Below are 43875 nucleotides of genomic sequence, written 5' to 3'. Positions count from 1 at the left end.
AAAAGCTTGGCCAGACACCTGTCGTCTGCTCGTTCAGGGTGTTTTTGAGAATATATTAAAACCGAGATTCGTCTGGTGCAGCATTTCTACTGCTTGCGAAAGGTTGGTTTCAACGATACTCTAGGGCCTTCCTAAAATAGCTTCGCTAAAATAGTTTGGCCAGACACCTGTCATTTGCTTTCCTAAATTGCTTTGGGTGAAGGCTAATTCAATAGTTCATCCAAGGCGATTGAAGTACTTGACTTTCTGCCTGCTGTTAGCTGCTCGTTTGTTTCCGTACGAGACAGCTTGTATATAATAGCACAGGAAGTTACGGTCGTCAACACTTTATTCAAAAAAAGTTTAAGGGTTATTTTCAGGCGCAGAAATACGCCGTAGGGCAAGTCTGCTAGGCTTTCCTTTCCTCCGGCAGATAATGGAGCTCCAAGTGTTTATCTGCTGGGGAAAGCGGCTTATTAGCCCCCTCCTCCTTCTTACCGCTTTGGTGATTCTTACGTTTTACTGCAAGGGCCCTGCTGCTGGTTTCTGGCTTCGAAGATGGATTGATAAAATCAAAAAACACCTCTGGCATACATACAGGAGATCTGTGGTGATGCGCTGTCTCTTGTACATTCGTGGGAGCCGGTTCCCGTATGGAATATGGCTCCGCAAGAGGTAATGCCCTACCTCAAGAATTTCTTGTGCTGTGAATCCCGGGAATTGTTCAACAGCTGTTGAAGCTTTCTAGAAAATAAATACTGAATTACTTTTGCTCTGATGTGGTGCGCATTCTTTGCTTCCCGCCCCGCAGCAATATTTCCATTGCGTGTTGGGCAAGGTTGATCGCCGCATTGGTGTCCCTGTCATGCTCTGCCCCACAGTGGGGACAAATCCAGGTCTTCACCTGCATATTTTTCACCTGGGGATTGCGATGCCCGCAGTTGCTGCAGGTCTGACTGGAAGCAAAATATGGGTGATGTTCAAAAATCAGTGTATTGGTTTCTTCTGCTTTATATTTGAGTTTCTTGATAAAGTCTGCCAATGCATAATCTGCTATGCGATGTCCAAACTTTTTCTGCAATTTCTGGCTGTCCAGGCTTTCGATGGCCACTACGGTATAGTCTTGGACAAGCTTGCGGGCCAACTTCCACTGGAAATCGCTGCGTTGGTTCTTCAGTTTTTCGTACTTTCGCAGCAGGTCCTTCTTGGCTCGTTGATAGTTATTGGAACCTGAGTGTTTATGGGCAAGAGAGTCTGCTGCTTTCTGAATGGCAGCCAGGCTTTCCCGCAAGAACTGTGGTTCAGAAATCCTATTTCCATCGGATCCGCACAGAAAGTCCTGCATGCTGTAGTCCAGTCCTATGACCTTTCGTTTGCGAAACGGGATAAACTGTTTGGGTATCTGGCAGGTGAAGTAGAGGTAGAAGTCGCCCAGGGGGCTGCGTTTGAGGGTAACGGACTTGGGTTTGCTGGGTAGGGCTCTATCACGAAAGTATTTGTACCAGGTTTTGCCTATGCGAATGCGGTGGTGTTCTTCGTCCAGTTTCCAGCCGGATTGGTACAGGGTGATGGTGGTGAATGCTTCTTGGCTGCGGCAGCACGGGGGTGCGGCTCTTTTGTTTTTTCCCAGGATGGAAAAATAGGATTGGTAGGCTTTTTCGATTTTGTAAGGTATGGCGTTTCTGATGCTGGACGGCAGCTGGCGGAGATAGGCATAGTGCGGCAATTTTTGTTGTTTAGTCAGCTGGCGCTGGAGTTTTTGTTTGGGTAGTTTTTCGTGATACAGGCGATAATAGCGGCGATAGAGTTTGATGCAGTGGTTATAGGTCTGCCGTGCTGCTTCAAGCAGCTGGTGCAGGTGCTTATTGCGGCGGGATGGGTAGAGTTTGTAGGTATAGGTAGTGGGTTTCATGGTGGTGTACCTCGTAGGGCTGTATGAAATTAGGTCCGTTGCGTTGCTTGTTGAGGACAGTATAGCATATGAACAGGTGTTCTATCTAGAGTGAAATATTACAAAATATGGGTTGTGTTAAGTGTATTATGTGAAATTTTGTTTGGGTGTGGGTGGGATTGTACGGTGTAGTGGCCAAAGGACAATGGAAAGGTATTCAAAGTAAAAGCATAAGGCTCTGTTGCCCCATCCGCCCTCAATTATGAACTCTTTCCGGGGCTGCGAAAAAATAAAACTTCTATCGTCGCCTTTGGCGACACTTCCTAAGTGGTTCGCTGCTAGCCAGTCATTTTCGCCCTACGGGCTCAATTCCTGGGCAGCTATCACATGGCTCGCGTATACCAAACAGCTTTTTGGAATACCTGGAGCGCTGTTTGGACGCGAGCGCAACGCTTGCAGGAAGCGTTCCAGAGAGCCACTGGTCAGCTTCATATCAGCACGATATTTTAGATTCTACATGACCAGTATTGGTTATGGAAGCCTACCACAAGCGTGTGGTAGGTGTCAGCCATAGGCTGACGGAGGAAGTTTATCCTAGTATTTTGCGGCCGTAGGCCGCTGCCTTCCACTTACCTGTTCGCAGCTTCGCTCGAACAGGAGAAGAGGAAGGTGCCGGCGAATTAGCCGGCGGATGGGGTTCGCAACCAAAATGCCCGGAGGGTCATATATTGTTAAAAACACCTCTACACTTTTCGCAGAAAAGTGTAGGCCATTTCCTTTTTCCCTTCATCTATCCTCCCTCCCCCCTCTTCACCCTCTTTTGACGCTTAACCAATCGCTTAACAGCTAAATGAACGGTGAAGAGGAAGGTGCCGGCGAATTAGCCGGCAGATGGAGTTCAGCACCAAGATGCCCGGAGGGCTAAGTCATGTATTCCAGTAGTTCACTACTAAAACCATAATACCTGGCCTTCCCCAACCGCCTTCCTGGCGTCAGGCACCTTCCCCGCCTTGGACCACTGTGGGGCGGAGAAGGCAAGCGGCCGGGAGGCCGCAAAATGCTTTGTTGAACTTCCTCTGCCGACTACGTCGGTATCTCCTTCACGCTTGAAGGAGACGTTCTATGACGTTGCTGGTCAAGTTTTAGATGGGGTTAAAGTTAGAAATTTATCTACGTGTCATAAATTCTTACTCAAACCCCGTTTAGCACATGACTCGTAGGGGCCTAAGACTGGCCCCTGAGTGGTTCGCGGCATGCTGCTCAGCTTCACCCTGGAACTTCCCCAGTCAGCTCATAGAGCTGACTGGGGAAGTTTATTCCCGCATTGCGGCCGTAGGCCGCTGCCTTCCACTTACCTGTTCGCAGCTTCGCTCGAACAGGAGAAGAGGAAGGTGCCGGCGAATTCGCCGGCGGATGGGGTTCGCAACCAAGTTGCCCGGAGGGTCATATATTGTTAAAAACACCTCTACACTTTTCGCAGAAAAGTGTAGGCCATTTCCTTTTTCCCTTCATCTATCCTCCTTCACCCCTCTTCACCCTCTTTTTACGTTTAACCAATCGCTTAACAGCTAAATGACCAGTGAAGAGGAAGGTGCCGGCAATTCGCCGGCGGATGGGGTTCAACACCAGGATTCCCCCCCCCACTCCCTTCTTCCTCATAAAAAACGTACCGCTCTCCTTCTCCTGGAAAGCGGCACGTCTTTTCAATCGTTTTTATTTTCTTCTCCTACAGTGCTCTTTCGTCCTGCAATTCGTCTTCGTACTCATCCAGGACTTTCAAAAAGTCGTCATGCTTAGTGGTCTGGTTGATGGCGTTTCTATAGTATGCGCTATGGGGCAGGCCGGTGAAGTAGCAGGCGCCGTGGTGGCGCATTTCTCTCAGGGCTACGCGTTCGCCTTTAAAGGCGATCAAGTCGGCCAGGTGGCGGCGGACCATGGCGAAGCGTTCTTCCAGCGATACGCTGGGGATGGGTTTGCCTTCCAATGCGGCTTTGACTTCTCTAAAGATCCAGGGGTTGCCTTGGGCGCCTCTGGCGATCATGATGCCGTCGCAATGGGTGGCTTTTTTCAGGGCCAGGGCGTCGCCGGGGGTAAAGACGTCACCGTTGCCGATGACGGGAATACCGACGCTTTCTTTGACTTCGCGGATTTTTTCCCAATCGGCTTTGCCGCTGTAGAACTGGGTCCGGGTGCGGCCATGGACGGCTACAGCAGCAACGCCGGCTTTTTCGGCCAGTTTGGCGATTTCTACGCAGTTTTGGTGTTCCTGGTCCCAGCCGGTGCGGAATTTCACGGTAACGGGGATGTCCACGGCGTCCACCATAGCTGCCAAGATGGCGTAGGCGCGTTCGGGGTCTTTCATCAGGGCGGAGCCTTCTCCGTTGGAGACGATTTTGTGGACGGGGCAGCCCATATTAAAGTCGATGAGGTCGGCGCCATGGGCCTGGGCCAGTTTGGCGGCGTCGGCCAGTTCCTGGGGCACGGAGCCAAAGAGCTGGATAGCAGCGGGGTGTTCTTCCGGGGCAATTTCCAGCATGGCCAGGGATTTTTGGTTTTTATACATCAGGGCTTTGGCGCTGACCATTTCGGATACGGTGTAGTCGGCGCCCAGCTCCCGGCAGATAACCCGAAAGGGCAGGTCGGTGACGCCGGCCATGGGGGCCAGGATCACGGGGGTGGTGCGGGTAAACAGGTCTTTGAGAAATGGGGTCATAGGTCCTCCTAAAAAAAGCAACGCCCCCGGTTAGGAGCGCTGCCTGTGGTTATTGGTTCATTTCGTGGAGCATCCGGAGTCCTTCCAGGGTCAGGAAGGGTTCTACTACGTCCACCAGTTCGGATTCGGAGGCCATGAGCTTACCGAAGCCGCCGGTGGCGATTACGAAGGCCTGGCCGCCCAGTTCCTTCTTCATGCGGGTAATCAGGCCGTCCATCTGGCCGACAAAGCCGAAGATGACGCCGGAACGCATGGCGTGGATGGTGTCCTTACAGATGGTTTTTTCCGGTTTGATCAGTTCAATCCGGGGCAGCTTGGCAGCCTTCTGGAACAGGGCTTCGGTGGAAATGCCGATGCCCGGGGCGATGGCGCCGCCCAGGTATTCCCCGGCGGGGGTCAGGGCGCAGAAGGTGGTGGCGGTGCCAAAGTCGATGATGATCAGGTTGCCCTTGTCGCCGTACATTTGGTGGGCGGCCACGGCGTTAACGATGCGGTCGGCGCCGATCTGGGACGGGTCATCGTAGTCCAGCTGCAGTCCGGTGTTGATTTCGGAGGTTACCACAAAGGGGGTAATCCCGAAATAGCGTTTGCACATATTGCACAGGGGAACCAACAGGGGCGGTACAACGGTGGAGATGATGATATGCTCGATATCTTTCATATCCATGCCGCTGTAGGCGAACATGCTGCCCAGGATGATTCCGAATTCATCCGAAGTCCGGGAGCGGCTGCTGGAAATGCGCCAATGGGCCTGCCAGCTTTCCCCGTCATGTACACCTACCACAATGTTGGTGTTCCCTACATCCATAACCATTAACATGGTTTCTACCTCCAGTTTTCTAAAGGCCGGTATTGTTTTCCGTGCTGCCGGGCTTCCGTGGAACCCGGTTTAAGGCCGGCCATAAACGCCTATATTATATCAAATAGGTAAAATCGTGCAAGGGGTAATGTGTGGAGAGCAGGAATGTAAACGCATTCCTGCCGGGACTGCTGCTGGCCGTCAAGCGGCTAAAGGGGGTCAAAGTTTCCAAAGAAGGGCGCATTTTGGGTATGAAAAAGACTGGCACTCCGGGTGAAAAAACGGGTAAGCGTGGGTTTGGGTTGGTGCGGCCAGCGGCGGCTCGTGCAAGAAAAAGGCGGGGTGGGGTAGGTTGGGTTACCCACAATGCCGTTTCGGCCGGGAGAGGGCGAATTTGCCGAGGTGAGGGGGAAGAAGACTGGGTGAGGCTCCATAAAACGGTAAACTATCGTAGTGATTACGGGAGATGTTTTTTAGCCGTAGTAGGTAAACGATCATAATGGTGCAGGAAATCCACTTAGAGAAGCAAGAACTAATGCCTGAAATAGTACAGTTTACCCGTTCCTATGCCCATTCTTCCCGTTCGTTCTCAAGCTATAGACATCCCCTATTTGTTTCGTTACTATGAGGATATCTAGGCGCAAAGGAGCAAAAGTCATGGAAGATATGCAGACAGAACGACACAAAGAACTGATGAACAATGCCCGAGAATTACGGAAAAACATGACCAAGCAAGAGAGGAAACTATGGTACAACTTCCTCCGCGGCTACTGGATCAGATGGCGCAGGCAAAAAGTAATCGGAGAATATATCGTTGATTTTTACTGTGTCCAATTAAAGCTGGCCATTGAACTGGACGGCAGTCAACATTATGAAGATGCTGCAAGGGTATATGATCAAAAGCGCACGGAATTTCTAGCCAAAATGGGAATTCAGGTATTGCGATATACGAATTTGGAAGTAAATCAACAATTTGATGTGGTTTGTACAGACATTGATAATAAAGTGAAGGCTATGGTTGAAAAAATGAACCGATATCATATGAAAATTACCGCACGGAAGAAAAAAGAATTAGAAGGGTAAAAGGAGTATTGCCTGGATGAAAAAATAATGCCTGGGCGGCCCCAACCGCCTTCCTGGCGTCAGGCACCTTCCCCGCCTTGGACCACTGTGGGGCGGAGAAGGCAGGCGGCCAGAGGCCGCTAAAATCTGCTGAAAAGAATTAGTAACTGGTTTAAACCAGGCGTTATGAGCTGAATCTGCACTGACCAATTGATAATCATAATACCCGAATGAGAAACGTAAAACCCAATATCAAGCAGGCCTTTCCCAGTATTTCGGCCGAAGACCGTTGCCTTCCACTTACCTGTTCGCAGCTTCGCTCGAACAGGTAAAGAGGAAGGTGCCGGCGAATTAGCCGGCGGATGGAGTTCACAACCAAAATGCCCTGAAGGCCAATGCAGACACGCTCTAAGAAAGGCCAAAATGCCTGGACCGCCCCAACCGCCTTCCTGACGTCAGCACCTTCCCTTGAGCACGCCCCATCTGCGCCTTTGGAATTCTTATGCTAGGCGCATCTTCCCCATTTCAGCTGTTCCACAGCTGAAACGGAGAAGACGAGTGGGCGGAGAAGGCAAGCGGGCGGTGGCCGAGCGGTTCGCCGTATACCGGTCATCAGCACCCTACGGGTTTGATTCCTGGACGGCTATCGCAGGGGTCGTATATTCCATTTCTCTACGGCTAGAGCCTTGAGAAATGGATACGACTCCCTAATACCTGGTTGAAAAACGCAATACCCGGCATTCAACAGACCTCTCCAAACATTTCGGCCGAAGGCCGCTGCCTTCCACTTACCAGTGCACTGCTTGGCGTGCACTGGAGAAGAGGAAGGTGCCGGCAATTCGCCGGCGGATGGAGTTCGCAACCAAAATGCCCGGAGGGCCAAATTTGGTTTTAGTACTTCTCAATTAAAAGCCTAATACCTGGGTTGCCCCATCCGCCTTCCTAGCGTCAGGCACCTTCCCCACGTCCACTCTCCCCCTCTGCGCCTCTAGTAGCCTTGGAATAGGCGCATCTTCCCCATTTCAGCTGTTCCACAGCTGAAACGGAGAAGACAATGGGCGGAGAAGGCAGGCGGCTGGTGGCCAAGCGGTTCGCCGTACTCCAGTCATTTTCGCCTTTCAGGCTCAATTTCTGGACGGCTGTCGCAGGGGTCGTATATTCCATTTCTCCGCGGCCAGGGCCTTGAGAAATGGATACGACTCCCTAATACCTGGATGAAAAGCGCAATACCCGGCATCCAGCAGACCTCTCCAAACATTTCGGCCGAAGGCCGCTGCCTTCCACTTAACAGTGCGCTGCTTGGCGTGCACTGGAGAAGAGGAAGGTGCCGGCGAATTCGCCGGCGGATGGAGTTCACAACCAAAATGCCCGGAGGGCTAAGTCATGTATTCCAGTAGTTCACTACTGAAATCATAATACCTGGACCGCCCCAACCGCCTTCCTGACATCAGGCACCTTCCCTTGAACACGCCCCATCTGCGCCTTTGGAATTCTTATGCTAGGCGCATCTTCTCCGTTTCAGCTGTTCCACAGCTGAAACGGAGAAGACAATGGGGGGAAGGAACGTTCCGCCCCCGGCATTAAAGCGGAACAAGGATGGGGTTCACAACCAGGATGCCCGGAGGTCTAAGTCATGTATTCCAGTAGTTCACTACTGAAATCATAATGTCTGGCCTGCCCCAACCGCCTTCCTAACGTCAGACACCTTCCCTACGTCCACTCTCCCCCTCTGCGCCTCTAGTAGCTTTGAAATAGGCGCATCTCCCCCATTTCAGCCGTTTCCACGGCGAAATGGAGGAGACAATGGGCGGAGAAGGCAAGCGGGCGGTAGCCGAGCGGTTCGCCGTATACCGGTCATCAGCACCCTACAGGTTTGATTCCCGGACGGCTGTCGCAGGGGTCGTATATTCCATTTCTCTACGGCTAAAGCCTTGAGAAATGGATACGACTCCCAAAACCTGGATGAAAACCGTAATACGTTTTTGGCAACCAGGTTGTTCGCAACTCGCTGCGCAGCTGCGTTCTTCTCCATTCAAAAAAGACGTACCGCTCTCTTCTCAGCGGTACGTCTTTTTCCATTTCCTATTCTTTTTTCTTCTCTTTTCTTCCCTTTTCCTTCTTACGCGTACTTGCCGGTCCCATGGGCGGGTCTGATGGACACGTCGCCGGCGAGTACTTTTTCTATTTCTCCGTCTTCTTTTTTCACCAGCAGGGCGCCGGTGTCGTCGATATCCAGGGCTTCTCCCAAGTAGGTGGCGTCGGGGGAGATGACTTTGACCATGCGGCCCAGGGTGGCGGAGTATTCTCTCCACTGGTCGAAGACGGGGGCGAAGCCGTTTTTGCAGGCTTCGTCATAATAGTATTCCATGTAATCCAGGACTTTGGCCAGGAGTTGGACTCGGTCTACGTGGGTGCCGTTGACGTCTTCTATGGAGACGGCGGAGGCTCTGAGTTCCTCGGGTACCATTTCTCTGGGGACGCAGACGTTGATGCCGATGCCTACCACCAGGTAGTTGATGTGGCCGAATTCGGCGCTCATTTCGGTCAGGATGCCCACGAGTTTGCGGTTATCTAGCAAAACGTCGTTGGGCCATTTGATGAGGGCTTCTACGCCGCAGACTTCTCTAATGGCGCGGACTACGGCCACGGCGGCGAGCAGGGTCATTTTGGGGGCTTCCTGGGGCAGGAAGGTGGGTTTTAACAGCACGGAGAACCACAGGCCTTTGCCTTTGGGGCTGTACCAGCCTCTGGCCAGTCTGCCTTTGCCGCCGGTTTGTTCTTCGGCTACGCAGATGGTGCCGTCTTCGGCGCCGGTGCTGGCGAGTTTTTTCAGGACTTCGTTGGAGGACACGACGGTGTCTTCGTAGCAGATGTGATGGCCGATGAAGCGGGTGGTCAAGGCGTCACCGATTTCTGCGGGCAGCAGTTTATCGGGTACGCCGGTGAGAACGTAGCCTTTTTTGGTGTAGGCTTCAATCTGATAGCCTTCTTTTTTCAGGGTTTGGATATGTTTCCAGATGGCTGTCCGGGTAATGCCCAGGGTCTTGGCCAGTTCTTCCCCGGATACGGGGGTGGGTGCTTTGTCTTTCAGGATTTTCAGTATTTCGTTGCGCATCGTCGTCATCCTTTCGTTTCTCATAACGTAAAGAATCGTTAACACAAAGTCTGGAAAAAAGGGCTGTGTCTGGCACAGCCCTTGGTTTGTTTTGTAACTGGGTTTTCTTCTCCCCGCCCTACGCCTGGGGTACTTCACTGGTACTGGGTTGGGGTGCTGCTGCGGGGGCAGCGGCTTCGGTGGTCACAGGGGGAATGGGTGCGGGGGTACCGTCAGCCGGGGGTTCATTTTTCGGGGCTTCGGGGTTCTCGCCTTTTTCCAAGATGTGGCCGTATTTCAGCAGTTCTTCAATCTCATGGCCTTCCAGGGTTTCTCTTTCGATCAGGGCCTGGGCGATGAGGTGGAGTTTGTCGATGTTTTTGCTCAGCAGGGTGACAGTGCCTTCGTAGGCTTCGTCAATGAACCGGCGGATTTCGCTGTCAATCTGGGCAGCGACTTTTTCGCTGTAGTTGTTTTCTCTGCCGATATCCCGGCCCAGGAAGACTTGTTCCTGGCGATGGCCAAAGGTTACGGCGCCCAGGACGTCGCTCATGCCGTATTCGCAGGTCATCTGGCGGGCCAGTTCGGTAGCGCGCTGGAGGTCGTTGCTGGCGCCGCTGGAGATTTCATGAAGCACCAGGGCTTCTGCCACACGGCCGCCCAAAAGGACTTTCAGTTCATCCAGCATTTCGCTGCGGGTGGCGTAGTAACGGTCTTCTTTGGGCAGGCTCAGGGTATAGCCGCCGGCTCTGCCTCTGGGGATAATGGTTACTTTGTGTACGGGGTCGGTATGGTCCAGCATCATGCCCACCAGGGTATGGCCGCCTTCATGGTAAGCGGTCAGGCGTTTTTCTTCGTCGGTGATGAGGCGGCTCTTGCGTTCGGGTCCCATCATCACGCGTTCGGCAGCTTCTTCCATGTCGCTCATGGTGATGGTCATCTGGTTATGCCGGGCTGCCAGGAGGGCGCCTTCGTTGACCAGGTTGGCCAGGTCGGCGCCGGTAAAGCCGGGGGTACGTCTAGCCAAGATGCCCAGGTCCACGTTGGAATCGATGGGTTTGCCTTTGGTGTGTACCCGCAGGATGGCGCGTCTGCCGCGGACGTCGGGTTTATCCACCACGATCTGGCGGTCAAACCGGCCGGGCCGCAGAAGGGCCGGGTCCAGGATATCCGGGCGGTTGGTGGCGGCAATCATGATAATGCCTTCGTTGGCGCCAAAGCCGTCCATTTCGACCAGCAATTGGTTCAGGGTCTGTTCCCGTTCGTCGTGTCCGCCGCCCAGGCCTGCGCCTCTCTGGCGACCCACGGCGTCGATTTCGTCGATGAAGACAATACAGGGGGCGTTTTTCTTGGCCTGGTCAAACAGGTCCCGGACACGGGAGGCGCCCACGCCGACGAACATTTCCACAAAGTCGGAACCGGAGATGCTGAAGAAGGGCACGCCGGCTTCGCCTGCTACGGCTTTGGCCAGCAGGGTTTTACCGGTGCCAGGAGGGCCGTACAGCAGTACGCCTTTGGGAATCTTGGCACCCAGTTGGTTGTACTTCTGGGGTGCCTTGAGGAATTCTACGACTTCTTCCAGTTCCTGCTTGGCTTCATCAGCGCCGGCCACGTCCTTAAAGGTGACCTTGCTCTTGCCGTCGCCGTACAGTTTGGCTTTGCTCTTGCCAAAGCTCATGACCTTGCTGCCGCCGCCCTGGGCGTTGTTCATCATGAAGAACCACAGGATCACGATGACCACCATGGGCAGCAGGGAAGTCAGGAGAGAGCTGAGCATGGAGGGCTGGGGCGGCAGTTCTGCCCGAATCTCCACGTCACGGGCCCGGAGGGTATCCACCATTTTTTCGTCCCGGGGGGCGATGGTGGTAAACTCGGCGCCGCTCTTCAGCTTGCCTTTGATCACGGAGTTGTCCACGATGGTGACGGATTTCACGTCATCCTGCTGGACTTCCTTCATGAAGTTGCTGTAACTCATTTCGTTCTTGGGGACGTTGGAGGCGTTATAGTAGTCGTAAATCCACACGCCCAGAATCACTACGAGCAGGTAAAATACCAGGTTTCGAATAAATTTGCTCACGCGCAGCTCCTTTCCTGTCTGAAGGTGCTTCCAAGGGAAGGGTTCCAGACACGGACATTATTTTTCATATACAGATCTCTTGAGAATGCCGATAAAGGGCAGGTTCCGGTATTCTTCATCGTAATCCAGACCAAAGCCCACGACAAATTCGTCGGGGATCTCAAAACCGGCGTAGTCCGGCAGGACTTTCACCAGTCTTCTTTCTTTTTTATCCAGCATGGCGGCAACCTTCAGGGTCTTGGGGTTGCGGTTGCGCAGCAGCTCGCCTACGGCCTTCAGGGTCAGCCCGGTGTCGATGACGTCGTCCACCAGAAGAATGTTCTTGCCGGCCAGGTTCCGGGAGGTATCGTATTGGATATCCACTTTGCCGGTGGTGGTGGTGCCGGAGCCATAGGAGGAGGCTTTGATAAAGTCAATGCGTACGGGCACGGTGATGTGCTGGGTCAGTTCCGTCAGGAAATAGGCGGCGCCCTTGAGCAGACCGATGACCACCAGTTCCTGGCCTTCGTAGTCCTTGCTAATCTGGGCACCCAGCTGGGCAATCCGTTCCTTCAGGGATTTTTCGTCAATCAGTACTCTTTCGATATTTTCATGCATTTTCGCTGCTGCTCCTTTTTTTGGTATTTGGCTGCCCGCTCCTTGCTGCGGGCGATGGTATTTTTACGGGCGGTGAGCTTGCCTTGACGGTAGGTCACCCGTACCTTTCCCGGTACGTCCAGGGACTTGCCCCCGATGCCCCGCAAAATCAATTGGTATAGCTGCTGCACTTGGTCAAAGCGCATTTCGCTGCCTCCGGCGTCCTCCACCAGCTGGCGGAGAATCCGGGTGCTGACGGCCAGGGGCAGGGCCAGAAAGTCGGTGCCGGTGTCCAGCACAAAGCCTTCTGGGGTGCGTTTCTGGTGGTCCTGGGTATAGGCCGTGGCCAGTTCTCCCAAGCATTCCTCATCCCAGGCTGCCACCGCGGCGCTTTGGGCCAGCTGGACGGCAATCCGGGGGTTCTGCTCCCTAAGCAGGGGCAAAAGCACCTTGCGGACCCAGTTCCTGCGCAGGGCGGTATCGTCGTTGGTGCTGTCCGTGCAGTAAGCCAGGTGCCGGGCTCTGCAATAGGCTTCGGTGTCCTGGCGGGTGGCGGAAAGCAGGGGTCTTGCTACGTACCCCTTGACCGGCAGCATGCCCCGAAAGCCCCGGGTGCCCGCCCCCCTTAGGAGGTTTAACAGCACCGTTTCGGCCTGGTCGTCCAGGTGATGGGCGGTAAAGATGGCGCTGGCCCCCACCCTTTGGCGGCAACCTTCCAGGGCCTCATAGCGCAGGCGCCGGGCGGCGTCCTCCAGGGAAAGCCCCGCCCCTTCAGCCAGGGCTTTGGGGTTAATGTCCAGCCGGACAAAGGCCGCCCCCTGCTCCTTGCAGTAGGCTTCCACCAGCTGGGCGTCCCGTTCGGCTTCGTCCCCCCGCAGGTGGTGCTGCACATGGGCAACCAGGATATCCACCCGGTCCAGGGCGCCGGCGTCCAGCATGGCGTCGGTGAGGGCCAGGGAATCGGCGCCTCCCGAGCAGGCTGCCAGGACGGTGGTGCCGCTCTGCCACAGGGGGCTGCGCCGCACCAGTTCCAGAAGCTTGTTCTCCGGGTCCTTACAGCAGGCCTCTGAAACAAAAAAAGGTACTTCCGAGGAAGTACCTTTCGTGTCCATTAATCTCCTCTGCGGGCACCGCGGCCGCCCCGTTTTGATTCTGTATTCCGTTTGAGATCCAGCAGGCGGTCATCGCTTTCTTTCATAAAGCGGGACAGCTTGTCCTCAAAGGACATAGGACCTGCTGCCTTGGGCGCGCCAGCATGAAAATGCTTGCCTTCCGGCCGTTTGTTCTCAAAGCGCCGCGATTCAAAATGTTTGGGTTCCCCGGTTCTCTTTTCGGCTTCCGGCTGTGCGGCCGGCATCAGGGCCTTCAGAGACAACCCGATTTTGCCTTTATCGTCGATGGAAACGACTTTCACCGTGACTTTCTCTTTGACCTTCAGGAAGTCATGTACATCCTTAACGAATACGTTAGACACCTCAGAAATGTGAATCAAACCCACTTTATTTTCCGGTAATTGCACAAAAGCTCCGAAGTTGGTAATCCCGGTGACTACCCCTTCTATCACAGCTCCCTTATCCAAAGCCATAGGTGAAAGACATCCTCCTTAAAAGTATTGTTACGTTAACCATTATACCGTTGTTAAGGAAAGTTCGTCAAGACGCAAAATAACTGAGTTCCTGCGAATTGGCGGCCTTTTTAGGCGCTTTCGGAGGTTTCTGGAAGCGGGGCTTCCTGTAGATACTATAAAAACAAGCTTCCAGGAACTATTTCCCGGAAGCTTTGGCTTTGTCCTTACCGTCAATCATAAACAAGGGAATCTCGTTCTTTCCCACCATGTTGTGCTCATTACGGGCGACCTTCTCGATGTAGCGAATTTCTCCCAAGTTTTCCTTCTCCTGTTCCAGCTGGGCGTTTTCCTTTTTCAGGGAATCCACCTTCGCCTGGGTTTTCACCGTTTCCTTGTGGACGCAGTAAAGGTCATAGCCTTGGCTGGCTACACGAAACAGAAAAAGGCTTAGAATGGCTGCCAGTCCCAGTACAAAGTAACGAGGAATCTTTCTTTTTGCTGTCATGGTCCATCCTTTCCTGTTTGTTCAAACCCAGAGAAAAAAAGCAACCTGATACCCGGGGCATCAGGCTGCAGTGCAGAGCAATTACTTGTTTACGGCATCCTTGAAAGCTTTGCCGGCTTTGAAAGCGGGAACTCTAGCTTCTTCGATTTGGATGGTTTCACCGGTACGAGGATTTTTGCCGCTGCGAGCATTGCGAACCCGAGCTTCGAAAGTACCAAAACCAATCAGCTGTACCTTGTCATCCTTGGCAACAGCTTCTTTAACGGTATCGATAAATGCGTTTACGGCCTTTTCAGCGTCTTTTTTCGGCAGAGCGGTTTTAGACGCAACTTCAGAGATCAGTTCACTTTTGTTCATAAGAAATCCTCCTAAATACTTATTGCGCCCTTCTAATGGCGCCCGACTGTAGACATAGTAGCACAAACCCAGTAAAAATGCACGTGTTTTTTATTTAGTCACAGAAAAATGCTGTTTTGCCTGGTTCCAGAGGGCCGTCAGGTCCTCCAAAGACAGGTCTTTCCACTCCCTGTGGTCGGCCTTTACCAGCGCCTCTACATACCGAAAGCGCCGGTCAAACTTGTTGCAGGCCCGGTTCAGGGCCGTTTCCGGCTCCAGCTCCAGCTTTCTTGCGTAAACCGCCAGGGCGAACAGGGCGTCCCCCAGTTCTTCCTCGGTGTGGTCCCCGTCTCCGGCCTCAGCGGCCTCCTGGAGCTCCAAAAGTTCCTCGTCCACCTTCTGCCTTGCGGCAGGGGCGTCCGGCCAGTCAAAGCCCGTTTTGGCGGCTTTGGCGCTAAGTTTGTAGGCCCGCATGAGAGAGGGCAGACCCTTGGCAATGCCGTCCAGGACGCTTTTCCGGTCGGTCTTCTCCTTGGCCTTCAGGGTTTCCCAGTTGGCCACCACCTGGGCCGCCCCGTCCACCTGGGTATCGCCAAACACGTAGGGGTGGCGGTAAACCAGCTTGTCCACCACGTCGGTGATGATGTCCTGCATGGAAAACAGCCCGTCCTCCTCGGCCAGCCGGGCGTGGAAGACCACCTGGAGGAGCACGTCCCCCAGTTCTTCCCGCATACCGGGCACGTCGCCCTCGTCGATGGCCTCCAGCATTTCGTAGACCTCCTCCACCAGCTCCCGGCGCATGGAACGGTGGGTTTGGACCTGGTCCCAGGGACAGCCCCCGGGCTCACGGAGTACCTGCACCAGCTGGATCAGCGGACGCAGGTCCAGCACGCCAGGGGTAGTGGGTGCAGGGGGAATGGGTTTATGCATGGTGTTGCCTCCTTAGTTTTTTCTCTTGAGCAGTTTTTTCAGCTCCCCTACGCTTACTTCTTTCGTCAGCAGCAGGGCGGCCAGATACAGGGCAGCCCCCAGGGCCACGGTGGCCAAGATGCCGGGAACGAAGGGCAGGGCCTTGGACAGGACGTTCTTCCAGGCAAAAAGGACGGCGCCTCCCATGACGGCGGAAGCGATGAGTATCCGTCCCAGATGGACAAAAGGGAAGGTGATTTTGTCGGTCTTATACATGAAAAATACATTGGCGCAGCCGGCCAGGGCCAGGTTGGCGTCGGTGGCCCAGGCGGCCCCCAAAATGTTATAGGCGGGGTTGGCGGCCAGGACCCACAGCAGGCTGACCTTCACCACCAGGCTCAGCAGCATATTGATCATGGGAATCCGGGTATGCCCCAGGCCCTGAAGGATAGCCGTGGACACCTGGTGAAGCCCCAGAAAGAAGATGGCCGGGGCCAGGGCGGTGATCACCGCGCCGGCGTGGCTGGTGCCGTACAAAAGCCGGGAGAACGGCGCCCCCAGTACGCAGACGCCCACTGCGGCCGGGAGATTCAGCAGCAAAAAGAAGCGGATGGCCCGCTGGGCTTTGTCCTGCATCAGGTCCCTGCGATGGAGCACTTTGGCCTCGCTGATGGCGGGGACCACGGAGGCGGCCAGGGAGTTGGTGGGAATGGTTCCCATGTTCACCAGAGGCATGGCCATGCCGGACAAATACCCCAGAGCCTGGGTGGAGGCGGCTACGGTAAAGCCGGCCGCCAGCAGCCGGTCGGGGACCAAAATCATCTCAATCCCGGACACTACAGGCACCATCAAATTGGCGCAGGTGACGGGCAGCGCCAGGGTGATAATCTGCCAGGCTGTCCGCGACACAGAAACACGCTCCGTCACGGCGGAGGCGCTCTCCAGGGTGCGCCAGCGGCGCTGCTGTTTATAATAGAAGCCTCCTAAAATCAGAAGACTTGCAATGGCGCCGGGAACCGCACCAAAGGCCGCTCCAGCGGCCGCCATAGGAAGTCCCTGGGGCAGCAGCAGATAGGCCAGAATCACCATGGTCACCACCCGGGTAAACTGCTCGGCAATCTGGCTTACGGCGGTGGGTACCATTTCCTGGAACCCCTGGAAATACCCCCGGAAACAGGAGACAGGGATGGAAATGGCAATGGCGGGCACCAGGGCCAGCATGGCGTACCGGGCCCGGGCGTCCTTGATGATATGGCTGTCAATGAGCCAGGGAATCAGCCCCAGGGCCAGCGCTGCCAGGGCAAGGCCCCCCAGGAACATAAGCCCCACAGAGGTCCACAGCACCTGCCGGGCACCCTTTTGGTCCCGGGCAGCGGCCCGTTGGGAAATCATAATGGAAATGGCCGCAGGAATCCCGGCAGCGGACAGGGACACCAGCAGCAGGTAGATGGGGTAGGCAATCTGGTAGAGCCCAATCCCCTCCCCGCCTAGAAGGCGGGAGAGCAGGATCCGGTTCACCGAGCCCAGTACCTTCACCATCAGCCCGGCTGCTGCCAGGATTAAGGTTCCTTTCATAAAGCGGTCTGCCATGGATGTGACTCCTTTCACAGGTCATTTAGCCGTTAAGCGATTGGTTAAGCGTTAAAAAGGGGGTGAAGAAGTGGGAGGGGGAATAGTGAAAAAGAAAAAGGAAATGGCCTACACTTTTCTGCGAAAAGTGTAGAGGTGTTTTTGGGAATATATGGGGCCGCAGGGCGGCCTAGGGAACCCCTATTGGCACCTGCGGTGCCATTTTCCCCGGAGGGGAAAGGTTTGTCCCCTTTTGGGGCTAGTGCAAGAAGGACGGTAGCTCAACTACAGAAAAATTGGATTTTGGTCGTGCGGTCCGCAAACCTGAAGTGATGTGGTGCCGGGAATCCCCGAGCGGTTCGCCGTATTCCAGTCGCCGTCACCTTGCAGGTTTGGCTCCTGGACGGCTGTCGCAGGGGTCGTATATTCCATTTCTCTACGGCCAAGGCCTTGAGAAATGGATACGACTCCCTTAGTCAGCCTGCGGCTGCCAGCTCCCCCCAGCGGTTCGCCGTGTTCCAATCAGCTACGTCCTGACGGACTTGCTTCTTGGACGGCTATCGCATGGGCCTTATTAACCAAACAGCCACTTGAAGAATCTGCGGGCTGTTTGGATGCGGCCGCATAAAGGTTGGAGCCTTTAAAAGGTCGTGCGGTCTGCGGGGCGTAGTGCAGACATCCTACTTTTGAACCCCATCCGCCGGCGAGTTCGCCGGCACCTTCCCCTTTACCAGTGCACGCCAAGCAGTGCACTGGTAAGTGGAAGGCAGATGCGGCCAAAGGCCGCAAAAGGAGCACTCTCCGTCGCCTCTCGGCGCCACCTGCGCCCGCCCGCGCGCGAGGTCAGCTTCTCTACAAAATTCGCAATAACAATGTATTTTATTCTTCTTTTCCACCCCCACATTGTGCTCAATAAAATGTAATTTTAGAAACGTGGTGGTACATAAGTTTTGACTTCCATCAAGAGTGAGGGAAGTGGCGCCGGAAGGCGACGAAGAGAGTTCTAATAATATTAAAATAGCAATATAATTATACTTTGTTTGAAGCATAAAGTATGGTTTTAAACTTCCTTCGTCAGCCTAGCGGCTGACACCTACCACAGTGGTTCGCTGCTAGCCAGTCATTTTCGCCCTACGGGCTCAATTCCTGGGCAGCTATCACATGGCTCGCGTACACCAAACAGCTTCTGGAATACTTGTATCGCTGTTTGGACGCGAACGCAACGCTTGTGGTAGGCGTCCAGGCCACCACTGGTCAAGTAAAATCCAAAATATAGTTGCTGATAAGAAGATGACCATTAGTGGCCTAAGACCGGCCCCTGAGTGGTTCGCGGCATGCTGCTCAGCTTCACCTTCCAGGTTCGCTTTGCAGGCCGCTATCACATGGCTCATATTAACCAATTCTCTGCGGCATATAGCCTTGAGAATTGGATATGAGCGCAAAGCGTTGAAGGGGCTGTCAGCCCGTAGGGATGACTGAGGAAGTTTATCCAGCTTTTCTGCGGCCCCCGGCCGCATGTCTTCTCCGTTTCAGCTGTGGAGCAGCTGAAATGGGGAAGATGCGCCTATCATAAGAATTCCAAAGGCGCAGATGGGGCGTCTTCAAGGGAAGGTACTTTTTCCTTATTTAGCTTCCTCAAGCGTTGCGGTCACGTCCAAATATCGTCACGAGTTACTCAAAAGATATTTGGAATACGTGACCCATGTGATAGCGGCCTGCAAAGCAAGTCCGTAGGACGCCGCTGCGCAGCGAGCCGCGAACCACTAGGAAGCTGGCCCGCCACTACCTTCCACATTTATGGGGAAGGGGAACCGCCCGAAGGGTGGTGGAAAGGGGCGGGACGGAAAGAGTTTACAATTGAAGGCGGTTGGGGCCTGCACTATCAAACTTCTAGAACTAGCCTTTTGCAAGCAACGGAAGCGTTGCTAAATCAGCCTCCTCCCCCATTATACCAAGCCTTCACACCAACCGTGGGATATTTTTCTCCAGCCAGGTTAAGGGGTCGCCTTTCATGCCATGGGTTTTAAGAATGAATTGGGGTTGGGCGGCGACTTTCAAGTTGGCTCTGGGGACGTATTCTCTGATCAGGGCTTTCAACACGTCGGGGTTGGCGGTGCTGTGCTGGTGGAAGGTGATGCGGATTTCTCCGGGTCTTACGGAGATGCCGATGATGCGGAGTTTCCGGCACAGGTCTCTCAGGGCAGCTACGCGCCACAGGTTCACGACCTGCTCTGGCGGGGTGCCAAAGCGGTCGATGATTTCGTCCATAAGGTCGTCTTTTTCTTCGTATTTCAATGCCCCCAGGCGATGGTAGATTTCCATTTTGTACCGGGGGTTGGCGATGTATTCGTCGGGGATGTAGGCGTCCAGTTTCATATCGCTGACGGGGTCCGGGATCACGGGTTTCTGGGGATCGGCGCCGTTTTGCAGGGCGTTGATGGTCTGTTCCAGCAGCCGGCAGTACAGGTCAAAGCCTACGCCGGCAATCTGGCCGTGCTGTTCGGCGCCCAAAAGGTTTCCGGCGCCGCGGATTTCCAGGTCCCGCATGGCGATTTTAAAGCCGGCGCCCAGTTCGGTAAAGTCCCGAATGGCCTGGAGGCGTTTCTGGGCAATTTCGCTGAGGACGCGGTTCTTCTTGTACAGGAAGTAGGCATAGGCCAGCCTAGAGGAGCGTCCTACTCTGCCCCGCATCTGGTACAGCTGGGACAGGCCGAAGTTCTCGGCGCCGTCAATGATGATGGTGTTGGCCAGGGGCACGTCCAGGCCGTTTTCGATGATGGTGGTGCACAGGAGGACGTCAAAGTCCCCGTGGTAGAAGCCAATCATCACGTCTTCCAGTTCGTCTTCGGTCATGCGGCCGTGGGCAATGCCGATGGTAAGCCCGGGTACCAGTTCCCGGAGTCTGGTGGCAATGCTGGTAAGGCCCTCGATGCGGTTGGACACGTAGTAGATCCGGCCGCCCCGGCGGACTTCCCGCTCCAGGGCTTCTTTAATCATGCCCTCGTCGTACTCGGCCACGTAGGTTTCTACGGGCAGCCGGTCTTCGGGCGGGGACTCGATGATGCTCATGTCCCGGCCTTTGACCAGGGCCAGGTGCAGGGTCCGGGGGATGGGCGTGGCGGACAGGGTCAGCACGTCAATGCCGGCGCTCCACTGCTTCATTTTCTCCTTCTGGGCCACCCCAAAGCGCTGTTCCTCGTCGATGATGAGGAGCCCCAGGGACTGGAAGGAGATGTCCGGGGACAAAATCCGGTGGGTGCCGATGATGATGTCAATCTGGCCGGCGGCCAGTTTCTTGATGATTTCCCGCTGCTCCTTGGCGGACCGGAAGCGGCTGAGCATTTCGATATTCACGCCAAAGGAGGCCATGCGCTGGGTAAAGGTCAGCAGGTGCTGCTGGGCCAGGACGGTGGTAGGGGCCAGGACGGCTACCTGCATGCCGTCCATCACGGCCTTGAAGGCGGCCCGAATGGCCACCTCGGTTTTGCCGTAGCCCACGTCGCCGCACAGGAGCCGGTCCATGGGAACGGGCTTTTCCATATCGGCCTTGATTTCCGCAATGGCTTTCAGCTGGTCCGGGGTTTCCTCAAAGGGGAAGCTGTCCTCGAATTCCTTCTGGAGGGGGGTATCCGGGGCAAAGGCATGGCCCGGGGTGATTTTCCGCTGGGCGTACAGCCGCAGCAGCTCGGTGGCCAGGATGGTAATGGCCTTCTGGGCCTTGGTCCGGGCTTTCTGCCAGTCGTTCCGGCCCATATTGGACAGCTTGGGCGGGGTGCCCTCGTTGCCGATGTATTTGTGCAGCAGGCCCACCTGCTCTACGGGTACGTGGAGCTTGTCGCCCTTGGCGTACTGGAGCTGCAGGTAGTCCCGATGGACGCCGTCAATGACGATGGTCTCCACGCCCATGTAGCGGCCGATGCCCTGGACGTCGTGGACCACGTAATCCCCCACTGAGATGTCGGAGAAGTAGTTGGTGATGGCAGGGCCCTTGCCCTTTTTCCGGGTAATGCGGCGGCGTTTCTGGGTGCCGAACAGGTCTCCTTCGGTCAAGAGAAGCCAGTTTTCGTTCCAGAAGTAGAAGCCGCTGGTCAGGCTGCCCTGGAACACCAGGCCGCCCTTCTCGGGCAGGGTCAGGGGGTCCGTGGCCAGCTCCATGGGAATGCCGGCGCCCCGGAGGCTTTCGGCGATGCCTGCGGCTTTGTCCCGGGTGCCCATCATAATGAGCGGGTGGACGCCCTGGCTGATCCAGCCGGACAGGTCTTTTTGCAGCAGCTCGGTATTCTTGTTGTAGGGCGCAATGGTGCGAACCTGAACATGAAGTTTGGGAGCATTGGCAAAGTAGGGATGTCCCAGGTCGCTGACCGCCGCCAGATGGCACTCCTTGGCCAGGTCGATCATCTGGGCCTGGAGCAGCAGCTGGTCGGCAAATTCCCGGTTGTCCCCGAAGCTCTTCTTGCATTCTTCAAAGAAGGCGGAGGGTTCGTCCAGGACCACCAGGGAGTCCGCTGCCAGGTAGGCAAAGATGTTGGAGATGGGCTCCTGGTCCGGCAGGGCAATGGGCATGATGTTGGCCTGTTTGGCCGGGCCGATGCTCCGCTGGGTATCGATATCGAAATGGCGCACCACGTCAATGGTGTTGTCGAACCATTCGATGCGCACAGGATCTTTGTGGTTAATGGGGAAAATGTCCATGATGTCGCCCCGGACGGCCAATTGGCCGATGGTGTCCACCTGTTCGGTGCGTTCGTAGCCGGCTTTCACCAGCTTGGCTACCACGGTCTCCTGGTCAATTTCCATGCCGGGTTTCAGACGGATATTTTCCTTGATGATGCTGTCCGGCGGCGGCAGCTTCTGGATGGCAGCCTCGGCAGTAATGAAGATGATGCCGGGTTCCTGCTTGTAGATCATTTCCAGGGCTGCGGCCCGTTCGGCCAGGACTTCTTCGTTCCGGGTATCCACCTGGCCGTGGATCAGGCTGGCGGGATACAGCTCCCGCATGGCCAGGTCCGGATAGAAGTACGCCAGCTCCCGGCGGTAGGCACGGATGATTTCCCGGTTGGCGGTGAAGATCACCAGGGGCTGCTTGGCCCCGGCCTTTTCCTGAAGAGCGCACAAAAAGCCGACTTTAACAGAAGAAGTTAAGCCGGTGAGAGTAACGGGCCCCTTGGCATTTTGCCAGAGAGAAGCCCCGTCCCCTACGTTTTTTTCGTTTAAAAGCAAAGGAATGATTTCATTAGACATATTAGATACTACCAATCTACATAGAGATGTAAAAGGAATTGAATTGTGGTGGGGCGGCCCCATTGCCGCTTTGCGGCATTTCCCCCATGGGGGAAATCCGTCCCCGCTGGGGCTAGTGCGGACCGTTAGGTAGTCCAACTACAGAAAAATTGCCTACGGCAATTTTTTGCTGTAGAAAACTCTGTACCGGATTTTTGGTCGACGTTCTCAACGGGTGTAGTGCAGACATCCTACTTTTGAACCCCATCCGCCTTCCTAGCGTCAGGCACCTTCCTCTTTACCAGTGCACTGGTAAGTGGAAGGCATGCGGCCTGCGGCCGCAATACTTGGGTAAACTTCCTCAGTCATCCCTACGGGCTGACAGCCCCTGAGTGGTTCGCAGCGCTCACATTAGCCAAGAGCATTTTGATAAACTGACATGCTCTTGGATGTGAGCGCAACGCTTTGCCGGGCCGGTCTTAGGCCTATACGAGTCATGTGCTAAACGAGTATAGCAAAGCAACATAGTTCGTAAATACCTGCACTACCCTAGTTTGTTACTTAACCAGTAGCGGCATAGAACGCTTCCTGCAAGCGTTGCGTTCGCGTCCAAACAGCGCTACAAGTATTCCAAAAGCTGTTTGGTATACGCGAGCCATGTGATAGCTGCCCAGGAATTGAGCCCGAAAGGTGAAAATGACTGGCTAGCAGCGAACCACTGTAGGAAGTGGCACCGCTAGGTGCCGATAGAAGTTTAGCTCCAACAGATTAGTCAATGACCCCAAAAACCTGCCAATATACCCTATTAAAGTTCAAATAATATAATTATATTGCTATTTTAAACTCTCTTCGTCGCCTACCGGCGCCACCTCTGTCACGCTTGATAGAGGTCAACAGTAAGGCACTACCACATTTCTAAAGTTACTTATTTTTGAGAACAATGTGGGAGTACATAAGCAATATAAAGTATATTATTATTGCGAAATTTCTCTAGAAGTTGACCTCACGCGTTTACGGGAGAGGTACCGCCTGCTAGGGCGGGGAAGAGTGCTCCTTTTGCGGCCTCCGGCCGCTGCCTTCCACTTACCTGTTCGCCGCGTTGCGCGAACAGGAGAAGGGGAAGGTGCCTGACGCAGGAAGGCGGTTGGGGTTCAAAACCAAGTTCCCCCACTTTCCCACCAATACAGCAGGGGGGTGTGAATGAATCCACACCCCCTTCTGGTTCTTATGGTATTGGTATTACAGTTTTACGTTGATGTTGCTGCGGTCGAAGGTATGGACTGCATCAACGAAACGTACGGTGCCGGTGGCGTACCGCATGGATACGGTATGGGTCCGGGCGCCGTTGCCGAAGAAGTTAACGCCTCTCAGCAGGTCGCAGTTGGTGATGCCGGTAGCGGTGAACATGCAGTCGTCGCCTTTTACCAGGTCTTCGATGGTCAGGACTTGACGGGTATCGGCAATGCCCATTTCATGGCAGCGCTGGGTTTGTTCGTCGTTTTCAGGCACCAGGCGGGCTTGCATATCGCCGCCCAGGCATTTCAGGCCGGCTGCAGCCAGTACGCCTTCCGGAGCGCCGCCCCGGCCGATGTACATATGGATACCGGTACCTTCAATGCCGCAGTTGACGATGGGATCTACGTCACCATCGCTGATCAGGCGGATGCGGGCACCAGCAGCTCTTACTTCTTCAATGATCTTGCGATGACGGGGACGGTCCAGGGCAACGACGGTCAGGTCGTTGACGTTTCTGTGCATGGCTTTGGCCACGCGTTCCAGGTTTACGCTGACAGGATCGTCAATGTTGATGCAGCCTTTGGCTCTGGGGCCAACGGCGATTTTGTCCATGTACATATCGGGTGCATGGAGCAGGCAGCCCTTGGGGGCAATGGCGATAACAGCGATGGCTCCCAGCTGGCCTTTGGCCACCAGGTTGGTGCCTTCCACCGGGTCAACAGCGATGTCTACTTCGGGACCGCCGGCACCGACTTTTTCGCCGATGTACAGCATGGGGGCTTCGTCCATTTCCCCTTCGCCGATAACTACGGTACCGCTGATGTTGACGGTATCAAACATTTTCCGCATAGCGTCTACAGCCAGTTGGTCAATGCCGTTCTTGTCGCCCCGGCCTACGCCGCGGGCGCTGGCCATGGCGGCTGCTTCTGTTACACGTACAAATTCCATGGATAATTCTCTGTTCATTGCATACGCCTCCAATTATTTTCGGCAATTTGCATTGCTCTTTTATTGTACCAAGAATCCCAAAGAAAAGAAACGGGTTACGGCAAATGCCGCCCGTTTTCTTTTCTGTTTAGCGAGCTTCAGGGCTTAGTGCTTCTGGCAAGCCAGGGCAGCTGCGATGAAGTCCTTGAACAGCGGATGGGGATTGGTGGGACGGGATTTCAGTTCGGGGTGGAACTGTACGCCCAGGAACCAGGGATGGACTTCCGTGGGCAGTTCTACGATTTCTACCAGTTTGCCGTTGGGCAGGGTGCCGCCCAGCACCAGGCCCTTTTCGAACAGCTGGTCACGGAGTTCGTTGTTCACTTCGTAGCGATGGCGATGGCGTTCGCTGATCAGGTCGGTGCCATAGGCCTTTTCGGCCAGGGTGCCGGGATACAGCTTGCAGGGGTATTTGCCCAGCCGCATGGTGCCGCCTTTGATTTCCACACTCATTTGTTCCGGCATCAGGTAAATGACGGGGTACGGGGTGGTTTCGTCAAATTCGGTGCTGTTGGCTTTCTTCATGCCGCAGATGTCCCGGGCATATTCGATGACTGCGCACTGCATACCCAGGCAGATGCCGAAGAACGGAATCTTGTTTTCCCGGGCATAGCGTACGGCACGGATCATGCCTTCGATGCCCCGGTCGCCAAAGCCGCCGGGCACCAGGATGCCGTCCACGCCCTTGAAGATTTCTTCGTAGTTGGCGTCGGCTTCTTCCAGGTCGGAAGCGTTGATGTATTCGATATCCACATCGGCGTCATGGAAGTAGCTGGCGTGTTTCAGGGCTTCCACAATGGAGATGTAGGCGTCAGGCAGTTCTACGTACTTGCCCACGATGGCAATGGTGGATTTTTTGGCATGGGGTGCCAGAATCTTTTCCACCATGGCATGCCAGGCAGCCATATCCTTGGGTTTGTCTTCCATATCCAGTTTCTTCAGGACCACTTTGTCCAGGCCCTGGTCTTCCAGCAGCATGGGTACTTCGTAGATGCTGGGAGCGGTGATGGATTGGAACACGGCGTCAGCGTCCACGTCGCAGAACATGGCCATCTTTTCCCGCATTTCCCGGCTGATTTCCTTTTCGGAACGGCAAACCAGGATATCGGGGGTAATGCCGATGCTGCGCAGTTCTTTTACGCTGTGCTGGGTGGGTTTGGTCTTCAGTTCGCCGGCAGCGGAGATGTAGGGAACCAGGGTCACGTGGATGTACAGCACATCGTTCTTGCCCACGTCCTTCTTCACTTGGCGGATGGCTTCCAGGAAGGGTTCGCTTTCGATATCGCCTACGGTACCGCCGATTTCGGTAATCACGAAGTCAGCTTCTTCTTCCCGGCCTACCCGGTACACCCGTTCCTTGATTTCGTTGGTGATATGGGGAATGACCTGTACGGTGCGGCCCAGATAGTCCCCTCTGCGTTCCTTGTCGATAACGGATTGGTAGATCCGGCCGGCAGTCACGTTGGAGTTGCGGGTCAGGTTGATGTCGATGAACCGTTCATAATGGCCCAGATCCAGGTCGGTTTCGGCGCCGTCGTCGGTGACGAATACTTCACCATGCTGGTAGGGGCTCATGGTCCCGGGGTCAATGTTGATGTACGGGTCGAACTTTTGGATGGTCACCTTATAGCCTCTGCTCTTGAGCAAACGGCCCAGAGATGCGGCCGTAATGCCTTTGCCTAAGGACGAAACCACGCCGCCTGTTACGAAAATATACTTGGTCATTTTTTTCCTCCCTTTTCCGCTTTCTTTCTATATTACATATGTTCCGGTGCGCTGACGCCCAGAATCTTCAAACCATGGCGCAGGGTATTGCCCACAGCTGTAATTAATGCCAGCCGAGCCTGCTGGAGGGCAGGGTCGACGCCCAGTACCCGGCACTGGTTATAGAAGGAATGGAACATTCCTGCCAGTTCGTAGGTGTAGTGGGCAATCTTATGGGGTGCCCGTTCCAGGGCAGCCGTGTCAATGAGCTCGGTGTAGTCGTTGAGCTTCTTGATCAGGTCTATTTCAATGGGCTCCTTCAGCACGGACAGGTCCGCGTTGGGGTCCAGGGTAATCTTTTCGTCGGCCATTTGGCGCAGGATGCTGCAGATCCGGGCATGGGCGTACTGGACGTAGTACACCGGGTTGTCGTTGGAATGCTCGGTGGCCAGGGTCAGGTCAAAGTCCAGCTGGCTGTCCATGCTGCGCATGATGAAGAAGAACCGGGCTGCGTCAGTGCCCACTTCTTCGATGAGCTCGTTCAGGGTCACGCTCTTGCCGGTACGTTTGCTCATCTTTACCAGCTCGCCGTTCCGGTACAGGCTGACCATTTGCAGAATCAATATTTCCAGGTGGCTGGGGTCGTAGCCCAGGGCCTGCATGGCGGCCTTTACCCGGGGAATGTAGCCGTGATGGTCGGCGCCCCACAGGTTGATCAGGCGGTCAAAGCCCCGTTCGTACTTGTTCCGGTGGTAGGCAATGTCGGCGGCAAAGTAGGTGGAGACGCCGTTGTCCCGGATCACCACTCTGTCCTTGTCGTCGCCGAAATCCGTGGAGCGGAACCATTTGGCTCCGTCCTTTTCGTAGATGTAGCCCTTCTTTTCCAGTTCGGCTACTGCTTCTTCAATCTTATGGGCATCGTGGAGGGATTGTTCACTGAACCACACATCAAAGTGGCAGTTGAAGGCTTCCAGGTCTTCCCGGAGGGCTGCCAGCTTTTCGTCCTTGGCAATGCTCTGGAATTTTTCCAGCCGTTCTGCTTCCGGCATATGGATAAAGCTGTCGCCGTATTTCTTCTGGATCCGTTTGGCGGTGACCACAATGTCTTCCCCGTGGTAGCCGTTTTCCGGGAATTCACAGGGAATGTTGTAGAGCTCCAGGTACCGGGCGTTTACGGAAGCCGCCAGATTGTGCATCTGGTTGCCGGCGTCGTTAATGTAGTACTCCTGGCTCACATCGTAGCCGGCAGCCTTCATCAGGATGGCCAGGGCGGAACCCACGGCAGCACCCCGGCCGTGGCCTACGTGCAAAGGACCGGTGGGGTTGGCGCTGACGTATTCAATCTGGATCTTCTCCCCTGCTTTGGCAGGCAGGTTGCCGTAGTTTTCCCCCTGGGCCAGAATATTCCGCAGGGCTGCGGACAGCCAGTCTTCCTTCAAGAAGAAATTCAGGAAGCCAGGTCCGGCAACTTCCACCTTTTCCACACTGGGGCAGTCCAGGAATTCCTGGATGGCACCTGCGATTACCCGCGGCGCGCAGTGCAGATTGCGGGCGGCCTGCAGGGCAAAGTTGGTAGCGAAGTCGCCAAATGCCTTCTGGGGCGGAACGGTGAGAACCACCGGTACCAAATCGCCCTGGGGCAGCTTACCTGCCTGAATGGCTTTTTGGACTGCGGCGATGACCGCTTCTGCCAGTACTTTTTTCATGTCCACTGATTTCTTCCTCCTCAATTTCAATGGTTAAGCGTATGGACCCATTGGGCTGGTCCTGCATTTCCAGGTCGTAAAAGGCCTGTACATGCCAGCCCCGGGGCTGACGGACAATGGTCAGGTCCCGGGTGAAAACCATCATGGGCACAGTAAAATACGGGGTCTGGTACTGAAAAGAAGTGTTCCGGCCCCGTACATACGTCTGTCGATGCTCATAACGCCCGTGGCGGATCACCGTCAGGGTGTCTTCCGTCCATTTCAGGGTGGTTTTGGTGCCTTCCATCCCGGTAATGGGTGTTTCCTCATAGCGCACATACGTAGCACGGCCCACCGTCTGCAGCTGGCCGGAAGTGACCAGGTCCAGGGGCTGGGAGCCATCACTTAAATTTTCGCTATGAATCGTAATCTTTACAGGAATCATGGCCTCTCCAAAAAATAAAAGGCACTCTCTTCATGCCAGCACCAGCAGCGCGGCTAAAGGAGCAAGCCCTTAAGTGAATCGTTTTCGATTGGTAAGCATCAGGTTTTTGCCTTATTCTTAGTTATTTTATATTAATAGCTGAGAAAAGGCAAGGGTTTATTAAAGAAAAGTGGGAGGGGTGGGGTGCGGGGGAGTAGTGACGACCGGACCAGCTTGCCTACCCCATTGCCGCTTTGCGGCATTTCCCCAAGGGGAAAGTTCGTCCCCTTTTGGGGCTAGTGCGGACCGTTAGGTAGTCCAACTACAGAAAAATTGCCTACGGCAATTTTTTGCTGTAGAAAACTCTGTACCGGATTTTTGGTCGACGTTCTCAACAGGTGTAGTGCAGGTATCCTACTTTTGAACCCCATCCGCCTTCCTAGCGTCAGGCACCTTCCTCTTTTCCAGTGCACGAAGCAGTGCACTGGTAAGTGGAAGGCATATGCGGCGCTGGCGCCGCTAAACACCTGGATGAACTTCTATCGTCGCCTGCGGCGACACTTCCTTCACGCTTGAAGGAAGCGTTCTATGCCACTGCTAGTCAAGTTCTAGATGGGGTTATATGTGGAATTTTTTATCTATCATAATTCTTTTCTCAAAACCCGTTTAGCACATGACTCGTATGGGCCTAAGCCTGGCCCCTTCAAGCGTGAAGGGGCTGTCAGCCCGCAGGGATGACTGAGGAAGTTTATCCACGTTTTTGGGAGTCGTATCCATTTCTCAAGGCCCTGGCCACAGAGAAATGGAATATACGACCCCTGCGATAGCCGTCCGTGAACCGAACCCGAAGGGTGAAGGCGAACGGAATACGGCGAACCGCTCGGCCGTAGGCCGCATGCCTTCTCCACCCACCAACAGTCCAAGGTGGTGTGCTCCCCGTCAAGTAGACAGTTCCTAATAATATAAACCTCTACGCCGCCATTTGGTAGCTATTATGTTTTTGCATAGGGGTCAAACGGCCCAAATTCCGCTGCAAACGGCCACTGTTGTAATACTCCATGTAGTTATTAATCATCGTTACCAAAGCTTTACGGCTGTCGAAGTCACGAGTATAGTACCGTTCTCTTTTCAGCATGCCCCAGAAGCCTTCCATCGGGCCATTATCAATGCATTTTCCTATCCGTGACATACTCTGCGTCATACCAGCATCTAGAATCATCTTGCGGAAATCCCTGCAGGTGTATTGGAATCCCCGGTCAGAGTGAAACAGGGGATGCGCGCCAGGGTTTTTCAACAATGCCTTATTGAAGGTATTGAATACCAAATTTTTATCGTTCCGGTTGCTTATCACATAGGAAACAATTCGTCTGTCATACAGGTCAATAATCGCGCTCAGATATACCTTATGCACAACTACCCCCTCATAGTAGTGAAATTCTGAGACGTCAGTACACCATTTCTGGTTAGGGGCATCGGCTTTAAATTCCCTATTCAAGATATTTTCTGCAATGTATGCAGGATCTATTGCACGCTGGGTGCAGCCCTTAGGGGCATATTTAATCGTAGACTTTATATTTATCACTCGACAAAGATGAAGAACGCGACCGTCACCAATTGCTATTGGTTTCGTGTCAGGATAGATCTTCTTATTTGGGGCTCGTAAGTCATCAGCTATTCGTCTGTACCCTTTAGCTGGGTCAGCCTTGTATATCTCTTCTATTCTTTTAGCAATTTCCTTGTCGTCAATTTCGCGTGCTGAAGGCTCTCTATGAAGCCATTTGTAGTAGCCGGCCCGGGACACTTTTCCCAATTTGCACAGGCCAAGAATAGGGTAATTCTTTTCAGCGTGCAGTTCTTTAATGGCTTCATAAATGGCTCCATATCTTATTTGTGTGAATCCCGCCTCCTTTCCACAATATCGAGTTTTTTTAGGAAATCAATCTCCATATCCTTGGCTTTGAGTTTTGCATTAGCCAGTTTGAGTTCAGCTTTCATACACTCATATTCTGTAGGGGCTTCTTCAGGGACTTCTACTGGCTTCCTGTGTCCGCGCCCATCTATGAGTCCTTCGGTATTGTACTTATTATATTTTAAGACGTAATTTCTGACTTGCTGGTAGGAAACCTTAAACTTTTCAGCGGTTTCATGGTAAGCATTCCCGTTTTCAATGCAGTATTTTACGATTTCAACGCGCTCGTCAAAGGTCGTTTGTCTAGCTTTAGTCATGATCTTGGCACCTCCAGTACCCGAACTTTTTAGTTCCTCATGACTATTATACTTCTTTAACCAGTCTCTGATTTGACGAGAACTTTTTAATCCGTATTTTTGTACCAGCTGGGACATAGTCGTTTCGCCCTTAAGATATTCCTCTACGCATTGGATCTTAAGATCAGCAGAATAACTTTTAACCTGTCTTTTGTTAAATACCTCAGGACCATTTCCTATATATTCATCTACCCAATACTGTACTGCTTTCCAGTGAACCCCTAACCTTTTTGCAGAAACCATTGGTGATTCTTCATGAGCAAGAACAGCTTTGACAGCCTTTAATTTATCCTCTGCACTGACTTTCGATATAGACATTTTACATACTCTCCTTTCAACGAATCCAGGAGGTTTAACTATATGCCAGTCTACTTTATTCATAGCATACCAAGGTGGGGAAGGTGCCGGCGAACTCGCCGGCGGATGGGGTTCAATACCTGCCCAGCGGGCGCCCATAGCTCTCGCCTGTAGGGGAGAGCTGGCAGCCACGCTAGTGGATGACTGAGAGTGGATTCCCCAGGCCAGCACACTTCAGGTTTGCGGACCGCACTAACTAAAAAACGACTTGCGCACTCTCCCGAGTTCGCAAGTCGTTTTTTCTTGTATTCTTCTCTCAATCCACATGTTTCCCATATTCCGCCACAGCCTCGTCATACTTGGCTGCAATCTCCGCCGGGGGTTCTTTATCCAGCAAGCTGAAGACCACGATGGCCAACAGGGACAGGAAGAAGCCGGGGATGATTTCGTACACGCCGGTATAGGCGAAGAGGTTTTTCCAAATGAGGACGGTGGAGCCGCCCACCAGGATGCCGGCAAAGGCGCCGTTGGTGGTCATGCGTTTCCAGTACAGGCTCAGGAGCACCAGGGGTCCAAAGGCGGCGCCAAAGCCTGCCCAGGCGTAGGACACGATGGACAGGATCATGCTGTCGGGGTCCAGGGCCAGGATAATGGAGAAAATAGACACCAGGACAATCATCAGGCGGCTGACCTTCACCATTTCCCCGGCTTCGGCGTTCTTCCGGAGCACGGGCTTATAAAAGTCAGTGGTAAAGGAAGACGCGGCGACCAAAAGCTGGCTGCTGGAGGTACTCATAATGGCCCCCAAAATGCCGGAGGTAATGATACTGGCCACAAAGGGGTGGTAGAACTGGGTGCTCAGTTTGATGAACACGGTTTCGGCAGCGGAGCCCTGAAGAATGGGTCCCAGGTACACCCGGCCGGCAAGACCTACCATTACGGACATGAACAGGGAGATGACCACCCAGGTCATGGCGATGTGGGTGGCCTGCTTGATTTCCCGGGGGTTCTCAATGGCCATAAAGCGCACCAGGATATGGGGCTGGCCAAAGTAGCCAAAGCCCCAGGCCAGCAGGGATACAATGGCGGTCAGGCTGAGAACGCTGCCGTCGGCGCCCTTGATCAGGCTGAAATAGTTGGGGCTGATGGCGTTCAGCCGGGCAATGGTGGGCCCCACGCCGCCTACGTAGTAGATGGCGGTAATGGGCACAATCAGCACGGAGAAGAACATCAGAAAGCCCTGGAACATATCGGTCCAGCACACGGCGGCAAAGCCCCCCACCATGGTGTAGAACACCACGATGCCGGCGGTCACCACCAGGCTCATGGTATAGTCCCAGCCGAAGACGGTTTCAAACAGCTTGCCCCCGGCCACAAAGCCAGAGGAGGTGTAGATCAGGAAAAAGATGAAGATAAAAACGGAAGACGCAATCCGCAGTTTTTTCTGCTTGTCCTGAAACCGGTTGTCAAAGTACTCGGGCAGGGTAATGGAGTTGCCCAGGTGCTGGGTGAAAATCCGCAGCCGTTTGGCCACCAGTTCCCAGTTGGCCCAGGTGCCCAAAATCAGCCCAATGGCAATCCAGGCTGCGCTGATGCCGGCCAGGTACGCATACCCCGGCAGCCCCATGAGCATCCAGCCGCTCATGTCGGAGGCCTCTGCGCTCATGGAAGTCACCCAGGGGCCCAGTGCCCGTCCCCCCAGGGCATACCCTTCCATGTCGTCATTCTTTTTGTAGGAAACCAGGCCGATACCGATCAATATGGCGAAGTAAATGACCAGTGCGGCGATTGTACTCCAGGTTGCTTCCAAAATGCCACGTCCTTCCTCATCGTTTGAAAAGATTTAGTAAAATGTTAGTGAAATGAATAAATCACATTATAACGTAGATTTGGAATTAGCGCAAGGAATTTTGTGAAAGTGTAACGTGCCATTTCTGCTGTGCGGACGGACGCCACGCAGGTCAGTCATCCAGCACGGTAAGTTTGTGGCCATTGGTATCAATGCGGCCCTGGTTGTCCAGGCTGGACACGGTGGAATCCCCGGTAAGCTTCCAGACGGCACCCTTGGCAATGGTCACGTCAATGCCGCTTTCCTGGGTGCTGCCCTGGTTGTTTTCCTGGAGGATAATGGCGCCCTTGTACTCCGTGCCCGGGTTCAGGGTCAGGTCCAGATGGGAAATGGAATCCACCACCATATCCCCCTTGAGCTTCTGGTTGGTGGCAGTGACAGTAGCCTGGCCGCCGTTGCTGCCAGCCTTCCCCCATCCCCGTTTGCCGCTGTTGCCCACAATCCGGAGCAGGGCCCCGTCCCCGTGGTTTTCAATCTCCACGCCGGACAGGTCAATGTGGCAGGACGTATTGGTGACGTAAATCACGTCCCCCCGGTGGGAGATCAGCCTGCCCCCGGTCATGGCAAAGTCCGAGGTGCCCTCCTCTGCGTCCCCGCTCATGGATTGGTAGATCATCACCGTATGGACGTTTTCCTCCCGGATGGTATTAGGTCCCATGACCCGCACGTCCGGCATATTGCCTTCCAGCTCGCAGTCCTTCAGGTGAATCTGGTTCATGCCCTCAATGACGGCCCCCTCGGAATTCTTGGCCTGGAGTTTGGCCTTGGTCACCGTAATGGCCGCCGTGGAATAAATAGCCGGAGAACCGTAGCCGCTGGTGGTAAAGCGGCCCCCGGTCACATTCACCGTGCCCCCGCCCCGGTCGGAACGAATGGCGGCAGAGGAGTCGCCGGTGGTAGCCAAGTCCAGACCTGTGGCCTTGGTGGTGCCCCCGCCGGTGGTCTGGATACCCCCGGAATTGTTGCCGGTGGTGCGGATGGTCACGTGGTCCGCCAGCACCTGGGTACCCTCCCCGTAGCTGAAGAGCCCGTTGCCGTTTTTGGCAGAAGACGTAATCTTGCCCCCTACCACGGACAAATGCGCCCCGTCCGTAGCCAGCACCGCAGCGTTGAGCCCGTAAAAGTCCCCCTGCTCCGTGCTGGTAGAGTCCCCGGCGGCCTTGTCCACCCGGACCCCTTCCAGAGTTACCCCCCGGCCCGTTACCCGGAGCGCATTCTGGTCCTGCTCCTTGGACTGGTATTTCTGGTCCCGGTATACCCCGGCCTTGGTTAAAGTCGCAGCCGCAGAGCCCTGGTTAAAAGACTGATTGCCCAGCCCCTCAGGCGGTGCCCCCAGGGGCAACCCCTCAGGCGGATTCCCCAAAGGAACACCCAGCTGGTTCCCCAGCGGCGTACCCGGCCCCGGCAGCTTCCCCGCCGCCCCAATAGACGCCGGCATCGCAGGCGCCCCAGGAGCCGTGGAAGACGCCGCATACACCGCAGGCGCAGCGGACAAAATCGACAACACACAAAGCAAAGATAATTTATGGTGCAAAGAAGAAATAGAATGCATGGTAATACCCCCTCAGTAGAAAGTAACAAGATAAGTATAAACCTAGAATATGAAGAATGCATGAACTAGATATTTTTTTGCGTTGGTGCGGTCTGCGAACCTGAAGTGTGCTGGTGCCGGGAATCCTCGAGCGGTTCGCCGTATTCCGTTCACCTTCACCCTGCGGGTTCGGCTCACGGACGGCTATCGCAGGGGTCGTATATTCCATTTCTCTGCGGCCAAGGACTTGAGAAATGGATACGACTCCCTTAGTCAGCCTGTGGCGACAGCTCCCCCAGCGGTTCGCGGCTCGCTGCGCAGCTGCGTCCTGGAACTTCCCCAGTCAGCTCATAGCGCTGACAGCCCCTTCACGCTTGAAGGGGCCAGACCAATCCCGCTATCGCATGGGCCTTATTGACCAAACATCCGTGGGATGTTTGGATGCGGCCGCATAAAGTGAGGAGCCTTTAAAGGTTGGTGCGGTCTGCGGGGTGTAGTGCAGGTCTGACCCTCCGGGCGCCCCTATTGCCGCTTTACGGCATTTCCCCAAGGGGAAAGTTCGTCCCCTTTTGGGGCTAGTGCAAGAAGGACGGTAGCTCAACTACGGAAAAATTGCCCAAGGGCAATTTTTTGCTGCAGAAAACTCTGTACCGGATTTTTGGTCGATGTTCTCAACGGGTGTAGTGCAGGCATCCTACTTTTGAACCCCATCCTTGCCCCGCTTTATGACTGGAGCGGGGCGTTCCTTCCCCTTCTCCTGTTCGCATAGCGAACAGGTAAGTGGAAGGCAAATGCGGCCGGAGGCCGCGAAAACCGCGATTAGTCAACAAAACATTACATTGCGTTCCTAAATTTAAGTTTTTATGAACACAATGTGGGTGTGGATAAGAAGTATAAAGTCTATTGTTATTGCGAATTTTGTAGAGAAGTTGACCTCGCGCGCATGCGGGCGCAGGTGGCGCCGGGAGGCGACGGAGAGTGCTCCGCTGCGGCCGAAGGACGCTAAATACTTGGTTAAACTTCCTTCGTCAGCCCCCTTTCCACCACCCTACGGGTGATTCCCCTTCCCCGTAAACGTGGAAGGTAATGGCTGACACCTACCAGCAACGCTTTGCGGTCGCATCCAAGAGTCTACAGTTTATCAAAAGACTCTTGGTTAATGCGAGCCATGTGATAGCAGCCCAAGAAGCAAGCCCAAACTGGGCGTAGCTGATTGGCTAGCTGCGAACCACTGTGGTAGGCGTCCAGGCCACCACTGGTCAAGTAAAATCCAAAATATAGTGCTGATAAGAAGATGACCATTAGTGGCCTAAGACCGGCCCCTTCAAGCGTGGAGGGGCTGTCAGCCCGTAGGGATGACTGAGGAAGTTTATCTAGCTTTTTTGCGGCCGCAGGCCGAATGCCTTCTCCACCCCACAGTAGTCCAAGGTGGGGAAGGTGCCTGACGCAGGAAGGCGGTTGGGGCCAGCAAGACCAAGGTTATTGCAAGCACCTATCGAGAGTAACGAATCAGAAACGTATAAGCTGTCTTCCTCGTTGCGGCATCGTTCAAGCTCCTTGAAAGATGTCCTGTGATGAGCATAGCGAATCACCAACGAGGAAGTCGCCACCGTGCTGTTGTTGCGGTCCGCGAACCTGAAGTGATGTGGTGCCGGGAATCCCCGGATATTTCGTCGTAATCCCTACGCCTCACTGATGCAATGTTTGTACAGTTCAATATTGGAATGGGCTTTTTCCCCATTGGCAAAGCAATCAATATCTTCAAAGCCAATGCGCCAGGCATAGCCCTTTTGCCGGGCATATTGGATGACTGCCCAGGTATGGATATCTTCCCCGTGCAGGAGATATTCCAGGTCCGGATACCGTTTCTGCAAAAACGTTAAAATAGCTGCAGCCTTTTCCACCGTGGCTTCATCGGTGGCTTCTCCGCTGACTTCAATCAGCACCCGAAAGGCAGATTGACTGTACTGCCGCGCCACAAATTCTTCAGCGTCTGCCAGGGTAAAGATGCCATATTCGATAGGCACCTGCAGCTGCTGCAGCGTTTTGCTTAAAGCGCAGCTCCCCTCTTCACACACATTGACGGAAATATAGTCCGGCCGCCAGGTCCAGGCAGCAATGGCCTTTTGCCGCTTTGCAGCAGTCATGCCATTTTGCAGCGGGGACCCGATACCAATCTGACAGTTGGGAAAACGTTTCTTGAGAGCCAGAAATTGCGGCAGGACCACCTCCTGCTCCAGAGATTCCTTACCCCCAGCGTCCCGAAAATGAATGTGGAAATGCTTGATGCCCAACTGCAAAAACTGCCCAATCTCCGCTGCATATTTCTCTACCGTAATAGGAACATACGGATTCTGGGCTTTGGAAACCCCGCCGTTCATAGAAATTTTTATCATTTGAATTTCACCTCGCTGAGAAAACTGAACAAGTATAAAACCTAAAAAGAGAAAAGCATAAGGGGGGGAGGATGTGGATTGTAGAGCAGCAAGCGCAAAAGAGTTGGGAAGGTAGGTTTTAAACCCCATCCTTGTTCCGCTTTAGCACTGGGGGCGGAACATTCCTTCCCCTTCTCCTGTTCGCATAGCGAACAGGTAAGCGGAAGGCAGTAGCGGCCGGAGGCCGCGAAAACCGCGATTAGTCAACAAAACATTACATTGCGTTCCTAAATTTAAGTTTTTATGAGCACAATGTGGGTGTGGATAAGAAGTATAAAGTCTATTGTTATTGCGAATTTTGTAGAGAAGTTGACCTCGCGCGCATGCGGGCGCAGGTGGCGCCGGGAGGCGACGGAGAGTGCTCCGCTGCGGCCGAAGGACGCTAAATACTTGGTTAAACTTTCTTCGTCAGCCTAGCGGCTGACACCTACCACACGCTTGTGGTAGGCGTCCAGGCCACCACTTGTCAAGTAAAATCCAAAATATAGTGCTGATAAGAAGATGACCATTAGTGGCCTAAGACCGGCCCCTTCAAGCGTGGAGGGGCTGTCAGCCCGTAGGGATGACTGAGGAAGTTTATCCAGCTTTTTTGCGGCCGCAGGCCGCTTGCCTTCTCCACCCCACAGCAGTCCAAGGTGGGGAAGGTGCCGGCGTACTCGCCGGCGGATGGGGTCCTGCAGGACCTAATTATAAGTACTAGCCTATTGAGAGCAACGAAATTAGAGACGAATCAATTTGTCTTCCTCGTTGCGGCATCTTTCAAGCTCCTTGAAAGATGCCCTGTGATTGCGCAGCAAGCACCAACGAGGAAGTCGTCACCGTGCGTTCCTCGCAAGTGTGGTGGGTCGGCTGCGGTCCATTGGAACGCAGGGTGACGGAAGGTCCCCTCGTCCCAGCCGCCCCGGAGGGGTGCATACACACGTACCATTCTTGCGCAACGTAACTGTCACTCCGCAGTGTCCTGGAGTCTTCATCGTCGTCCTGATAGGCCCTTGCGGGTCCCGCTTCTGGTAAGGTGTCGGCACTTGGGAGGCCCATGCCCAAAGTAAGGACACGATAGAGTGGCAGCGCAACCGCACGATGGTAACTGCAACAGGCTTGACCCACGGGGCTGATTACGTCAGAATCGTACACCGTTCAAATGCGGTGGCCCAACCACAAAGCATTGCTCCCCAAGTTTCCAAAAGAGCACCAGCTTTGTGGTGGGCTACCGCAGGGGGACGGAAAGGCAAACATCGCAAACAAAAATCAAAGTTGCCCGGAGGGCCCGGTGTGCACTACACCCCGCAGTCCCCACAATAAAACAACCCCGGCTGTGCACGCTGCACAGCCGGGGTCATATCCCACATTCTTTCTTCTCCCTACGCTTTCGGCAAGAAGGTTTCGTTCCGTTCAAAAGGCGTGGTCATATCCATCTGCCCCAGTACTTCCACGGGCTCGCCGTTGACGGTGAAGGTGACTTTCTTGATGTCCGGGAACTCGGTGAGGGTGTTCACCAGTGCGTAGATCATCATGGTGGTGTCATATTCTCCGGCGCGGCGGGTGAGGAATTCTTTGCTCAGGTCCACAGTAGCCAGGCCGTCCTTCACGGTGAGTTTGTTGACTTTCAGGTTCTTGGGGAAGGTCTTATCCCCTTCGGGCTGTTTTTCTACCAGTTCCTTCAGGGTTTCCAGCTGCTGCTGGGCGGTATCCCCCTGAACCGTGGTTTTCACGGCCACCAGTTTCTGGCTGCCGTCCTTGGGTTTGCGGTACAGGGTCTTTTCCACTCCCTGGGGTTTGGTGGTCTGGGCCTGCTGGGTGGCCGGCGTGCCGGCACTGGTGGCGTTCTTGCTGCCGTCAGAGCAGCCTGCTGCCGCCATAAGGGTCAGTCCCAATACGCATATTACCCCAAACTTTTTCCATTCCATCATTACCATCAACCTCCCTGGTGCTGATTGTAGAAGTCCGTAATCCCATCGGCAATGGCTTCTGCTACCTTATCCTGGAAAGCCGGGGAAATCAGCAGCTGCTCTTCTTTCCGGTTGGTCAGGAACAGGCATTCCACCAGGGCACCGGGCATGGTGCTTCTCTTGTTCACATAGAAGTTGGCGAACCGTACGCCCAAATCGTCCACATCGGCGGTCTTCATCAGCTGGTCCTGGATGGCCTGGGCCACCTGGATATCGTACTTGGTCTTGGGGAAGTAGTAGGTGGAATAGCCGCCTACGCTGGTATTCTCACTGGCGTTGATATGGATGCTGATGAACATATCGGAGTGGCTGTTTTCGGCCACATCCACCCGGGCCTGGAGTTCCTGCCGGTCGGTGGCATCGGGTCCGTACACGTCCACGTCGGTGGTGCGGGTCATGTACACAATGGCGCCCCGCTGCTCCAGCAGTTCCTTCACCCGTTTGGTAATGGGCAGGGTCACGTCTTTTTCAAAGGTGCCGGTAATGAGCCCGTGGGTACCGGGGTCAGAACCGCCGTGGCCTGCGTCCAAAGTAATCCGTTTGCCCTTGATGCCGCCTACTACCGAGTAGGTGCTGCCAAAGTCCGTATCCGCCGCCACGCTGGGCCGGGTAGGCTGCCAGGGCGAGGTAATGGCCGTCTTGGGCACCTTGGGCTTGGGAATGAACTTCTTCTGGGGCGGGCCGGCAATCACGTCCACCACCACCCGGGTGGGCCGCTTGGCTACCCGGTCGGCCTTCAGGGGGAACACGTTCACCGCGTCCCGGGTCAGGCTCCGGTTCATGGCCACATGGACGATGGTCCGGTTGATTTTCCGTTCCAGGGTCACCCGCTTCACGTAGGGGGCCTTGGAGGAGGAATATACCTTGGGCACGGTGGAACTCAGGTTACCGTATACCGTCACCTGAAGCTCGTTGCCCACAAATTCTGTTTTATACCGGGCGGCAGTATTGGTATCCAGCACAATCCGAAGCCGTCCGTCCGGGTTGACGCCGTACACCACGTTCTGGATGGTGGGTGCGGCCAGGGCCTGTCCCGTACCGCCCAGACCGAGAACGGCCAACAGGCATGCACAGAGTAAAAATAGCTTTTTGAACACAATCGTACCTCCTCTTATACCCGGTCATTTTATCACGTTTCGCCGGGTCCTGGCAAATCGGGGAAGTATTACACTTCCAAAATCTTTGCAATAGCCTGGGGCAGCTCTTCCAGCAGGTCCCCGGCCTTGAGGCCAATCTGGCCCCGCTCCTCGGCAGCCAGGTCGCCGGCCAGCCCATGGGCGTACACCGCGCAGCAGGCCGCTTTCTCCAGGTTCAGGCCCTGGCCCAGAAGGGCTGCCACCGTGCCCGTCAGCACATCGCCGCAGCCGCCGGTAGCCATGCCGGCGTTGCCCGTGGTATTGATATAGAGTTCTCCCGTGGGCAGGGCAATCACAGCAGGGGTGCATTTCAGCACCACCACCGCCTGCCACTTCTCCGCCCCTTCCCGGGCGCATTCCAGGGGGTGCTTCAGGATTTCCCCAATGGGCCGGCTCAGCAGCCGGGCCATTTCTCCCGGGTGGGGAGTAAAGATTTTCCGCTTCAGGCTCCGGAGCAGGTCGTCCTGCCCGGCCAGCGCATTCAGCCCGTCCGCATCCAGCACCAGGGGCTGGTCCAGCTGGGGCAGCAGTTCCCGCAGCAGCTGCTGGGTCCGGGGGTCCTTGCCCATGCCGGGGCCCGCCGCCACCACGTCTGCGTTTGCAAGCAGCGGCAGCAGGTCCTTGGGGTCAAAGCTGGGCTGGGGCCGAACCATCACTTCCGTATTTTTGATAATAAGCGGTTCCAGCACTTCCTGCCGGGTGTAGAGGGTCACCAGACCCCCGCCGGCCCGGACCACCGCCTTACTGCACAGCTCCGCCGCACCAGCGTAGCCCAGACTCCCGGCCAGCACCGCAATCCGGCCGTTGACGCCCTTGTGGGCATCTGCCCGGCGCCGGGGCAGCCAGTCCCGAACCATTTCCGGCTCCAGCAGGTACTCCGCCCCCGGGGCTTCTTCCACCAGGCAGGGAGGCACGTTCAGCCCGGCCAGGTAAATCTCCCCGGCATAGCGGGCGCCAGGATACAGGTACAGCCCGTGCTTGGGGGCAATCATGGTCACCGTTACGTCCGCCTGGAGGGCCAGGACGCTGGCACCAGTGTCCGCCTCCACCCCGCTGGGAATGTCGATGGCCAGAACGGTCTTATGGAGGTCGTTCACCGCTTCAATCAGGGATTTTAACGGTTCCCGGGGCACCCCGTGAAAACTGGTGCCCAAAAGCCCGTCCAGAATCAGGTCGCTTTCCCGGCACAGGCTGAGAGCCCGCTCCGGTTCTTCCGCCCATTCCACAAAGGTGCAGCCCGGCATATACTGGAGAATCCGCAGCTGGAGCGCCGCCCCCGGACCAAAGGCCGCCGGAGGCTCTGCCAGAATCACGCTGACCTGGGCCCCTTCTGCCGCCAGATCCCGGGCCGCCGCCAGGCCGTCAGCCCCGTTGTTGCCCTTGCCGGAGAGCACCGTGATTTTCCGGTCCCGCACGTCACCTTCCAACAGCTCCAAAGCCCCTTCACACACAGCCCGGCCGGCGTTTTCCACCAGCACCGCCTCGGCCATACCGATTTCGTTGATGGCCCGGGCGTCCACGCTTTTCATCACACTGCCTTTAATCAGTTTCATTGCGCCGCCTCCAAAATCACCTGGGCAATGGCGTTCCCCGCCGTATGGCTGAGAGACACAAAAGCCCTGCCCAACTTCTTCTCCCCTGCCAGCCGGGCGATATCCCCGGTAAAATGCAGAGAAGGCTGGCCGCTTGCGTCCGTAAGCACTTCAATCTCCAGCAGCTGGCTCCGGTGCACCCCGGTACCCAGGGCCTTGCCCACCGCCTCCTTGGCCGCAAACCGGGCCGCATAGGATTCACTGCTGTGGGCGCCCTTGCGCTCGCAATAGGCAATCTCTCCCGGAGTGAACACCTGCTCCCGGAAATCCTTCTGTTTCAGGGCCCGTTCCATCCGGCCCACTTCCAATATATCTACACCAATGCCCAATATCATAATATTTTCTCCTTTAACCTCTCTATCATAGGGAAAAGTTCTTACGATTCTTTGTCAAAATTGTGTCCAATTTGTTAGCTTACTTCTCATGGGCTTTCTTCCAGTCCCGGATTTGCCGCAGCCGCTCCTTGTACCGGGCTTCCAGCCCCTGTTCCGTAGGATGGTAGTAGGTCTTGTCCTTCAGAGAATCCGGCAGGCACTGCATGGCTGCCACCTTCTCCTTGGTATCGTGGGCGTACTGGTAGCCCTCCCCGTAGTGCAGGTCTGCCATGAGCTTCGTAGGCGCATTCCGAATCACCAAAGGCACCGGTTCCGCCAGGGAATTCACCGCGTCCGCCTTGGCTTCCATATAGGCCAGCTCCATAGCGTTGGACTTGGGCGCCATGGACAGGTAGATCACCGCATGGGTCAGATTCACACTGCACTCCGGCATCCCGATAAAATGACAGGCCTGGTAGGCAGCCACCGCCACCTCCAGCCCCCGGGAATCCGCCAGCCCCACATCCTCGCTGGCAAACCGCACCACCCGCCGGGCAATGTAGAGCGGGTCCTCCCCCGCCTCCAGCATCCGGGCCAGCCAGTAGACCGCCGCATCCGGGTCCGAATTGCGCATGGACTTGTGCAGGGCGGAAATCAGATTGTAGTGCTCCTCCCCGTGCTTGTCGTAGAGCAGGGACTTCTTGGACGTACATTGCTCAATGATGTCCCGGGTAATGTACAGCCCGTCCTCCCGCTTCTCCCCGTTGAGCGCCACCATCTCGAGAGTCGACAGCGCCGACCGGGCATCCCCGTTGCTAAAACGCGCAATCAGCTCCAGATCCTCAGGCGCAATGTGCACATGGTCATTTTTCAGTCCCCGCGGGTCCGTCAGCGCCCGGTTCAGCACCTGGAGAATCTCCTCCGTACTTAGCGCCTTCAGCACAAACACCTTGCACCGGCTCAGCAGAGCCCCGTTCACCTCAAACGAAGGATTTTCCGTGGTGGCGCCGATGAGAATAATGGCCCCCTTCTCCACAAACGGCAGGAACGCATCCTGCTGCGCCCGGTTGAACCGGTGAATCTCGTCCACAAACACAATCGTCCGGCTCCCGTAGCGCCGATTATCGTCCGCCCGCTGCATCACCGTGCGGATCTCCTTGATCCCACTGGTCACCGCAGAAAAATTGATAAACGTAGAATGCGTGTGCTGCGCAATAATCTGAGCCAACGTGGTCTTCCCGACCCCCGGCGGACCCCAAAAAATCATGGAGGTGATCCGGTCGGCCTCAATCAAATTCCGCAGCACCTTCCCCGGACCCAGGAGCTGCCGCTGCCCCGCAAACTCGTCCAAATTGCGCGGCCGCAGCCGAGCCGCCAACGGCTCCTCCACCGGCGCTTCGAATAAACTACTTTCGTCCATAGGCCCCCTCCTGACAGTAAAATATCGATACATTCTATTATACCATATTGAGCAGGGGCTAGTGCGGTCCGCGAACCTGAAGTGTGCTGGTTCGGGGTATCCACTCTCTGTCACCTTCGGTGACATCTCTCCCCTACAGGCGAGAGATTTGGGCTGGTTAGTGCGGTCTGCGGAAATGGGAGGTGACCGGGCCCGCAAAGCGGGCTTGGAAGACCCCTATCGGCACCAGCGGTGCCGCTTCCCCCAAGTGGGGAAAGGTCTGTCCCCTTTTAGGGCTAGTGCGAACCGTTAGGTAGTCCAACTACAGAAAAATTGCCTACGGCAATTTTTTGCTGTAGAAAACTCTGTGCCGGATTTTTGGTCGACGTTCTCAACGGGTATAGTGCTGGCCTAGGCAACCTGATTTTGAACCCCATCCGCCGGTGATTCCACCGCCACCTTCCCCTTTTCCAGTGCACGCCAAGCAGTGCACTGGTAAGTGGAAGGCATGCGGCCGAAGGCCGCATATACTTGGTTAAACTTCCTCCGTCAGCCTTTGGCTGACACCTACCACAACGCTTTGCGCTCGCATCCAAGAGTCTACAGTTTATAAAAAGACTCTTGGTTCATGCGAGCCATGTGATAGCAGCCCAAGAAGCAAGCCCAAAATGGGCGTAGCTGATTGGCTAGCTGCGAACCACTGTGGTAGGCTTCCAAACCACTACTGGTCATGTAGAATCTAAAATATAGTGCTGATATGAAGTTGACCAGTGAT

The 43875-nt window shown here is 55.0% G+C and carries 28 protein-coding genes; 1 reads left to right on the top strand and 27 read right to left on the bottom strand.

Going from position 1 to position 43875, the window contains the following annotated elements; all coding sequences use genetic code 11:
• Positions 1–742: 742 nt before the first annotated feature.
• From LKE88_RS13110 to LKE88_RS13100, 3 genes are all read right to left on the bottom strand, one after another.
• Positions 743–1891 (bottom strand): RNA-guided endonuclease InsQ/TnpB family protein, encoded by a 1149-nt coding sequence (locus LKE88_RS13110; protein ID WP_105325892.1) that lies wholly within the window; start codon positions 1889–1891, stop codon positions 743–745.
• 1705 nt (positions 1892–3596) lie between these two features.
• Positions 3597–4583 carry a tRNA dihydrouridine synthase DusB gene (dusB, locus tag LKE88_RS13105; protein ID WP_276803881.1) on the bottom strand — a complete coding sequence of 329 codons (987 nt, stop codon included), beginning with the start codon at positions 4581–4583 and terminating at the stop codon, positions 3597–3599.
• 49 nt (positions 4584–4632) lie between these two features.
• Positions 4633–5403, bottom strand: coding sequence for a type III pantothenate kinase (locus LKE88_RS13100; protein ID WP_105325894.1), 771 nt, complete (start codon positions 5401–5403; stop codon positions 4633–4635).
• Between the two features lie 636 nt (positions 5404–6039).
• Here LKE88_RS13100 and LKE88_RS13095 point away from each other — a divergent pair.
• Complete coding sequence (locus LKE88_RS13095; RefSeq protein ID WP_276803879.1) at positions 6040–6465, top strand: endonuclease domain-containing protein; 426 nt, start codon at positions 6040–6042, stop codon at positions 6463–6465.
• A gap of 2098 nt (positions 6466–8563) precedes the next feature.
• Here LKE88_RS13095 and LKE88_RS13090 read toward each other — a convergent pair.
• From LKE88_RS13090 to LKE88_RS12975, 24 genes are all read right to left on the bottom strand, one after another.
• The gene (locus LKE88_RS13090; protein ID WP_276803877.1) at positions 8564–9559 is read right to left on the bottom strand and encodes a biotin--[acetyl-CoA-carboxylase] ligase; all 996 of its coding nucleotides are present in this window, start codon (positions 9557–9559) and stop codon (positions 8564–8566) included.
• A gap of 118 nt (positions 9560–9677) precedes the next feature.
• A complete protein-coding gene (gene ftsH, locus LKE88_RS13085) occupies positions 9678–11615 on the bottom strand; it encodes an ATP-dependent zinc metalloprotease FtsH (RefSeq protein ID WP_276803875.1) in 1938 nt (645 codons plus the stop codon).
• A gap of 57 nt (positions 11616–11672) precedes the next feature.
• Positions 11673–12212 carry a hypoxanthine phosphoribosyltransferase gene (gene hpt, locus LKE88_RS13080; protein ID WP_118287143.1) on the bottom strand — a complete coding sequence of 180 codons (540 nt, stop codon included), beginning with the start codon at positions 12210–12212 and terminating at the stop codon, positions 11673–11675.
• On the bottom strand, positions 12185–13303 hold the full coding sequence (gene tilS, locus LKE88_RS13075; RefSeq protein ID WP_276803873.1) for a tRNA lysidine(34) synthetase TilS: 1119 nt from the start codon (positions 13301–13303) through the stop codon (positions 12185–12187). Before tilS ends, hpt begins: the two co-directional genes overlap by 28 nt.
• A complete protein-coding gene (locus tag LKE88_RS13070) occupies positions 13303–13776 on the bottom strand; it encodes a S1 RNA-binding domain-containing protein (protein WP_105325898.1) in 474 nt (157 codons plus the stop codon). The genes tilS and LKE88_RS13070 overlap by 1 nt, the downstream gene beginning before the upstream one ends.
• Positions 13777–13954: 178 nt before the next feature.
• On the bottom strand, positions 13955–14263 hold the full coding sequence (locus tag LKE88_RS13065) for an FtsB family cell division protein (protein ID WP_276803870.1): 309 nt from the start codon (positions 14261–14263) through the stop codon (positions 13955–13957).
• An 81-nt stretch (positions 14264–14344) separates the two neighbouring features.
• A complete protein-coding gene (hbs, locus tag LKE88_RS13060) occupies positions 14345–14620 on the bottom strand; it encodes a non-specific DNA-binding protein Hbs (RefSeq protein ID WP_118287147.1) in 276 nt (91 codons plus the stop codon).
• Positions 14621–14710: 90 nt separating this feature from the next.
• Complete coding sequence (mazG, locus tag LKE88_RS13055) at positions 14711–15529, bottom strand: nucleoside triphosphate pyrophosphohydrolase (protein ID WP_276803868.1); 819 nt, start codon at positions 15527–15529, stop codon at positions 14711–14713.
• 12 nt (positions 15530–15541) lie between these two features.
• The gene (locus tag LKE88_RS13050; protein ID WP_231086452.1) at positions 15542–17098 is read right to left on the bottom strand and encodes a putative polysaccharide biosynthesis protein; all 1557 of its coding nucleotides are present in this window, start codon (positions 17096–17098) and stop codon (positions 15542–15544) included.
• A gap of 1938 nt (positions 17099–19036) precedes the next feature.
• The gene (gene mfd, locus LKE88_RS13045) at positions 19037–22318 is read right to left on the bottom strand and encodes a transcription-repair coupling factor (protein ID WP_276803866.1); all 3282 of its coding nucleotides are present in this window, start codon (positions 22316–22318) and stop codon (positions 19037–19039) included.
• A gap of 1218 nt (positions 22319–23536) precedes the next feature.
• Positions 23537–24499, bottom strand: coding sequence for a class II fructose-bisphosphatase (gene glpX, locus LKE88_RS13040; RefSeq protein WP_105325904.1), 963 nt, complete (start codon positions 24497–24499; stop codon positions 23537–23539).
• A 126-nt stretch (positions 24500–24625) separates the two neighbouring features.
• Positions 24626–26245 carry a CTP synthase gene (gene pyrG / locus LKE88_RS13035; protein WP_105325905.1) on the bottom strand — a complete coding sequence of 540 codons (1620 nt, stop codon included), beginning with the start codon at positions 26243–26245 and terminating at the stop codon, positions 24626–24628.
• Between the two features lie 32 nt (positions 26246–26277).
• Complete coding sequence (gene argS / locus LKE88_RS13030; protein WP_423767614.1) at positions 26278–27936, bottom strand: arginine--tRNA ligase; 1659 nt, start codon at positions 27934–27936, stop codon at positions 26278–26280.
• Positions 27869–28354, bottom strand: coding sequence for a YwiB family protein (locus LKE88_RS13025; RefSeq protein WP_276803863.1), 486 nt, complete (start codon positions 28352–28354; stop codon positions 27869–27871). Before LKE88_RS13025 ends, argS begins: the two co-directional genes overlap by 68 nt.
• A gap of 949 nt (positions 28355–29303) precedes the next feature.
• Complete coding sequence (locus LKE88_RS13020) at positions 29304–30194, bottom strand: IS3 family transposase (protein ID WP_255419934.1); 891 nt, start codon at positions 30192–30194, stop codon at positions 29304–29306.
• A gap of 23 nt (positions 30195–30217) precedes the next feature.
• On the bottom strand, positions 30218–30979 hold the full coding sequence (locus LKE88_RS13015) for a helix-turn-helix domain-containing protein (protein ID WP_105325742.1): 762 nt from the start codon (positions 30977–30979) through the stop codon (positions 30218–30220).
• 232 nt (positions 30980–31211) lie between these two features.
• The gene (gene putP, locus LKE88_RS13010; protein WP_200820191.1) at positions 31212–32705 is read right to left on the bottom strand and encodes a sodium/proline symporter PutP; all 1494 of its coding nucleotides are present in this window, start codon (positions 32703–32705) and stop codon (positions 31212–31214) included.
• Between the two features lie 151 nt (positions 32706–32856).
• Positions 32857–34296, bottom strand: coding sequence for a hypothetical protein (locus LKE88_RS13005; protein WP_147351170.1), 1440 nt, complete (start codon positions 34294–34296; stop codon positions 32857–32859).
• Positions 34297–35957: 1661 nt separating this feature from the next.
• Positions 35958–36671, bottom strand: coding sequence for a 3-keto-5-aminohexanoate cleavage protein (locus LKE88_RS13000; protein ID WP_276803861.1), 714 nt, complete (start codon positions 36669–36671; stop codon positions 35958–35960).
• Between the two features lie 1400 nt (positions 36672–38071).
• Positions 38072–38620, bottom strand: coding sequence for a GerMN domain-containing protein (locus tag LKE88_RS12995; protein ID WP_158572373.1), 549 nt, complete (start codon positions 38618–38620; stop codon positions 38072–38074).
• A 5-nt stretch (positions 38621–38625) separates the two neighbouring features.
• The gene (locus tag LKE88_RS12990) at positions 38626–39756 is read right to left on the bottom strand and encodes an N-acetylmuramoyl-L-alanine amidase family protein (RefSeq protein ID WP_276803860.1); all 1131 of its coding nucleotides are present in this window, start codon (positions 39754–39756) and stop codon (positions 38626–38628) included.
• 68 nt (positions 39757–39824) lie between these two features.
• Complete coding sequence (locus tag LKE88_RS12985) at positions 39825–41348, bottom strand: NAD(P)H-hydrate dehydratase (RefSeq protein ID WP_276803859.1); 1524 nt, start codon at positions 41346–41348, stop codon at positions 39825–39827.
• On the bottom strand, positions 41345–41722 hold the full coding sequence (acpS, locus tag LKE88_RS12980; protein WP_199614908.1) for a holo-ACP synthase: 378 nt from the start codon (positions 41720–41722) through the stop codon (positions 41345–41347). The genes LKE88_RS12985 and acpS overlap by 4 nt, the downstream gene beginning before the upstream one ends.
• Positions 41723–41801: 79 nt before the next feature.
• On the bottom strand, positions 41802–43121 hold the full coding sequence (locus LKE88_RS12975; protein ID WP_105325915.1) for a replication-associated recombination protein A: 1320 nt from the start codon (positions 43119–43121) through the stop codon (positions 41802–41804).
• Positions 43122–43875: the final 754 nt, after the last annotated feature.

This window comes from Acidaminococcus hominis (assembly GCF_022484025.1).
Lineage (GTDB): Bacteria > Bacillota > Negativicutes > Acidaminococcales > Acidaminococcaceae > Acidaminococcus > Acidaminococcus hominis.
Note: the sequence above shows the minus strand (reverse complement) of the source record. Positions and strands in the feature narration are given on the sequence as shown.

Coding starts and splice junctions, on each gene's coding strand:
- LKE88_RS13065 (WP_276803870.1), bottom strand. CDS start 14,263: ATGACAGCAAAAAGAAAGATTCCTCGTTACTTTGTACTGGGACTGGCA.
- acpS (WP_199614908.1), bottom strand. CDS start 41,722: ATGATATTGGGCATTGGTGTAGATATATTGGAAGTGGGCCGGATGGAA.
- LKE88_RS13025 (WP_276803863.1), bottom strand. CDS start 28,354: ATGATTCCTGTAAAGATTACGATTCATAGCGAAAATTTAAGTGATGGC.
- LKE88_RS13070 (WP_105325898.1), bottom strand. CDS start 13,776: ATGGCTTTGGATAAGGGAGCTGTGATAGAAGGGGTAGTCACCGGGATT.
- LKE88_RS12975 (WP_105325915.1), bottom strand. CDS start 43,121: ATGGACGAAAGTAGTTTATTCGAAGCGCCGGTGGAGGAGCCGTTGGCG.
- glpX (WP_105325904.1), bottom strand. CDS start 24,499: ATGAACAGAGAATTATCCATGGAATTTGTACGTGTAACAGAAGCAGCC.
- tilS (WP_276803873.1), bottom strand. CDS start 13,303: ATGGACACGAAAGGTACTTCCTCGGAAGTACCTTTTTTTGTTTCAGAG.
- LKE88_RS12985 (WP_276803859.1), bottom strand. CDS start 41,348: ATGAAACTGATTAAAGGCAGTGTGATGAAAAGCGTGGACGCCCGGGCC.
- mfd (WP_276803866.1), bottom strand. CDS start 22,318: ATGTCTAATGAAATCATTCCTTTGCTTTTAAACGAAAAAAACGTAGGG.
- LKE88_RS13110 (WP_105325892.1), bottom strand. CDS start 1,891: ATGAAACCCACTACCTATACCTACAAACTCTACCCATCCCGCCGCAAT.
- dusB (WP_276803881.1), bottom strand. CDS start 4,583: ATGACCCCATTTCTCAAAGACCTGTTTACCCGCACCACCCCCGTGATC.
- hpt (WP_118287143.1), bottom strand. CDS start 12,212: ATGCATGAAAATATCGAAAGAGTACTGATTGACGAAAAATCCCTGAAG.
- pyrG (WP_105325905.1), bottom strand. CDS start 26,245: ATGACCAAGTATATTTTCGTAACAGGCGGCGTGGTTTCGTCCTTAGGC.
- LKE88_RS13090 (WP_276803877.1), bottom strand. CDS start 9,559: ATGCGCAACGAAATACTGAAAATCCTGAAAGACAAAGCACCCACCCCC.
- LKE88_RS13095 (WP_276803879.1), top strand. CDS start 6,040: ATGGAAGATATGCAGACAGAACGACACAAAGAACTGATGAACAATGCC.
- LKE88_RS13050 (WP_231086452.1), bottom strand. CDS start 17,098: ATGGCAGACCGCTTTATGAAAGGAACCTTAATCCTGGCAGCAGCCGGG.
- LKE88_RS13100 (WP_105325894.1), bottom strand. CDS start 5,403: ATGTTAATGGTTATGGATGTAGGGAACACCAACATTGTGGTAGGTGTA.
- LKE88_RS13005 (WP_147351170.1), bottom strand. CDS start 34,296: ATGCATTCTATTTCTTCTTTGCACCATAAATTATCTTTGCTTTGTGTG.
- mazG (WP_276803868.1), bottom strand. CDS start 15,529: ATGCATAAACCCATTCCCCCTGCACCCACTACCCCTGGCGTGCTGGAC.
- LKE88_RS13000 (WP_276803861.1), bottom strand. CDS start 36,671: ATGATAAAAATTTCTATGAACGGCGGGGTTTCCAAAGCCCAGAATCCG.
- LKE88_RS13015 (WP_105325742.1), bottom strand. CDS start 30,979: ATGAATAAAGTAGACTGGCATATAGTTAAACCTCCTGGATTCGTTGAA.
- hbs (WP_118287147.1), bottom strand. CDS start 14,620: ATGAACAAAAGTGAACTGATCTCTGAAGTTGCGTCTAAAACCGCTCTG.
- LKE88_RS12995 (WP_158572373.1), bottom strand. CDS start 38,620: ATGATGGAATGGAAAAAGTTTGGGGTAATATGCGTATTGGGACTGACC.